Genomic DNA, 57,671 nt, shown 5'->3' on the forward strand with positions numbered 1-57,671 from the left:
CGCGCCAGGCTCGGACGCCGCTTGAGCATCCCTCCGGTCTCCCGCTGCCGGGTGTGGTGCCGCGGGTCCGTCGTGGTCGGGACCCGGGTCGCGCCGGGCCGGGCGTGGGCGCCGAAGACGTACACGGGCTTGCCGGCGAACGGAACGGGCTCGTCGTCCTTGACCGACTCCCCCGTGGCCGGGTCGTAGTGCCACAGCTCCGACGACTCCGTCGCGAGCCGCAGCGCCGCGATCCGGCGCGGGGCCTCGGATTCCTCGAACACTCCTCTGCCGATGGTGGTGCCCCGGTCGGTGACGACGCTGTGCGAACGCACGTCGCGCTCCCAGTCCGGCGCGTTCTCGCGCTCCGCCGGGTCGAGCACCTGGCCGGGGGTGCTGCGGATCCAGTCGGCGCGCGGCAGCCCCTCCCCGTACAGCAGGGAGACGACGTACGGCTGTGACGGGTCCCGCTGCGGGGAGACCTGCACGGTGCCGTCGGCCGACCAGACCTCCCTGCCGACCCGGTCCGCCGCCTGGCGCGGGAGATCCAGGCCGCGGGCGCCTGCGTCGGGGACGAGCAGCACCACGGGGGTGTCCGGGGGCAGCCCGGCCAGCCGGGGGTCGCGGGCCAGCAGTTCGGCGAACACGTCGAGGGGCACCCGGCGCGGGGCGCCGTCGAAGCCGCGTACGACGATCCGCTCGTGGTCGCCCTCCGCCATCACGACGTACGGCTTCGGGCCACCGGGCCGGTGCCAGGGCGCGGGCCGGACATCGCCGCGGCCCAGGGTGCCGTCGGGCCGCCGGGCGACCTTGCCCACCTCGGTGAGGTCGAGGCCGGGGATCCCGGCGTTCGTCCAGTTGCGGCCCCGGACAACGCCGTCGTCGGCGGTCAGCGTGCGGGTCGGGGACAGGACGCCACGGAGTTCCAGGTGGAAGGCGGCCAGGGCGGCCAGGCTGCCCGCCGACTCCACCGCCGGGTCCATCACCACCCGGAACAGCTCGCCGCGCTGCGCCTCGGTCACCGCGGCGGCGGGATCCAGCAGCAGCACCCGGCGGGTCAGGTCGTCCAGGTCGAACGGGGTGTTCCGTAGCCCGGGATCGGCCTGCCGGAGCTGGTCGAGGTGCGTCAGGGCGTCGCGGAGGGCCGGGTGGAGGGGGTTCGCCGCGATTCCGGGACCGAACACGTCCGTCAGCACCCGGTCGTACAGCGCCCCGGGGGCCGGGTCCGGCTCGACGTCCGGCCCGGGCCGGGGCTCGGGCTCCGGGGCGTCCTGACCGTCCTCCCAGTCCATGATCATGTCGACCGAGTCGGGGGAACCCGGCTCGGAGGAGTCCCCGGTCGGGATGTCGGCCGGTGCCCGGGAGCTGAGCGGCGTCTCGTCGACCGCGACGGGCCGGGTGTGCGGCGCCTCCCCGGAGACGGCCGGGGCCGGCTCCGCCGCGCTGTCGCCGGCGAACGGCGCGTCCTCGGACTCGGTCCGCACGGGCCGGTAGGGCGGCGGGACGTCCGGGTTCGTCCGGGTCTCGGTCTTCGGCGCCGTGGAGGACGGCTGGGGCTGCCCGGACGCCCCGGGCTCCGGGGTACCGCGGTCGACCGGGTCGCCCTGGTCGACCGGGCCCGAGTCCGACGGCTCCGCGGTGACCGCCGGGTCTCCGGACTGCGTGGTCTGGGACCGCTGCTGCGGGACGGCGTTCGACGAGGGCTGCCCCGGGGAGGTGGTGGTCGGCGTGGCGGGTGCGGTGTGGACCGCCGGGGGCGCCTGGGGGATCGGCTGTCGCTGCTGCCCGTCGTCGGTGAGCCGGGTCGTGGCGTCGTCCTCCGTCGACCGCTGTCGTTCGTCCGTGTCCGGTGTGAAGCCGCTGCCGGACGTCCGGCTCGGGAGCGGGCCCGGGGCGGCGGAGCCGACGGTGGCGGTCCTGTTCACCGGCGGGGCACCGTCCGCGCCGGCGGACCACTCCGTCCCCGGGTTCCCGGTCACCGACGGTTCGAGGGTGGAGAAGACGGTGTCGGTGTCCGGGTCGTCCACGAGGGAGTCCCGGTAGGGATCCTGGTACGCGTCCGGCGCGGGAGTGGGGTACGACGACCTGCCCGCGCCCGTCGCCCCCGCGAGTCCGTACGCGTCGGCATGGCCGCCGACGCCGCCGACACCGGTGTCCGTGTACGGGTCGTCGTAGGTGTTCCGGTACGTGCTCCCGTCGCCGTACTCGCCGTACCGGCTCCCGTACTCGTACCGGCCGGTGCTTCCGCTGCCGTTCCCGTGCCGGGCTCCACCGCCGGGCAGGTGGTTGACGCCGTCGGGGCCGAAGTGGGGTTTCTGGAAGAGCTTCTTGCTCAGCCATGTCCCGCCGAGTTCCACGCCGCTCGACGCCGTTTCGAAGAGGATGCCGCTGACTCCGGCGCTGACGAACGTACCGGGGTTCAGTGTGAACGTCCCCAGGAAGAACAGGCCGGTGAAAGCCTCCGCGAAGGTCTCCGCCTGGCCCTCGTTGAGGAAGGTGAGCGGAAGGTCGAACGCCTCCTTCCACGTGTGGTTCTTCTTGAAGAGGTTGCGGACGATCGGGCTGCTGACCCCGGAGAACAGGCCGCCGAACAGCCCCGCCAGGGCGCCGGCGACCGCCGACCGGCCGATGTCCGCCCAGTCGAACTTCTTGCGCCGCCGGTCCGGGTCGTCCGGCGCGGTCATGGAGATGAGCTGCGCGGCGAACGAGACGAACGCCTCCTCGATCGCCTCCAGCAGCACCGACAGCGGTGTGGGGATGGCGCGTCCCAGCCGCTGCAGGATCAGCAGGATGGCGAGCGCGCTGCGGGCCTTCTGGATGGCGATCTCGGTGAGCGACGTACCGCCGGTGAAGACGGCCAGCGCGGCGATCAGGGCCAGTTCGATGTTCATCAGGATGAACTCGAGGAGGATCTGGTACTTCGCCTCGGACAGCTTGATCGAGCGGTCCACCTGCTGGGCGCCGATCTTCCGGAGCTCGTCGGAGAACTTCTGCAGGTGGTTCTGGCCGTTGTCGTCGACGAAGGTCCTCATCGCGGCGACGAACTCGTCGGCGATCCGCGGCGGGAGCGAGTTCCCGGCGGTGGAGATCGCCCCCTTCATCGCGTCGGACAGGTCCTGGACGTCGTCCGCCAGCCGCTTGTAGGGGTTACGGCTGGCGAAGCCCAGGTCCTCGTTGCCGGTGGCGACGTTCGCGCCCACCCAGACCTCGATGAACTCCCGCAGGCCGGGCGGGAACATGATGGCCATTCAGCGCCTGTTCCCGCTCTCCGAGCCCTGGGACTCGATGTCGTCCACCGCCTGCTTCTGCGGCCGCTGCACGTGGTCGGCCTCCGCGGCGACCGCGTCGACGAGCGCCATGAACCCACCGGTGATGGCCAGCACCGTGCTCGCCACCTGCCGGCGTTCCTGCCGGACCTGATCGCCGACCGCGTCGGCGAAGTCGTCGTCGCCGCCCTCCTGGCCCCACCAGCCCGTGTACGCGTCGCAGCCGGTCTCGAAGCGGGGCAGCATCTCGTCGCCGTAGCGGACGGCGTCGGCGAGGTACCTGGAGCCCTGCAGAATCGCCTGGATGTCGGCGGAATACCGGCCGGCCACGGTTACGCGCCCTCCTGTCGTCCGGCGTCCGTGCCACGAGCGGCCCGGCGCGGGGGTGCGGGCTCCTCGTCGTCCTCGACGATCTCGTCGCGGAGCCTGCTCATCGCGGTGGGCCCGTTCGCCACGGCGGTCTCGCTGAGCAGCTCACCGAAGACGGACTCCCAGTCGACGCCCATCCGCTCCGGGGCGGCGCCGCGGGCGGTCATCCTGGTGAGCGGGTCGAGGGTGGCCACGACCCGGCGGGCCATCTCGGCCCGCGCCTTGTTCGTGGCCTCCAGCACCGACGCGGAGAGCTGAGCGGCGGCCATGGTCCGGTACTTGCCGTCGAGGAACTCCAGGCTGGTCAGCTCCCCCTTGGCGCCGACGGACACCCGGACCGACCGGTCCGCGGAACGCGCGGTGACCGACGCCGCGTCCAGCTCGGCCCGTGCCGAGGCCGCTGCCTGCTCCGCGGCCCTGAGATGGGCCATCGCCCGGGCCACTCGGTCCTCCATCGGCTGACTCATTCCGGTCCCCTTTCCCTCAGCGGCCCAGAGCCTGCGGCGCCCCGCCCTCATCGGTGCCCCAGACGTCCTCGTCCTCGGCGAGCCACGTGGTCCGCTCCCTGTCTCCGCTCTCCGTCTGCGGCCTGCCTTCGCCCGCCCCGCCCATGCCTCCCATCGGCGGCATGAAGGGCATGCCGCTGCTGGTCTGCGTCGCCCTGGTGACCACGCGGTGTTCCTCGTCGTCGACGGGCCGCGCGGCAGCGGACGTCCGGCCCGACCGGCCGATCGCGGGCTCGATCACGGTCCTGGTGCGCTCGCCCGAGTTGCCGCCGGCCTCGCCGCCCGCGCCGCGCGTCATCGGCGGGTACATCCCCGGCGATCCGGTGCCGGAGCCGTCGGCCGAGGCGCTCGTCAGGGCGTCGCCGCTCTGCGGGCGTCCGAGCGCCGAGGCCAGGTCGTCCTGGCTGTAGAGGTTGTCGCTGAACGCGGAGGAATAGGCGGAGCCGACAGAGCCCGCGGAGCCGCCCGCGTGGTAGGCGGAGAGGTCGGGGGGCTGGGGCAGATCCGCGATACGCCGGCGGATCTGCTCGTCGATGTCGTTGCCGTCGGCGCCGATCCGGTCGTACTCGGCCTGGATGTCGGCCATGCGCCGGTCGTAGTCGGCCTTGGCGTCCTTGCGCGCCTGCTCGGCCTCGGTGCGCGCCTCCTGCCGGTCGGCCTGGGCGTCGGCCTTCGCCTGGTCGTAGTCGTTCCTGGCCTGGGCCTCGGCGGCGTTCGCCCGTTCGATGGCTTTCTGTTCGGCGGCGTCGATCCGGGCGATCCGGTGGTCGTACTTCTCCCGGGCCTCGCCCTGGTCGGCGCCGGCGGCCACCTCGCGCTCGTACTCCCGGCGCGCCTGGGCCCGTTGCTGTTCGGCGTCCGCCCGCGCCTGGTCCCGCTGGTCCTGCGCGTGGGCCTTCTCCTGCTCGTACTCCTGCTTCGCCGCCGCCTCCTGGCGGTCGGCTTCCTGGAGCGCGGCCTCGCGCTCGGCGCGCGCCTCGGCCTTCTGCTGCTCGTAGTCGGCCTGTGCGTCGGCCTTGGCGTTCTGGGCGTCCAGCCTGGCCTGCTGCTTGTCCTGTACGGCCGCGCGGCGGGCCTCTTCCTGCTGGGCCTCCGCGGTGGCCTTCGCCTCGGCCTTCTCCTTCTCGGCCTCCGCCTTCGCGGCCTCCTGCTCGCGCTCCGCCCGGGCCTTCGCCTGAGCCTGTTCCTGCTTGGCGGCTTCCTTCTCGGCGGCGGCCTCCGCCTTCGCGGCGTCCTGCTCGGCCTTGGCTTCGGCGCGGTCGGCCTCGGCCTGGGCAGCGGCCCGTTCCCGTTCCTTCTTCGCCTCGTCCTGCGCCTTCTGGTTCTGCGCGAGGGCGAACGCCTGCTGCTCGGCCGCCGCCTGCTTGGCCTCGGCCTTCTCCTGCTGCTGCTCGGCCTTGGCCTTGGCCTTCTCCTGCTCGGCGTCGGCCTTGGCCTTCTCCTGCTCGGCCTTCGCCTCCGCCTTCTCCTTCTCCTGCTCGGCCTTCGCCTCCGCCTTCTCCTTCGCCGCCTCGGCCTTGGCGGCCGCCTGCTCGGCCTTCGCCTCCGCCTTCTCCTTCTCCTGCTCGGCCTTCTCCTTCGCCGCCTCGGCCTTGGCAGCCGCCTGCTCGGCCTTCGCCTCCGCCTTCTCCTTCTCCTGCTCGGCCTTGGCCTCGGCCTTCTCCTTCGCCGCCTCCGCCTTGGCCTCGGCCTTCTCCTTCTCCGCCTCCGCCTTGGCCTCGGCCTTCTCCTTCGCCGCCTCGGCCTTGGCGGCCGCCTGCTCGGCCTTCGCCTTCTTCTTCTCCGCGTCGGCCTCCACCTTGGCGGAGATCTCGGAGAGGGGGCGGTCGTCCCTGTCGGTGATGCTGGTGTCGAACGCCTTCTCGGCCGCCTTGAACGCCTTGTGGATCTCGACGATGGCCTCGGCACCCGCCGTGCTGAGCCAGTCCTGCACGGACTGCTCCCACCGGCGCACCGCTTCGTCGGCGATCGCCTTCCACGTGGTCATGTCGCTCGGTTTCCCGTACGACTTGCCCTCGATGACGATCTCGTTCCGGAAACCGGCCGTCGACACGACGTAGTTGTGCCAGGAGGTGTACGCGCCGGAGCCACTGGACACCGTGTTGATGTCCGTCTTGTCGTACTGAGTGTCGAAGAGGGTCAGCCGGGCGTTCTGCAGCATGTCGTACAGCCAGCGCTGGGGATTGCTCTCGGCCTTCCACGCCTCCCAGGCGTCGTAGAGCTTCTGCGCCTGGGCGAGGATGATGTGCTGGGCCGCCGCCAGCGCCCGGGCCGGCCCGGAGGTCACGGTCACGTCGTCGATGGTGACCGCGGTGTCCTCGTCGCCCTTGCCGTTGAGCTGGTCGGCATACCCCTTGTAGTTCCGGGCCAGTTTGTGGATGAGCGCCTTGAAGATGGCGGCCGACGTGCCGTCCCAGGATTCGCTGCCCTCACCGATGTCCTCGGTGTCCCACTTGCCGACGGTGGTCGCGCTGTTCTCGAAGAACGCGACCACCCGGTCGAAGGCCTTGGCCGTGTCCGTGAAGGTGCGCAGGTCGACGTAGTCGGCGTCGTTCACCGGATAGCCGCGGTTCTCGAAACCGTGGGTCGTGTAGGGCCACATGACGAGCTGGGAGAGGGCGGCCTTGGAGCCGTAGACGTACCGGACCAGCGCGTTGGTGTTCCAGTCGAGCTTCTCGCCCTCGTTGTTCCAGCCGCCCTTGTCCTTCAGGCGCTCACTCGTCTTCGAGTAGTCCGGGATCACGTCGTCCCCGCTCGGCGGCCAGTCCTGGCCGGACGCGAGGAAGGTGATGTAGGCGCGGTACCGGTAGAGGTTCCTCCCCGCGGACACCTCCTGGGAGTCGTCGCTGGGGCGGTAGAACGGGATGGTGTAGTCGGTGTTGTGCGTCTTCCAGCCGCTCGGGGACAGGAATCCCGACGAATACTCCGGGCCGCCGTCCTTGTCCAGCCGGACGTGTATCAGCGGGATGCCGTCGTTGCCCTTCAGGTCGTCGAACAACGTTTTCCGCTCCGGCAGGACATAGCCGGTGAGCATGTCAACCGCTTTTTTCCAGTTGTCGTTGTTGTTGTCCTGGGGGTTGGCCATCGCCGAAAACCGCTACTCTTCCTTTTGGGTGGCGCCCTTGTTGCCGAGATCGCTGTCGACGTCCTCGAAGAGATCCATGAAATCGTCTGCGGTGATGTTCTCGAGATTCTTGCCCTGAGCCTTGGCCAGTTCGTCGATCGTTTCCCACAGTGCCTGTTCGAGGTCCTCGAAGAGGATCGTCTGGTCCTCCAGGATGCGCACGACTTCGCCCGCACCCGTCTGGATCACCTTGTTCAGGGCGTCCCCGCCGGCGGCGCTGTTCTGGCCCGCCATGAGACCGACGACGAGAGGCCTCGAGGCATCGATCGTCGTGGTCGAGATGCTGTCCGCGATGAACGAGATCGCCGGCCCGGCGGTCGGGCTGTCCTTGAGGATGTTCTGCAGTTCCTTGCGGAATCCGTCGATCTGGTGGTTGATGAAATTCTTCAGGAATGTACTGTCGAGGACCGTGACGGCCATGTTCTCATCCTCCCGTCACCGGGCCGGCGTCAGCGGCTGCCGATCCTGATGTCACCCCACCGCTGTGACAGGTTCTGCTCCGTGTACCGGTAGTTGGCGGAGATTTCGGTGAGCAGGCCGGAGTGGTTGGCGAGCAGGTTCTTGATGTTCTGGACAGCGTTGTCCCATTTCGTCTGGACCTCGTTGTAGACGTCCTTGTCGTCACCGATCCAGCTGTTCTTGAGTTCGGTCAGTTCCATCTCCAGGTTGGCCAGAATGCTCATGATCGCCTGGGACTGGCCGACCATGTCGTCCGCCGCGCCTTCGGCGTGGTTGTAGTCGACATAGATGTAGCCGTCGGAGAAGTCCATCAGAGTCCTCGATTCACCGGAAGAGCGAGAAGAGTCGGGGAACCGGCGCCCGGCGCCGGCCTGCCGGGGTCAGTTCCCCGACGTGTGGGTGCCGTTGAGCTCGTCGAAGACCGCCGTGGAGCGCGAGTACTCCCTGTCGATCGCGTCGCTGCTGGACCCCTGCGCCATCCCGTGTTCCCGGAGGGTGCCGTTGAGCTCGTCGACCATCCGGTCCAGGTTGATCAGGATGGTGTCGACGTGCTCGTCCCACTGCTCCAGCAGCTTCTTGTATTTGCCGCCGTCCACGCCCCCGTAATTCGAGGCCAGCGTGTGCGACGTGGACTGCACGTCCTGCTGACAACGCTGAACACCGGAGAAAGCCTGTTCCAGAGCCATGATCCCATTACGGGTGGCGCGCTCTTCGGACTGCTGCATGGCCATGAGGAAACTCCCTGTTCAGCGGAACTCACCGGGCTGCGGCCCCCATGTCACCCTGCGGGCAGACAGAGCGCGCCCGCGATCACGAGCGACTCGCCGGGCCATGGGATGACCAGATGTTATGCAACCCGCAACTACTTTGGCAATTATCCGCAGAACACCGGGCCCCGCTCCGAGAAGCTCAATTGAGCAATGGCGCGGAATTCACGGTGCTCAAGTGAGCGGCACGACGGATCCCCGTCGGACAAATTCCGACATCGGCGTCAGTCATGAGCCTGCGCCGGGCGGACGGCTCGACGTGGGGTAACCACGCGGATGCCGAGTGTTTCCTTCCCGGACGATCGCCGTGGGGCCCGATCGTCCCCTTCCTCCCGTCACTGCCCGGGGCACCGCAGCGTCACGCGGGCCTTCCCCTCGGACGCGGCCTCGGGCGTCAGGTCCGGACCGCTGGGCAGCATGGCCAGCATCGGGGACGGCATCGTCCGCGCCTCGACCCCCTGGTAGCCCAGCGCCTTCACCGCGCCCTGGGACAGCAGCCGGTACTTCACGCCGTCGTCCGTCACCAGGTACGTGGTGTCGCCCAGTGCGCTGCCGCTCGCGCTCAACGCCCGGACCAGGGCGCCCTTCCCGGCCCCGACCGCGATGGAGTCGACCTTCAGACAGCCCGGCTCGACCTCGGGAGCGGGCGTCTGCACCGCCTCGGGCAGGGCGCGCTCGGGCAGCAGCGAAACGCCCACCCGCACGCCGGAGTGCGCGGAGTCGACCTCGGCGCAGGCCACGGAGCGGGTGGCGACGGTGACCGCCTTCGGCGGCTTCGCGGGGAGCTTCGCCGCCCACGCGTCGGACTCCCGCGCGTCGGGCGCGAGATGCCCCGCCAGGGTGTCCGCGCCGAGCGTCGCCACGGTCGCGGCCTCCCCGCCGTACGCCTTCTCCCGCGTGCGCGGGTCGCCCAGCAGGAGGGTGGCGGCGGTGTCGGTCAGGGGGACGAGACCCTGCCGGGTGAGCAGGTGGTAGCGGTCGGCCGAGCCGGGTATGCCGACCCGGAAGAGCTGTCCGATCCTGGTGCTCCGCCCGCCCAGTTCGGGACCCTGCTCGCCCCGGCCGGGCACGTCGGCGGGTGCCAGGTCGGGCCCCAGCGGGAAGGCGTCGAGGAACGCCGCGGACACGGGGCGCGGTGCGACGTCGCCGTACCCGAGCGCCTCGGCCGCCTTCGCCCGCCGGTCCAGGCGCAGCCGGCTGCCCTGCCACAGCAGATACGTGGCGTCGTCCGGGCCCGTGACCAGCAGGCCCTCGTTCGCGCCCAGTCGCCTGCCGCCCGGCACGTCCTGCGGAGCCTCGACGCCGAGCGCGAGCGTCGTGGTCACGGTGACGACGCCGGTCGTCCGCGGCAGGACGCCGGAACACACCAGCCACGGATCGCGGTCCAGGTCACCCGTTCCCGGCAGCGCCTCGGGCCCGCCGGGGATGCCGACGGGCGTGCCGTGCGGGGTGCCGGCCAGCGAGGACGTGCCCACCGACGTGACGCCGATGTCTCCGCCGGTGACCAGCCGGGCGGACGCGTAGTTGCGCACCGGGCGCAGCCGCCCGTCCAGGTACAGGTAGCGGGCGCCGGTCTGCTTGTCGACGACCAGGTTCTCGCCCGAGCGCCAGGAGTCGTTGCCGCCGGGCCGGATGAGGCCGAAGACGAAGGCGCCGGCGCACACCAGGACGGCGACGATCACGCCGGCGGCGGCCCCGCGGTTGGTCCGGCCCAGCGGGCTCTCCGGGGAATCCGGCTCGTCGCGCAGCATGGCCGAGGCCAGCCGCCCCATGATGAAGAGGTGCGCCTGTACTTGGTCGCGTTTGCTGTGCATGTCACCGTTCTCCCGGGTCAGCCGTTGATGCCGCGCAGCAGGCCGTAGACGCCCATCGACCAGAGCGTCAGCGGCAGGATGCTGATGGCGGCGAGTGAGTGCAGCAGCTCGGCCGCGCGTCCCCAGTACGGGACGAGCCGTCGTCCGGGCACCGTCCATGAGGCGATGCTGATCACGGCGGCCAGCCCCAGCACGCCGGCCGTCAGGGTCAGCCGGTCCACCGGAGCGAGGGCGCGCGCGGAGACGAACAGCAGCAGGGCCACGCCCCAGGCCCCGGCGACGGTCAGCGCCAGACGTTGCCAGACGTTGCCCAGCCCCCGGCTGTGCAACAGCAGGAGGAGGGAGAGGGCCACGACGGTGAGGATGCCGGCGAGGCCCGGTTCGGCCATGAGCGCGGCCTGGCAGGGCAGGCACACCAGGCCGATGACGCCGTAGAGGGCGGTCATCCAGCCGTCCGCCAGCGCCGACCGGGCGTCGACGTCCGAGGAGGAGTACGGCTCGATGCCCTGCTGGAGCTGCCGGACATTGGTCGGCAGGGGTGGCATCCGCATGCCGGCCAGCCGGAACGACAGGGACGGGACGAATCCGCCGAACAGCACCACCACGACGGCCACCACGCCGGCCGCCTGTTCCGGCGCCAGCCCCAGGGTGATCAGGGCGGCGCCGAGCGCGCCGGCCGCCGCCACACAGGCCGCGCCGACGAACAGCGCCGGGTTCACGCCGACCGCCGCGAGGGCGAGCACCGCGCCCGCGCCGCCGGCCGCGGACCCGGCCAGCAGCCGAGCGCCGAGGACGGCCTCGCCGTCGGCGCCGCCCAGGTGCCCGCCGGGCAGCAGCCAGCCCGCCAGGGCGAAGTAGGGGGCCGCCATCACGCCGAGCACCGAGCCGGCTGCGGAGTCCCCGACGGCGCGGGAGGCGGAGCCCGCTCCGGCGATCAGCAGCAGTCCGCCCGCCGCCGCGGCGACCGCCCGTATCCAGCCCGCCGTTCCCGGCCAGGCCAGCAGCACGACGCCCAGCGCGAGGGTGGCCGCGGCAAGCCCGCGCAGCAGCCGCCGACCCGCCTCCGGGCTCCAGCCGTGCGGTCTGCGGCCCATCCCCTCGGCGATGCCGTCGACCAGGTCGTCGATGTGCACCTCGGGCAGCGCCTCGGTGCGCGGCCGCAGGTAAAGCTGCTCTCCGTCCCGCAACCCGAGGGAGTCCAAGGTACTCTCGGGGTCGAGCGGTGGACCGCCGAGGCGTTGGAGCACCCAACCTCCGTGCTCCAGGCCGGATTCCGCCAGGTCGTCCCCCCCGTAGCCGATCACCGTGGGCAGCAGATCGGCGACGGGGACGTCGGAGGGCACGGCCAGGTCGACGGTCCTGGCCGGAGCACGTACGGTGACGCGGCACAGGCTTGCCGCCTGAATCTCAGTCATGGGTTCGGGTTTCACACTTTCTGGCGGGGCCACGGGATACTCGGTGGCTGGAAGGTGGCAGCGGCACACCGGTCGGTCGCCGAACGCGGCGGAAAAGCCGGACGGGGCATGCGCCGACGAGTTTGACCGTACGCCGGGCTTTTCGCAACACCACTCAGGGAGTTCAGCGCTACGGCACCCCGCGGTCATCTTCCGGCCGTCGGCGCACGGGACTCTGAATCTTTACGGGAAAACCCCGCCGCGTTTCCGTGGGGACTCCCCGGAATTCCTTCCGAAATCATTGAGGAGGACGTTCGTTGAGCGTGATCCTGTTCCGCCGGCCGGCCCGCCGCAAAGGACCGGAAATGCCGTCGGGGGAACTGAGTCTTCAGGAGCCGCCCACGCTTCCCGAAGTCGTGCCGGACAGTTCCGCGGTGTGGACGTATCTGCCGATGGCGCTGATGTCGGTGTCCATGATGCTGATGTTCATGCGGCCGGGGGCGAGCGGGTCCGGCGGGGGGTTCACCTACATCGCGCTCGGTGTGATGGTGATCGCTTCCGGGGGCATGATGCTGGGTCAGGTCATGCGGCGCAACGGCGAACGCAAGCAGCGGATGAAGGGCGAGCGCCGCGACTACCTGCGGTACCTGCGGCAGACCCGGCGCATGGTGCGGGCGTCCGTCGTGGAGCAGCAGCGTGCCCTCGCCTGGCGTCATCCCGAGCCCGACGCGCTGTCGTCGCTGGTGCGCAGCACCCGGCTGTGGGAACGGCGCGCGTCCGACGACGACTTCGCCGAGGTGCGGATGGGCGTGGGCGACCAGCGGCTGGCGCTGAAGCTGACGCCGCTGTCGACCAAGCCCGTCGAGGACCTGGAGCCGCTGTCGGCGCACGCGCTGCGCAGCTTCACCCGGGCCTACTCCACCGTCCGGGACCAGCCCATCGCGATCTACCTGCGGGCTTGGTCGAAGGTGCTGTTCCGGGGGGACGAGGAGCGGATACGGGCTCAGGCGCGCGCGCTGCTCGCGCAGTTGGCAGTGTTCCACTCGCCCGACGACCTGTGGATCGCGCTGTGCGTCGCGGACGAGCGGCGCGCGGAGTGGGAGTGGGCGAAGTGGCTGCCGCACAGCCTGCACCGGCACGAGGAGGACGGCGCCGGGCCGGCCCGCATGATCGCCTCGCACTTCTCCGAGCTGGAGAACCTGCTCGGCGCCGAGTTCCTGGAGCGGCCGGGCGCCGACCCGGACGCGGTCCCGGGACGCGAGGAGCCGTTCACGGTCGTCGTGATCGACGGCTGCACGGTACCGGCGGGACACCGCTTCGACGGGCACGGGTTCCGCAACGCGGTGGTGCTCGACCTCACCGGGGCGCTCGCGTGGAAGCCGGGGCGGACCACGCTGCGCCTGGAGGTGGACGACGACGGGGTGGCGCTGGTGCGCACCGACCGCGACCGCAAGGAGCAGTCGACGGTGCTCGGCCGGCCCGACCGGCTGGGCACGGTGGGCGCGTCGGCGCTGGCCCGGCTGCTGGCGCCGTACCGGATGAGTGTGGGCGGCGACGACTCCAGGCCGCTCGCCGACGACGTGGAGCTGACCTCGCTGCTGAACATCCCCGATCTGCACCGGCACGACCCGGCCACGCTGTGGGAGCGGTCGACCGGCAGTGCCCGGCTGCGGGTGCCGATCGCGGTGAGCGGTGACGGCCGGCCCGTGGAACTGGACATCAAGGAGTCCGCGCAGGGCGGTACCGGACCGCATGGCATGCTCATCGGTGCCACCGGCTCCGGCAAGAGCGAGCTGCTGCGGACGCTGGTGCTGGCGCTGGCCCTGACCAACTCCTCCGAGACGCTGAATTTCGTCCTCGTCGACTTCAAGGGCGGCGCCACCTTCCTCGGCCTCGACGAACTGCCGCACACCTCGGCGGTCATCACCAACCTGGCCGACGAGGTGGCTCTGGTCGCCCGGATGCAGGACGCCCTGCACGGGGAGCTGATCCGGCGGCAGGAGCTGCTGCGCGCCGCCGGGAACTACACCTCCGCGCTGGAGTACGAGAAGGCCCGGCAGTCCGGGGCACCGCTGCAACCGCTGCCCAGCCTGTTCGTGGTGGTGGACGAGTTCAGCGAACTGCTGGCCTCGCACCGCGACTTCATGGAGCTGTTCGTGATGATCGGCCGGCTCGGGCGCAGTCTCGGGGTCCATCTGCTGCTGGCCTCGCAGCGGCTGGACGAGGGCCGGATGCACCAGTTGGAGAGCCACCTGTCGTACCGGATCGGTCTGCGGACGTTCTCCGCGATGGAGAGCCGGGGCGTGCTCGGCGTGCCGGACGCCTACGAGCTGCCCTCGCAGCCGGGCGCCGGTTTCCTCAAGAGCGGCGTCGACGCGCTGACCCGGTTCCGCGCCGCGTACGTCTCGGGGCCGTACCAGCGGCGCAGGGCGGTGGTACAGGCGCAGGTGGCGCGTCAGGTGGTGCCGTGGACGGCCGAGTGGGTGGTGCCGCGTGCGCCCGCCGGCCCGGACACGGCGGCCGAACCCGACGAGCCGGAGGGCGAGGGGGACGGCGGGGAGACACTGCTGTCGGTGGCGCTCGACCGGCTGCGCGGTTCGGGGCCGCCCGCCCACCAGGTGTGGCTGCCGCCGCTGGGCCGGCCGTCCACCCTGGACCAGATCCTGCCCCCGCTGGCACCCGATCCGCGCTACGGCCTGACCACGGCCGACTGGCCGCTGCGGGGGCGGCTCACCGTGCCGGTGGGAGTCGTGGACCGGCCCTTCGACCAGGTACGTGATCTGCTGACGGTGGACCTGTCGGCGGCCGGCGGACACGTGGCCATCGCCGGGGGCCCGCAGAGCGGCAAGAGCACCCTGCTGCGGACCCTCATCACCGCGCTGGCCCTCACCCACACACCGCGCGAAGTGCAGTTCTACTGCCTGGACTTCGGCGGCGGCACGCTGGCCGCGCTGGACGAGCTGCCCCATATGGGCGGGGTCGCGGCGCGGGTGGACACCGAACGGGTGGGCCGTACGATCGCGGAGGTCACCACGCTGCTCGCCAGGCGTGAGCGGTTCTTCCTGGAGCACGGCATCGACTCCATGGCCACGTACCGTAAACGGCGCGCCGCGGGAGAGTTCCCCGACGAGCCGCACGGGGACGTGTTCCTGGCCATCGACGGCTGGGCCACCGTGCGCCAGGACTTCGACCGGCACATCCCCACCTTCAACGCGCTGGCCGCCCGCGGCCTCAACTACGGGGTCCACCTGCTGATCACCACGGCCCGCTGGGTGGAGCTGTCGTCCTCGGTGCGCGACCAGACCGGGACCCGGCTGGAGCTGCGGATGGGTGATCCGATGGACTCGCAGATCGACTCCCGCAAGGCAGCCACGATCCCACGCAGCGCGGGGCGGGGGCTGACCTCGGACAAGCTGCACTACCTGTCGGCGCTGCCGCGCGTCGACGGGGTCGAGGACGCCGACGACCTCGCGGACGGGGTCGCCGGGCTGGTCGCCGCGATCGGTGAGAACTGGACGGGGCCCACCGCCCCGCGCGTGCGGATGCTGCCGGCGGAACTGCCCGCGGAGGAGCTGCCGGAGCCGGAGGGCGACATCGGTCTGCGGATCGCCATCGGCCTGGACGAGAACGAACTGGCGCCGGTGTGGCACGACTTCACCGAGAACCCGCATCTGATCGTGGTGGGCGACACGGAGAGCGGCAAGACGAACCTGCTGCGGCTGGTCGCGCGGGGCATCACCGAGCGGTACACGCCCGCCGAGGCGCGCATCATGACCGTGGACTACCGGCGGGAGCTGGTGGAGAGCGTTCCGGAGGCCTACCGGCTCGGGCACGCCGTGTCCCTGGACATGCTGCGGGAACTGGTGGACGGGGCGGCGCGGGCGGTCAAGCGACGGGTCCCCGGCGAGGACATCGCTCCGTCGCGGATGCGGCTGTGCGACTGGTGGCAGGGGCCGCGGCTGTTCATCCTGGTCGACGACTACGACATGGTGGGCAGCGGGCCGACGGCGCAGCCGTTCGCTCCGTTGCTGGACCATCTGGCGCTGGGGCACGAGGTGGGGTTGCACCTGGTGGTGGCGCGGTCGTCGGCGGGTGCGGGACGCGGGCTCAACGAGGCATTGCTGCGCCGGTTGCAGGAGGTCAACACGCCGGGCCTGCTGATGTCGTGTCCGCCGAGCGAGGGGTACCTCTTCGGGAGTGTCAAGGGGCGGGAGCTGATTCCGGGGCGGGCGATCCGGATCGCCCGCCGCAAGACCCTGCAGGTGCAGACGGGGCTCGTGGGGGACGCGTTGTGATGCTCGCGTGTCCGGACCGGCTCCCCGGGCGACGGTCCGTCGGCGGTGGTCGCGCGGACCGGCGTTCGCGGTGTGCGCCGCGTCGGTGCGGGCCGTGGCGTGCGCCGCGTCGGTGCGGGCCGTGGGACGGTTGCGCGGTCCGGTGCCCGCGGGATGCCTCCCCCGCTGTCGGCCGCGCTCGGGCGGGGGGACCCCCGCCGCCCGAGCGTGCTGCCCCGGGGGTCCCTCCCGGGCCCGCGGGGCGCCGGGGGAGGCACGACCGCCGGAGCATCGCGGCGGTGACGGGTGGGCCGACGGGGACGGGCCCGGTGACGATCTCCTCAGGAGGCGGCCGGGGGACGCCAGTTGCGGGTGCGGCCTCGGGGGACGACCGCGGCGACGGCCGCGAGCAGCAGGACCGTGGTCAGGCCGCCGGCCGCGATCGCCAGGGAGCGGTTGCGGGGGGTGGCGTCGGTGGGGTGCGGCAGCTGGGCGGGGGCCGGGGTCCGTCCGGAGGGCCTCGTGCGGTCCTGGACGAGGGACAGGGCGGCGTACGGGTCGAGGCGGGGCACGTCCGACGGGTAGGCGGTGTCCAGCAGGCGGCGGGCGACCTCGGCCGCCGTGAGGCCGGGGTGATAGGCGCGTACCAGAGCGGCGGCGCCGGCGACGCCCGCCGCGGCCAGCGAGGCGCCGGAACCGATGTAGTGGCCGGAGCCCTCGGGTCCGACGCTGACCATCGCGCTGCCGGGCGCGGACAGGTCGGGCCGGTAGGCGGGGGGCGCGTGCTCCTGCCGTGCGCCGTCGGGTCCGAAGTCCACCACGGCGAGCGCGGCGGGCACGGCGGCCGGCCAGTACGGGCCCTCGGGCATCTCGCCGTCGGGCCCCTTCTCCTCGCTGGACACGGCGTCCGGCGCGGCGGGGGCGACGACCAGCGCGTCCTTCCGGGTGGCGTGGGCGACCGCCGCGGTGAGTTCGGCCTTGCCGGTGCGCAGGGCCTGGCCGACGTAGATGACCTGTGCACCGCGGTCGGCCGCCGTCCGTATGCCGGCGGCCACGCGTTCCACGGAGGGCACCCCGCGGTCGTCGGTGCCGGACAGGGCGAGGATCCCCGCCTGCGGGGCGGCCCCGCTGATGCCGCTGCCCTTCTCGGGTGCGGCGGCGATCAGGCCGGCGGCGAACGTGCCGTGGCCCACGCAGTCCGCGTCCGCCCCGCCCACGGCCTCCACTCTGCCGGACAGGCCGGGGACGCCGGAGGCCACCCCGGTGTCGACCACCGCGACGGTCACCCCGGCACCGCGGGTGATCCGCTGGGCCCGGGACAGCCCGAGCGCCGTCTGCGACCACGCCGCCCTGGTGGCCGTCTGCCCGGAAGCCCCGGTGCACGGGTTGCCCTCGCCGAGCCGGACCGGCAGCGGGGGCAGCAGCGTGGTCCCGGGATCGTCGGCACGGGGGCTTGCCGACGACGCGGCCGGGGCGGCGGGGACTGCGAAGGCCGGCCCGACCGTGACCGGCAGGGCCACGGCGACCACCAGCACGAGACCCGCACTCCGGCCTTTCATGATATTCCGCATAGTCCGCATGATATGCACACAAGTTGCACGGCGCACAACGCCAACTACCGCACAGCACAAGGAGGTTCGAGGCGTGGCACGTCACATACTCACGGTCGGCCCGGAACGGTCGGACGGCTTCCGGACGATCGGTGAGGCACTGGCCCAGGCCCGCACCGGAGCGGTGATCCGGGTCCGTCCCGGCCGCTACGCCGAGAACCTCGTCATCAGGCACCGGGTGACGATCGTCGGCGAGGGCGAGCCGGGCACCGTCGAGCTCTGCCCGCGCAGCGGCACCGCCGTCACCCTGATGGCCGACGCCGTGATGATCAGCGCACTCACTCTCCGCGGCCGCGACAAGGAGGACGCGGTCGTGGACGTACCTGCCGGTCAGGCCGCCCTCGACGACTGCACCGTGACCGGCGCCGGATGGACGGCGCTGCTGGTTCGCGGCAAGGGCTCACTGGCCGCCCGCGGCTGCCGGATCACCAACCCCGGCGGCGCCGGGCTGGTCGACTCGTCGGAGTCCGAGAGCGTCGTCGAGGACTGCACGTTCGAGAACTTCGGCACCTCCGCCGTGGTCATCGGCGAGACCGCCGGCCCCCTGGTGCGCGACTGCCGCATCCGCGGCGCACGGGCCAACGGCGTCCTGGCGAGCGGCGAGGCCCGGGGCACCGTGGAGGGCTGCGACGTCTCCGGCACCGACAAGCCCGCCATCGCTCTGGAGGGCCACAGTTCGACCCGGGTGCTGCGGTGCGCCGTGCACCACGCCTCCGTGGGCCTGCTGGTCACGAGCATGTCCCGCCCGGAGATCGAGGAGACGTCGTTCGAGTCCATCTCCCAGAGCGGGATCGTGATCTCCGGCGGGGCCGACCCGATGCTGCGCGGGTGCGTCACCCGGCGCACCAAGAAGAGCGGGCTGCTCGTCCTGGACCGCTCACGCGGGACCCTGGAGGAGTGCTCCTTCCACGGCTCCACCGAGGCCGCCGTGCGGGTCGTCGAGGGCAGCGCCCCGCTGCTGCGGGACACGGTGGTGAGCGACTGCGCCGACACCGCCGGGGCGGTGCAGCTCGCGGACGACTCCAGAGCCGAGTTCGAACGGCTGGAGGTCCTGGACGCGGCCGGTGTCGGCATCTCGGTGCGCTCCGCCGCCGACCCCCTGCTGCGGCACGCCCGGATCACCGGCGCGGGCGGCCACGGCATCGAGTTCACCGACGACGGCCGCGGCCGGGTCGAGCGCTGCGAGGTCGAGTCCGCCGGCGGCTGCGCGCTGAGCATCGACGACGACTCCGCTCCCGAGATCAGCGACACCGTGCTGGGCTCCGCCGCCCGCTCGGGCCTCCTCGTCGGCGAACGCGGCCGGGGCACCCTGCGGGACTGCGAGATCGGCGACAGCGCCGAGGCAGGGGTCAGTGTGGCGGACGGCGCCGAGATCGTCCTGCAGCGGGTCCGGGTGCACGGTTCGAGGGCCCACGGCGTCCAGGTGTCGCGCGGTGGCCGGGCCGTTCTCGACTCCTGCGAGATCACCGGCAGTACGGGCGACGGCGTACGGGTCGACAGCGCCGAACCGGTCGACGTCACCCGGTGCGTCGTACGCGACAACCGCGGCGCGGGACTGCGTCAGAGCCGCGCCGGCGAGCGCCTGACCGTCGAGCTGCTGACCAGCGGGGACAACGGCCTGCCGGACGTCTGGGGCGAGTCGGCCGAGACGGCCGGCGAGGACGGCGTCCCGGGCGGGTCCGGCAGGGAGCCGGAGCCCGAGGGCCCGCTGGCCGAACTGGAGGCGCTCGTCGGTCTGGAGAACGTCAAGCACCAGGTGAACACGCTGGTCAACCTCAACCAGCTGGCGGAGCGCCGGCGCCGGCTGGGCATGCCGGTCCCCTCCATGAGCCGGCACCTGATCTTCGCCGGACCGCCCGGCACCGGCAAGACCACCGTCGCCCGCCTCTACGGCAGCATCCTCGCCGAACTGGGCGTGCTCAGGAGCGGGCACCTGGTCGAGGTCGCCCGCGCCGATCTCGTCGCGCAGGTCATCGGCGGTACGGCCATCAAGACCACCGAGGCGTTCAACAGCGCGCTGGGCGGGGTGCTGTTCATCGACGAGGCCTACACCCTCACCGTCGAGGGAACGTCGAACGACTTCGGCCGCGAAGCCGTCGACACCCTGCTGAAACTCATGGAGGACCACCGCGACGACGTGGTGGTGGTGGCGGCCGGCTACTCCGAGCAGATGGAGTCGTTCCTGGCCGCCAACCCGGGTCTGGCCTCCCGGTTCACCCGCACCATCGAATTCGGCAACTACGCGGTGGACGAACTGGTGACGATCACCGAGAGCCTCTGCCACCGGCACCGGTTCGAGCTCGGGCCGCTGACCCGGGAAGCCCTCGTGGTGCGCTTCGAGCGGATGACGCGCGACGCGACCTTCGGCAACGGACGCGCGGCCCGCGGCGTGTTCGAGGACATGGTGGACCGGCAGGCGCTCCGGCTCGCGGCCATGCCCGACCCCGCGGAGAACGACCTGACGCTGCTGCTGCCGGAGGACGTCGGCGACGCCGAGGCGGCGGCCGTCGGCGGTACGGCACAGGAGACCGGCGACGCCTCCGACCCGATGGCCGAACTCACCGCCATGGTGGGGCTGGCGGCGGTGAAGCGGGAGGTCGCCGACCTGGTCAGCCTGCTCACCAATGCCCGGCAGCGGATCGCCGCGGGGCTGCCCGCTCCCCGGATCAGCAACCACCTGGTCTTCAGCGGACCGCCCGGCACCGGCAAGACCACCGTCGCCCGGCTGTACGCGAAGCTCCTGCATTCGCTGGGGGTGCTCCCCCGTGACTCCCTGGTGGAGGTGGCACGGGCGGACCTGGTGGGCCAGTACGTCGGCCACACCGCCCAGCGCACCAAGGACGTCTTCACCAGCGCGCTGGGCGGGGTGCTGTTCATCGACGAGGCCTACACCCTCACCCCCGAGGGTTCGTCGAACGACTTCGGCCGCGAAGCCGTCGACACCCTGCTGAAGCTGATGGAGGACCACCGCGACGAGATCGTGGTCGTCGTCGCCGGATACACCGAGGAGATGGAGCGCTTCCTCGCCTCCAACCCCGGCCTGACGTCCCGGTTCTCCAAGTTCGTGACGTTCGAGGACTACAGCACCGACGAGCTGGTCACCATCGTGTCCCGGCACGCCGCAGCCCTCGGGTACGAGTGCACCGACGCGACCCTGGCCGCGCTGCGCGCCCATGTCGACGCCGTCCCGCGCGACCGGTCCTTCGGCAACGCGCGGCTCGCCCGGCGTCTGCTGGAGACGATGATGACGAGCCAGGCCCGCCGGCTGGGCGTGGTGAGTTCGCCCAGCCTCGCCGACCTCACCACGCTGCTGCCGGAGGATCTGCCGCCGGCCCTGCGGCGGGAGGCGGCCCTGTGACCGCCTGAACACCGACGCCCGCCGGTCGTCCTGACACCGGCGGGCGTTCGCCGCGCTGTCGCGCCGTCAGACGGTGAACCTGACGGCCTCCAGCCAGTACTGAGGCTCCGTCGACCCGCCGAAGATCCAGCCCTGGGAGGACTCGCACGCCAGGCCGCCCCAGTCGTGCCCGCCGAGTTTGTGGTTCTGGCAGGCGGTTCCCGAGTCGACACCGATGGTGAAGCCGCTGAGGTTCGGCGCGTTCGAGGCGGCGCTTCCCAGGACCAGGTCCGTCCCGTCGACCGCGCCCGACCAGCCGGTCGTCCATCCGTCCTTCTGGACGAACTCGTTGCCGTTCACCTTCTTCGCGTCGGCCACCGCGATGTTGATGGCCGTGATCGGCCGTCCCTTGCCCTCCTGGCCCGCGGTGGCCCCGTCGCACACGGGGTCGGTCCAGCCCACGCCCTTCACGTGAACCCGGTAGCAGATGTGCCGGCCGGGGTTCGAGGCGGCCAGCCGCTGCACGGCGTAGGCGGCGGTGTTCGGCGGGAGCTTGGGCGCCGTGTTCTCCTTCACCGGGTTCGCCGCCTTCTTGGGCGTCCCGGCCGGCTCGCTCGTCGGGGCCGGACTCGGCACCGTCTCCGCCTTGTGGACAGCCGGGCTCGGCTTGGCGGACGGCTTGGCGGACGGCTTGCCGGTCGACGGCCGCGGTGTCGGCGCCGCCGGGGAGTAGTCGCCCTTCGGGACTTCCAGGGGATCTTCTTCGAGCAGCGTGTCGGACCCGTTGGCCACCGCGACGTGGTCCTTCTTCTGCCGCGAGTCGTCCGTGGCCCAGATCAGCAGCGGCACCGCGAGGAGGACGACGCCGGCGATGCCGGCGGCGGCGAGCAGGGGCTTCTTCGGGTTCCCGGACGGCGGTCCGTCCGCACCCGCACCGTCCACGGCGGCACTGTCCACGGCGGTACCGCCGACTCCGCGGGCCTCGGCGTCCGCGACGGCCCGGACCCCGGTGGCCGGCCCGGCGGCGCTCTCGCTCTCCGCCTCCGAACGCTCCCCCGGAGCGGACCCGGCCGACGCACCGGCCGACGCGGCCGGTTCCCCGGTGGTGGCGGGCGCCTCGGGGCCGGCCTCGCTCTCGGCGGCGTCCGGGGCCGTCGGGGCCGAGCGGGCCCTCTCCGCTCCCTCGGCCCCGTCCTGGCCCGGCTCCGGCGCCCGTCGCGCGGCCGGTGCCAGCATCGGGCCGGGGTCGGCCGCCGCCGACCCGAGGGAGACGGCCCTGCGCACGGACGAACCGCCCCTGCCCTCGGGCCTCTCGGAAGCGGGCGGCTTGTTCTGGCTTGCCATCGTTCTCCTCGATCTGTACGGACTGTGAAGTGACAGGCGGTCGTGCGGGCGATGCGGGCGGGCGATGCGGTACCCGCTCGCTATCCGTCCTGGCCGATGGGCCCGGCACAGCGTTCCGGCCACTGCGGGACTTCGCCGCCGCGGAAGCCCTTGGCGAGTGCCTCCTCAAGGTGCGCGAGCGCCTTGAGATCCAGCCCGCTCATCTCCTCCGCCCCGTCCATGTAGGCGGTCGCGTTCCCGGGGAGTTCGCGCAGCAGCACGACGGACCGGCCCTCGGGCGTGGCCCGGACCCCCAGCACGCGGAAGCCGGTCCCCGGCACGAAGACGATCTCCTCGTACGCCTCCGTGGAGCCGCCCGGCCGGTCGAGCAGTTGTCGCACCTTGCGTCCGGTGACGGACCAGATCGCATAGCGTCCGGGGGCTCCGGCCGGGAGCGCCGACGCCCCGGCCAGGGCGCTGACCGGCGCCGGATCGTGCAGCAGAGCACCGACCGCCGGTTCGGGGCCGTCCGCGTCACCGCCGCGCAGCGCCACACCCCGGTAGGAGGGCAGCCTGCGCAGAGCGGACGCCAGGCAGCCGGCGTAGGGCAGCAGGCGCCCCTCGCCGGTGTGCAGGTCCCGGATCAGCTCCGGGTGGTGCAGCGGGCCCTCTTCGGCGGTGAGGTAGGCGTGCGCGGCGATGAGGTCGGTCCGCGCCGCCTCCAGTTCGTGGCCGCGCAGCGCGGGCATCCGGGTGAGCACCCGGGACACCGCGGCAGCGTGCCCCTCCCAGGAACCGGCAGCGAGGTCCCTGAACGCGGCACGCTCCGCGGCCCCACTGATGTGCCCGGGCACGAACGGCAGGACGGCGCGGGGCGGGGCGGGCGCTTCGGCGACCCGCCTCTGCGGTCTCTCCCCCGGCTCGGCCCGCACGGCCCGGTCACCGTCCGGCCCTGGCCCGTCTCCCCCAGCGGCGGCGCGCGCCGCCCCACCGACCCCGCCGTCGCCGGGTTCGCCATCGGCTCCGGCGCGCACCCCGTCCGGGGAAGCGGCCGCCGACCGGGCCCGCGAGACTCCTGGACCGGCACCGGCCTCCGGCAACGCTGCGGGGACGGAAGCCTTCCGCCCACTCACGACATCGGCACCGCCCTCCGGCAACACTACGGAGGCGGAAACCCCCTGCCCACTCACGACATCGGCACCGCCCTCCGGCAACACCGCGGAGGCGGCCCCTTCGCCGAGCCGCGGCCGCGGACGGGGCTCCGAGGACGCGGTGGGCACGACCGCGCCGGGCTCCGCTCCCCCGGGCTCCGCTCCCCCGGGCTCCGCTCCCCCGGGCTCCGCTCCACCGGGCTCCGTTCCTCCGGGCTCGGCTTCATCGGGCTCGACTGCCTCCGGAGGGGCCCCGGGGAGCGCGCCCGACGCGCCCCCCGGGCCGACGGCATCCACGCCGACTTCGGCGACCCCGCCGCCCAGCACGGAATCGGGCGGGGGAACGGGCCCACCCTCCCGGAGGGACACCGGCGGCACGGGCACCCCGGCACCGGCGGTCGGCCGGCCGGGAGCACCTCCGTCCGCGCGGGGACCCGGGGGCGCAACGGGCCCGGCCACCGGAGACCCGCCGGCAACACCGCTGACTTCGGCGGCCCCGACGCCCTGCGGGGCGTCGGGGCGCGCGGCGGGCGCGGGCGCGGGCGATGGCACCCCGGGCCCGGCAGTCGGGAGGGCAACCGCCGTACCGGACCGGTGCGACGGCATGCCGCCGGACCGTGAGACGTGTCCGGGCTGCGCGGTCACGACCGGCCGGCCGGTCGCCGCACCGGGGCGCGGGGGCCGGCCGGTGGTGACGTAGCGGATGTTCGGTACGCCGTGGTCGGCGGCCAGACGGCGCAGGGCGCCGTCGCCCGCCAGGAGTCTGCCGCGGACCAGCAGGGTGGTGCGGGACCGGAGGTCGGTCCCGAGACCGTGCAGGAGGCGGGACAGCGCGGGCAGCAGAGAGCCGTCCAACGGCTGTCCCGGCATGCCCAGCTCGATGGCGCACGTCTCCGGGTCGACGGCCGGTCCGAGCGGCCCGGGACGGGGGCCGTCCTGTGCCCACAGGGCGAGACCGGCCCGGGTCACCGTCGCCTGCCAGCGGTCCGTCAGCCGTACCGTCCCCCGTTCGCCGCCGCCGAGTATCCAGTCGGGCGGGTGCACCTCCGTCGGCCGGGGTACAGGCGCCCGCCCCTTCGAGTCGACCGGCCCGCAGATCACGGACGACACGAACGGCCGCCAGCTCGGCCTGCCGTCCAGCCCGACCAGCGTGGGCCGGGGAGGCGTTCCGGGCGGTGCGTGGTCGTCCAGCAGGGGCAGCCCGGTGAGCACCTCCACCTCGGTGGCCAGCAGGTCGGCGACCGACTGCCCGAGCCGCAGCAGATCGCGCCGGCCGCCGGGCGCGAGCCGGGCGCGGGCGCGCTGCGCCTCCGGCAGCCCGGCGAGGACGGCGGCGACCTCGTCGGCGGCGACGTCCTCGGCCTGTGGGGCACCGACCAGTACCGTGAGGCGCTCGAAGTCGACGGGCACGGAGTAACACAGGTCGTCGGGGGCCGGGCCCGGTGCCTGAGCCGGGCGGATCGCCACGCCCGCCGGCACGCGGTCCACCACGCAGCCGCCGGTACGCTCGGGCACCGCGCCCAGCGCCTCCTCCCAGGCGGGCGCCGGGGCGCGTCTGCCCAGCTTGCGGGGTTTCTCGCCCGGCGCGAACCGCCACCAGCCGCACCCGGGGCGGGAGTCGCCGTGGACGAAGAGCGCGCCCCCGGGCGTGATCAGGACGGCCCCGTCCGGAGCCGTCACCTCCAGCTCCCAGGCGTCCGCGATCCGGCGGGCGACGCAGGGCCGCTCCGGCCGGTCGTCCCCGGCGCCGGACATGACGAGCCGGACCCGCTCGGAGCCCCGCGCGCGGAGGGAGTCCAGCAGCGCGCCCAGCCGTGCCCAGAGGTCGGCGTCGGGTGCCCCGCCCCCGGCGGTGGAGCCCACGATCACCGTGACGACGTCCTCCTCGCCGCTCACGGCGCCCGCCACTTCGGCCACCACCTCCAAGGGGAAGGAGTCGTCCTCGACCGAGCGCACGAGCAGCACGCCGTCGATGTCCTCGACGGGCGGGCCGCCGGTGCCCCGGTTTCCGGTGCCGTTCGCGCCGTCGGCCGGGAGCGCCGTGTCCCGGCGGCCGGTACCGGTGCCGGACCCGCGTCCGCGGCCCGGCACCACGGAAGACCAGCGCCTCACGCGTCCGCCTCCCGGACCGGGTGAACGGCCTCGGTCAGCACCCGCGCGGTGGGGGCCGCGGGCGCGGCCGCGGGCGGCCGCTCCCCGGTACCGTCACGGAGCGCGTCGCGGACCGCCTCCGGGTCCAGCAGCATGCTCACCGCGGCCGAGGGGTTCAGATACAGCACGTGCCCTTCGGGAACGCGCGCCAAGAGGTCCTCCACACCGACCGGTTCGAAGGCGAAGCGCCCCGTGGTGTGCAGGAACACCGACGAGGTGAACACCGGCACCACCGGCGTCCCGTCCGGCGCCGCCGCGCTGAGCAGGCCGCCGCCCGGCGCCGTCAGCACGGCCACCTCGCGCCCCACCAGCGCGGCCGGCACCGCCTCGCCGGGCCCGTAGCCGGTCGACGCGAACTGGACGGCGCGGTCCACCTCGTCCTCCGGTTCGGGCCAGCCGAGCGCACGCGGCGAGGGCCGGTACGCGGGATTTTCCTCCCATTCGACGATCTCGCCGTCGAGGCCGGACCGCCACCGTCCGGTGACGGCCCACTCCGGTGGCCTCCCCGCCCCGGACCACATCGGGTCGACCACCCCCAGCCAGTGGTCCGGGGCCAGGCGGCCCGCCTCACGTATGTCGTCCGGAACGGGCGGAAGCGCCTCGTCCTGCTGGCTCATCGCTGTCCTCATTCGGTGAATCGGGGCGCCACCGCGGTCCGTGCCGGGTCGTCCGGGTCGTCGTGCCAGAGGAGACGGCGCGCGGTAGCGGCGTCCGTGACGACTCCGGTGAGCAGTCCGGACCTCAGTACGGCGCGGACCGCTCCGGTGCCGCGCCCACCGGCCGTGACACCGATGAGCTCCGCGATGCCGCGGAGTTCGGCGGCACCGACCGCGATGGTGCGGGCGTTCACCTCGGTGGGCATCAGCCGGCCGACGGCGTCCAGGACGTGGCCGGCCACCTCGGCGCACGCTCCCGCCGCCCGGAGCGTCTCCCGCTCCCGCTCGGACATGGCGCCGTACACCGGGGAGTGCGGGGCGTCCCACGCGCCGATGCCGACGACGGCCTTGGTGACCAGGCCGAACCGGTCCAGCGTCTCGGCGGTGGCGGGCTGGCTGCGCAGCACGGCGGCGGTCGCCGCGTCGGGCAGGAGGAACGGCGTGTGCAGCGGGAACGCCCTGCCGCCTCCCGCCGCCGCCATCCGGTGGACCGCGGTGATCGCGGCGTCGCGGGCGAGGTCCCGTCCGTGCACCCCGGTCAACTGGACCACGTCGCAGAGCGGCAGCCGGGTGACCGCCTCGCTCAGCGCGTCCACCGAGTGGCTGCCGTCCAGCCCGAGGACGTCACCCTCCTCGGCGATCTCCGAGAGCAGCCGGGCCGCCGCCGTGCCGAGCCAGCGGCCGTTGTGGCGCTGGTCCGCGGGGGAGGCCGTACCGCCCTCGCCGCGCTCCAGGCTGACAACGATGCCGTGGCGGAGTCCGAACCGCTCGGTCAGCGCCCGCCCGAGCGGGACGTCGATCTCGGCCGGCACCGTGATGTCGATCCGCACGATGTCGTGGGCGACTGCCGCGTCGAGGAGGCGGGCCACCTTGAACCGGCTGATGCCGAACTCCTTGGCGATCTCCACCTTCGACCGGTGCTCCAGGTAGAAGCGCCGGGCGACGGCGGCGGCGAGAAGCGTGTCGATCGGCGCCGGTAACGCCGCCGCCACCTCAGCCGATTCAGCCATGCCACTCTCCGCACTTTCATCAATTGTCAACTCACGCCATGCTGCGGCCAGTTCACCCATCAGACATGATCAAAAGATAACAAGGAAGTGACACGGAAGTGACACCAGGGACCTCAGTGGCCACTGCGACCGAGGAGGGTCACGTCCGGAGGAGACCCGAACGCTACCTCCATGGTGGCCGCACGCACTCCACCACCCAGAACTATGTAGTCCCCGCACATACGCCTGTGACCTGCATCTTCCTACGGTGTGCCGACACGTACCCGTCCCCACCGCACACGAGGAAGTGGCGCACATGGCCTCCGCAGCAACCGCTCCACCGACGCCGACCAACCTCAAGCGCATCGTCGCCGCCAGCCTGATCGGCACCACCATCGAGTGGTACGACTTCTTCCTCTACGGTTCCGCCGCGGCGCTCGTCTTCAACAAGCTGTTCTTCCCGGACTCCGACCCGCTGGTCGGCACGCTGCTGTCGTTCCTGACGTACGCCGTCGGATTCGCCGCCCGCCCGCTGGGCGCCCTGGTGTTCGGGCACTACGGCGACCGCCTCGGGCGCAAGAAGCTGCTGGTGCTGAGCCTGCTGCTGATGGGCGGGGCGACGTGCGCGATCGGTCTGCTGCCCACGCACGCGACGGTCGGGACCGCCGCTCCGGTGCTGCTGACCACGCTGCGCCTGGTGCAGGGCTTCGCGCTCGGCGGCGAGTGGGGCGGAGCGGTGCTGCTGGTGTCCGAGCACGGGGACGCGCGGCGCCGCGGGTTCTGGGCCTCATGGCCGCAGACCGGCGCGCCCGCGGGACAGCTGCTCGCGACGGGCGTGCTGTCCGCGCTGACGGCCCTGCTGTCGGACGACGCCTTCGTCTCGTGGGGCTGGCGGATCCCGTTCCTGCTCTCCGGCGTGCTGGTGATCGTCGGCCTGTGGATCCGTCTGTCCGTCGACGAGTCGCCCGTCTTCAAGCAGGCGCTGGCGCACGCCGAGGCCCGCAAGGCCGCCCGCGACGCGGAGCCGGAGAAGCTGCCGCTGGTGTCCGTGCTGCGCCACCACTGGCGTGACGTGCTGGTGGCGATGGGCGCACGCATGGCGGAGAACATCAGCTACTACGTCATCACCGCGTTCATCCTCGTGTACGCGACGACGTCCGCCGGCGTCTCCAAGCAGACCGCGCTCAACGCCGTGCTGATCGCGTCGGCCGTGCACTTCGCGGTCATCCCCGCCTGGGGCGCGCTGTCGGACCGGGTCGGACGGCGTCCGGTGTACCTGCTGGGCGCGGCCGGTGTCGGGCTGTGGATGTTCCCGTTCTTCGCGCTCGTCGACACCGGGAGCTTCGGCAGCCTGATCCTCGCCGTGACCGTGGGCCTGGTGCTGCACGGCGCGATGTACGCGCCGCAGGCCGCCTTCTTCTCCGAGATGTTCGCGACCCGGATGCGCTACTCCGGCGCCTCCATCGGCGCCCAGTTCGCCTCGGTCGCGGCGGGCGCCCCGGCCCCGCTGATCGCGACCGCGCTGCTGGCCGACTACGACAGCTCCACCCCGATCGCCCTGTACGTCATCGCCGCGGCCGTGCTCACGCTCGTCGCCGTGGGTGCGGCGCGGGAGACGCGTCACCGGGACCTGGCCGACGTGGCCTCCCCGGCCGGCGGGGAGCAGGCGACGGCGCGGGCGGCGGAGGGCGCGCGCACGGTGTGATCCCCCGGACACCGAAACCGGTACCGGCCCCCGTACGCGATGTGCGTGCGGGGGTCAGCCCTGTTCGGGCGCGGACAGCCGGAGCAGCCGCAGGGCGAGCTGGATCTCCAGGGCGCGGGCCGGGCTCTGCCAGTCGGCGCCCAGCAGGCGGCCGACCCGCTCCAGGCGCTGGGCGACGGTGTTGACGTGGACGTGCAGGTCGTCCTTGGTGCGGGCGGGGCTCATCCCGCAGGCGAAGTACGCGTCCAGGGTGCGGACCAGGTCGGTGCCACGGCGCGCGTCGTACGCCATGACCTGCCCGATGGTGCGCTCGACGAAGCCGGCGATGTCCCGGTCCCCGGCGAGCAGCAGGCCGAGGAAGCCGAAGTCCTCGGCGGCGGCACCGTCGCCGGAGCGGCCCAGCAGCGCCAGGGCGTCCAGGCAGCGGCGCGCCTCCTCGTAGGCCGCGGCGACGGCGTCGGGGCGGTCGGCCAGGTCCCCGACGGGCGCGGAGGCGCCGACGGTGACCGCCTCGTTGACCGCCGTGCCCAGGTCGCGGGCGGTGCGGCGGGCCAGGTCGGTGGCGGTGGCACCGGAGGTGAGCGGCAGCAGCAGGACGGTCCCGCCGTCGCGGGCGGCGGCGAGGCCGTGGCGGGTCGCGGCGAGGTGCGAGGCGGCGGACCACAGGCGCCGCCGGGCGTCCGCCGCCTGGTCGGCGTCCGCGGTGGCGCCGACCAGGCGGGCGGCGAGGACGACGTGCACGGCGTCGAGGTCGGCGCGCAGCCGGGAGGCGCGGTCGCGCAGCAGGCGGGGGTCCCGGTCGCGGGCGTCCAGCAGATCGTCCAGCAACTCGCCGCGCACGCGCTGTTCGGCCTCGGCGGCCGACCGTCTGGCCAGCAGCAGCAGCGAGGTGACCATCGCGGCGCGCTCCAGCGTGCGCTGGTCGACGGGGTCGAGGCGGGGGTGGCCGCGCAGGACGAGCGCGCCGAGCAGCTCGCCGCCCGCGGCGACGGCGGCGATCCAGTCGTCCCGGTGCCGTACGGCGTGGCCCTCCGCTCGGGACGCCGCCAGGGCTGCGGCCGGGGTCGCGGCGGCCTCGGCGAACTCGACCGTGCCGTCGAGGACCTCGGCGACGGCCGCGGCCACGTCGTGGACCCCACCGCCGCGCAGGACGAGTTCGGCGAGCCGGTCGTGGACGTCGGAGGCGCGTTCGATGACCGCGCTGCGGTCCCGGATGATCTCGTTGGCCCGCTCCAGCCCGGCGAGGGCGGAGCGGGTCTCGGTCAGCAGGTTCGCGGTGTCGATGGCCGCGGCGGCGAGCGCGGCGAACGAGCCCAGCAGCGCGATCTGCTCCCGCTCGAAGACCCGGGCCCGCCGGTCGGCGGCGAACAGGACGCCGATGACGTGGTGTCCCAGCATCAGCGGCACGCCGAGGATGGCGACCAGGCCCTCGTCGTGCACGCCCGCGTCTATGGAGTGGGTGTGCTGGAAGCGGGCGTCCTTGAAGTAGTCGTCGGTGACGTAGGGGCGGGCGGTCTGGGCCACCAGGCCGCCGAGCCCCTCCCCCATGCCCAGCCGCAGCTGCTGGAAGCGGGCGGCGACCGAGCCCTCGGTCACCCGCATGTAGGTGTCGCCCCGCGCCGGGTCGTTCAGGCTCAGGTAGGCGACGTCCGTGCCCAGCAGGGAGCGGGCGCGCTGCACGATCGCCCGCAGCACGGCGTCCAGGTCGCGCAGGCCGGCCAGGTCGTGGGCGGTCTCGAAGAGCGCCGACAGCTCCGCCTCCCGCCGGCGCCGGCCCTCCAGCTCCGCGCGCACCCGCAGGGCGACCAGCTTGGCCTGCTCCAGCGCGGCGACCGTCTCCGCGGAGCGTCCCTCGGCGCGGGCGAGCAGCACCGGCTGCTCGTAGGCGTCGGCGGAGGCGCCCCTGGCCAGCAGCTCCAGGAACGGCGTCTCGGCACCGACGGTCGCCGGACCGGGACGTTCGGCACCGTCGGTCGCCGGACCGGGGCGTTCCGTACCGTCGGTCGCCGGACCGGGGCGTTCGGCACCGGCCGTCGCCGGACCGGGGGGTACGGCGCCGACCCGCTCGGCGGACTGCGTGTGATCGCGAGGCATGCTCACAGGATCACCCATCGCACGGCCGCCCCGTCAGCCCTGTGGACAACTCGGCGGCTCAGCGGAACCGGCCCGCTCAGTGCGCGGTCCAGCCGCCGTCGAGGACGAGCGAGGTGCCGGTCACGAAGGAGGCCTGCGGGGTGCACAGGTACGCCACGGCCTCGGCGACCTCCTCGGGTTCGACGAGCCGCTTGACGGCGCTGTCCTGCAGGAGCACCTCCGTCAGCACGCGTTCCTCGGGGATGCCGTGCGCGCGGGCCTGGTCGGCAAGCTGCTTCTCGACCAGGGGGGTGCGCACATAGCCCGGGTTCACACAGTTGGAGGTGACGCCGTGGGGCGCCCCTTCGAGGGCCGCGGTCTTGGACAGCCCCTCCAGGCCGTGCTTGGCGGAGACGTAGGCCGACTTGTAGGCGGAGGCGCGCAGGCCGTGCACGGAGGACACGTTGACGATACGGCCCCACTGCTGCCCGTACATGTGGGGCAGGGCGCCGCGGATCAGCCGGAAGGGTGCCTCCAGCATCACGGTGAGCACGGTGTGGAAGACGTCGGGCGGGAACTCCTCGATGGGGCGCACCAGCTGGAGCCCCGCGTTGTTGACGAGGACGTCGGTGCCGGCGGCGGCCCGCTCGGCGGCGTCGAGGTCGGTGAGGTCGAGGACGTGGGGCTCGACACCACCCGCGAGGCCGGCGGCGCGGTCGGCGAGTTCCTCCAGTCCGGCGGCGTCCCGGTCCACCGCTCTGACCTTGGCCCCGGCGGCCGCGAGTCGCAGCGCGCAGGCGCGGCCGATGCCGCCGGCGGCACCGGTGACGAGGGCGGTACGACCGCCGAGGTCGAGGGGGGACGCGTGGGGGGCCGCAGGGGCGGTGGGCGGGGTCATGCCTCGACCCTAGGCAGCACCCCTGCCCCGCCACATGTGGTCAGCACCCACACTTCATTCGTCACTCATGGGCTGGAACCATGCGGGTTCGTCGGACAGCGCCTGCTTGATCCGGAAGTGCTGGTACTCGCCCATCTCGGGCAGCGCGTCCAGTTCGAACCAGCCGACCTGAAGGGACTCGTCGTCGTTCACACACGCCTCGCCGCCGACCGCCCGGCAGCGGAAACAGATGTCCATGAACTGGCAGATGTCGCCGTTGGGGTAGGTGACCTGCCGGCCCGACTTCACCGCGACGACGCGCTCGACGACGCACCGTACGCCCGTCTCCTCGAACACCTCCCGCACCACGGCGGCCGCGGGCTGCTCGCCCGGGTCCGGGATACCCGAGATCACCGTCCACTTGCCGTTGTCCGCGCGCTGCCCCAGCAGGATCCGGCCCTCGTCGTCGAAGACGACGGCGCTCACACCCGGGAGCCAGAGCAACTGGTGGCCGGCCGTGGTCCGTATCCGGCGGATGAAGTCAGGAGTAGGCATGAGTCCGACCCTAACCGGCGGACCGCGCCGCCTCCGTGCGACGCGAGGGGCGTGCGTCCGGCGTACGGCTACACCTCCCCGGCGCGCCGCCCGCGCACTCGGACGGTGATCGCCCAGCCCAGTCCCCCCGCGGCGACCAGCAGCAACAGCATCTCCGGCAGGACCCCCAGCCGGGTGGCCGGCGTCTCGGAGGAGCGCAGCGGCACCTTCTGGACCAGGTGGCCGGGCACGAACATGCCGGTCTTCCCGGTGATCCTGCCGTCCGGCATGATGATCGCGCTGACGCCGCTGGTGACCGGCACGGTGACCGTCCGGCTGTGCTCGACGGCGCGGACCCGGGACATGGCGAGCTGCTGGTACGTCATCTCGCTGCGGTCGAAGGTGGCGTTGTTGCTCGGCACGGAGATCAGCTGGGCGCCGTCGGTGACCTCGGAACGCACGGCCCAGTCGAAGGCGGCCTCGTAGCAGGTGACGAGGCCGACCTTGGCGCTGCCCATGGTGAACACGCCCGGCTCGGTGCCCCGGCTGAAGTCCTGGCGGACCATCGAGGTCCAGTCGCTGTTGATCGCGCCGATGAGCGAGCGCAGCGGGAGGTACTCGCCGAACGGCTGGATCTGCCGCTTGTCGTAGGTCTGGGTGGGGCCCTTGACCGGGTCCCACAGGATCTGCTCGTTGTACAGCTTCCCGTCCCGCTCGACGACGCCGCCGACCGAGATCGGCACGCCGACGGCCTTGGCCGCCCGGTCGATGACGGCGCGCGCGTCGGCGTAGACGAACGGGTCGATGTCGGAGGAGTTCTCCGGCCACAGCACGAAGTCGGGCCTGGCGATCCGGCCCGCGTCGACCTCGGCGGCCAGGCGTTCGGTCTCGCGCGCGTGATAGTCGAGCACCGCCCGCCGCTGGGCGTTGAACTCAAGACCGGAGCGGGGCACGTTGCCCTGGATGACCGCGACGGTGGTGTGACCGTCCTCCGCCGCGTCGCTCACCAGGGACCGGGCGGCCAGCGCTCCGGCGACCGGGACGGTGACGCTCAGCAGGGCCACGGCCGCCGCGGAACGCCGCACGGCCCGGGTGCGGCGCCCGCGCGCCGCCGACCGCACCGCCTCGTACAGGCCGAAGCCGCACAGCACGACCCCGAAGCCGAGCACCGGGGTGCCGCCGACCGCGGCGAGCGGCAGGAAGACCCCGTCGGCCTGCCCGAACGCGATCTTGCCCCAGGGAAAGCCGTGGAACGGCACGCGCGCGCGTGCCGCCTCGCCGGCGATCCACACCGCGGCCGCCCAGACGGGCCACCCGGGCAGCCGCGACACCGCGGCGATGCCCGCGCCGACCAGCGCGACGAAGAGCGCCTCGATCGCCACCAGCGCCAGCCAGGGCCCGGGGCCGACCTCCACCCCGGTCCACACCAGCAGCGGGAGCAGGAAGCCCAGGCCGAACAGGTAGCCGAGGCCGAGGCCCGCCTTCCAGCCGCGTCCGCGCAGCACTCCGCCGAGGACGGCGAAGGCCGGCAGGGCCAGCCACCACACGGTGCGCGGCGGGAAACTGACGTAGAGCAGCACTCCGGAGAGCGCCGCGGCGAGAGCCGGAAGGAGACGCGCCAGGCGTGCCGCACGCCACCCGGGGGCGATGCGCGACTGCGGCGGGGCCGACTCGTCCACGGAGGTTGCGGTGACGGTCACCTTGCGGAGTCTACGGCGGGTGACCTCGGCACGGACAGCGGCGGTCGGTGCGGTGGTGGTGGGGGAACTCCGGCCGGCCGGGCTCCCTCGTGAGGGCAGCGCCGGCCGGCGGCGCGACCCGGCGGCGCGACCCGGCGGCGCGACCCGGCCGCGCGATCCGGCCCGGCCCGTCCCCACGACGCCCCTCAGCGGTTACGGTGTGCCGGGGCCTCGGTCGCCCGGCCGTCGCGGCCGGACCGGTCCGGGGCGCGCGGGGTCGGGACGGCGGCCGGGTTCGGGGGGCGGGGTGCGTTCCAGGGGGATGACGTCTGTGGCGGGTCCTGGGGAGGACGGCGGCAGACGGAACGTTTCTGACGCGACGGGCGTGCTGGTGCTCGGGGCGTGCGCCGCCTGGTCGCTGATCACGGCGGGCGTGCGCGGCGGCCGCCCGGAGGGCGTACTGCTCGCGGTGCTGGCCGTGGCCGCCGGCTACGCGACGGGCCGGATCTGCGGCGCGCTGCTGCCGGTCGCGGCCCCGTGCGCCGGGGCACTGGCCGGGACCGGCCTGACGGTGGCCGTCCCGCGTCTCGCCCCGGGCCCGCAGATCGCCGTACCGCTCGGACACGCGGGAGCCACCGCCGCCCTGCTCGTGCTCTCCACGGGCGCCGCGTGCTGCGCCGCCTGGGCCGCCACACCGGGCAGGCGGTCGGCCCTCGGCGCGCTGGCGGCCGGCATCACGGTCACCGCGGCCGTCCTCGGGTCGGTCACCGGGTTCGTCGCCTGCGCCGCCGTGCTGCTGTGCTCGCTGGCGGCCGGCCGGGTGCACCGCCGCGGCCCGGGCGTCGCGGGCCTGGCGCTGGGCGCGGCCCTGCTGACCGCGGGCACCTGGGCCGTGGCCGGGGGCGCCCTGCCGGGCGGGGTCGCCCGCTTCCTGGAGGGCCCGCTGACCTCGCACCGGATCGGGCTGTGGCGCGACGCCCTGGTGCTGGCCCGCCGGGACGCCGCCCTCGGCGTGGGCCCGGGACGGTTCGGCGACCTGAGCCCGACGGCGCTGCGGACGCTGCCGCCGGACGGCAAGCCGCACTCGGCGCCGCTGCAACTGGCGGCGGAGCAGGGGGTCGTCGGCGTGTTGCTGCTGGCGGCGGCGTTCTGCTGGGTGCTGTACGCGCTGTGGCGTTCCGCCCGGCCGACGCCGGTCGCGCTCAGCGCGGGCGCGGCCCTGACCGTGCTGGCGGGCATCGCCTCGGTCGGCAACGCCCTCAGCTTCACCGCCGTCTCGGCCGGCGCGGGCGTCCTGGCCGGACTGGCGACGGCACGCCCGCTGACCGACGACGCGCCCGGACGCGCCGGCCGGGCGCGGGCGTGAGCCTCCTGGTCAGTGCGAGGCGGCGGCCGACGGGCCGGGACGCAGGCGGTTCCGGATGACCCGGACCGCGGACTCCGCGTCGTCCACGGTCACGGTGAAGGTGTGCCCGTCCCACAGACGCAGCACGACGCCCTCACCGCGGCGCACCACCACGGCGGTGCCCTTCTCGGGCCGCCAGCGGTAGCCCCAGCCGCCCCAGTGACGCGGCGTGACGTGCGCGTCGTACTCCGCGCCGGCCACCTGCGAGAGGGGGATGCGGCGGCGCGGCACGCCGATGTGGCCGCAGCGCACCTCCACGCACTCCCGGTCCAGCCGAAGGTCGACGTGCACGAAGGCGAGGGTGCCGAAGAGGACCAGCAGCCCGGCGGCGATGCAGCCGACCACCGACATGACGAGTGGAGCGGCGCCGGACGACCAGGCCGAGTCGACGGCCAGCTCGATGCCGAGCGCCATGCAGGCGGCGCCGCCGAGCGCCAGCAGCCACTGCATCCGGTTGGTGGCGCGTCCGGTCCAGACGTCCGGGGGCTCGGCGGAGCGGCGGTGGGGGTGGTCCCTCATGACTACGAGGTTACTCAGGATTCGCTGCGCGGACACCGGATGGCGGAGAGTGACGCGACACACCGGAGGGAACGCGCCGCCACCCGCCGGAGCCGACGCGGACGGCCGGCTCCCGGATCGTGCCGCCGGTCACCCGGCGGGCGTGACCGCCTCCAGCAGTCGGCCCTCGTCGTAGGCCAGGGCGGGTTCCGGAAGCACGCCCTCGCGTCCGCTGAGCAGCACGGTGAGGGAGCCGGACACCGCGGCCCCGGTGGCCGGCTGCTCGCCGAGCCGGCGCAGCGCCTGCGCGGCCACGGCGCCCGCGGAGCCGTGCAGGGCGAGCGGCGGGCGGCCGGGGCGCTGCACCGCGGCGCGGATGCGTTCGACGACGAGTTCGTAGTGCGTGCAGCCCAGGACGACGGTCGTCACGTCGTCGGGGGTCAGCGCGGCCGCCGCGGCGACCGCGGTGTCGATCGCCGCCTGGTCGGCGTGCTCGACGGCCTCCGCGAGACCGTGGCACGGCACCTCGGTGACCGTCACGCCGTCGGCGAACTCGGCGATGAGGTTGCGCTGGTAGGGGCTGCCGGTGGTGGCGGGCGTGGCCCAGATCGCGAGGGGGCCGCCGCCGGACGCGGCCGGCTTGATCGCCGGGACGGTGCCGATGACGGGCACGCCGGGTTCCAGCAGGGCGCGCAGTGCGGGCAGGGCGTGGACGCTGGCGGTGTTGCAGCCGACGATGAGGGCGTCGGGCCGGTGCGCGGCGGCGGCCTCGGCGACGGCCAGGGCGCGCGCGGTCAGGTCCTCGGGGGTCCTGGGGCCCCAGGGCATGCCGTCGGGGTCGAGGGACAGGACGAGATCCGCGTCGGGCCGCAGGCGCCGTACCGCTGCGGTGGCCGCCAGCAGACCGATTCCGGAGTCCATGAGCGCGATCTTCACCCGGCCACGATAGACGATGGGCCCTCGACGGCCCGTCGGTTGGGGCAGACTGCGGACGTGAGCCCCGTCGCGTGGACCGCCGCCGTTTCCCTCGCCGCCTGGCTGTGGCTGCTGCTGTGCCAGGGGTTCTTCTGGCGCACGGACGTGCGCCTGCCACCTCGTGAGGAGCCCGGCGACTGGCCGCCCGTGTGTGTCGTCGTCCCCGCGCGCGACGAGGCCGCCGTGCTGCCCGAGAGCCTGCCGTCGCTGCTCGCGCAGGACTACCCGGGACGGGCGGAGGTCTTCCTCGTCGACGACGGCAGCCGTGACGGCACCGGGGAACTGGCCCGCGAGCTGGCGCGCGAGCACGGTGGTCTGCCGCTGACCGTCGGCTCGCCGGGCGAGCCCCCGGCCGGCTGGACGGGCAAGCTGTGGGCCGTGCGGCACGGCATCGCGCTGGCACGCGCGCGGGACCCCGAGTACCTGCTGCTGACGGACGCGGACATCGCGCACGCGCCGGACAGCCTGCGGCAGCTGGTCGCCGCCGCCCGTACCGGCGGGTTCGACGTCGTGTCGCAGATGGCGCGGCTGCGGGTGGAGAGCCTGTGGGAGCGGCTCGTGGTGCCCGCCTTCGTCTACTTCTTCGCCCAGCTGTACCCGTTCCGCCGGATCGGCAGGAAGGCGGCGCGGACGGCTGCCGCGGCGGGCGGCTGCGTCCTGCTGCGCGCGGACACCGCCGAGCGGGCGCGCGTCCCGGACGCCATCCGGCACGCCGTGATCGACGACGTGGCCCTGGCGCGCGCGGTCAAGGCGGGCGGCGGGCACGTCTGGCTCGGGCTGGCCGAGCGGGTGGACAGCGTGCGGCCGTATCCCCGGCTGCACGACCTGTGGCGGATGGTGTCGCGCAGCGCGTACGCCCAGTTGCGGCACAACCCGCTGCTGCTGGCGGGCACGGTCGCCGGGCTGGTGCTGGTCTACCTGGTGCCGCCCGTGACGCTCGCCGTGGGAGCGGCCGCCGGCGACGCGGCGGCCGCGTCCCTCGGCGGCCTGGCGTGGCTGGTGATGGCGGGGACGTACGCGCCGATGCTCCACTACTACCGCCAGCCGCTGTGGCTCGCGCCGCTGCTGCCGTTCACCGCCTTCCTCTACCTGCTGATGACGGTCGACTCCGCGGTGCAGCACCGGCGGGGGCGCGGTGCGGCCTGGAAGGGCCGCACCTACGCCCGCCCGGACGCCGTGCCCGACGAGGGGTGACGGCGCGGCCCGGCGGCTACTTGCGGCCGGGCGTCCAGTTCATGCCCCAGCCGTAGGCGTGGTCGACGGTCCGCTGCGGGCTCACCCCGCGCTCGGGCACCAGGTAGCGGGCCTCGCGCTGGACGACCAGGTCCTGGCCGGTGTTGGTGATCAGTGCGAGGGCGCACACGGGCGAGGGGACCGTGCACTCGTCGAGCGAGAAGTCGATCGCGGCGCCGAACTGCGGCTGGAGGGTGACCGTGGCGTGCAGGTCGGCGAACGAGCGGGCGCCCTCGTAGATGGTCACGAAGACCAGGATCCGCCGGAAGGCATGCTTGTGGTCGAGGTTGACGGTGAGGTTCTCACCGGTCTCGACGGCGCCGGTGCGGTCGTCGCCGTCGAGGTGGATGTACGGCGGCTGGTGCAGCGATCCGAAGGCGTTGCCGAGGGCCTGGACGACCCCCTTGCTGCCGTCGGTGAGCTCGTACAGGGCGCACAGGTCGAGGTCGAGGTCGGAGTGCATGGCGACCGCGCGGCCGCGTTTGCTGCCCCAGCCGGAGAACTGTTTGCGCACCTGCCAGTTGAGGTTCACCCGCATGGCGCCCGAGGTGCCGCCCTGCTTGGTGAGCGAGACCGCGGGGGCCGCCTTGGTGAGCGTCACCTTGGTCAGCCGGACCGGCGCCGCGGGGACGGCCGGCTGCGGGGGCGGGGGCATGGTGACCGGCGGCGCGACCGGCGGGGGCATCGTCACCGGGGGCGCGACCGGCGGGGGCATCGTCACCGGCGGGGGGACCGGCGGGGGCATCGTCACCGGCGGGGGGACCGGCGGGGGCATCGTCACCGGCGGGGGGACCGGCGGGGCCGCCGGAGCGGGCGCGGCCGGACGCGCCGCGTGCTGCGGCTCGCCCACCGTGATCCCGTAGTCGGTGGCCAGTCCCTCCAGACCGCTGCCGTAACCCTGGCCGACGGCACGGAACTTCCACGCCCCCTGGCGGCGGTAGAACTCCCCGAGCACGAAGGCCGTCTCCACGCTCGCGCCCGCACTGTCGAACCGGGCGACCACGCCACCCCGCGCGGCGTCGCGGACCTCGATGTAGAGGCCCGGGACCCGCCCGAACGTGCCGCCGTCCGCGGAGGCCGCGACGACGACGCTCTCGATCGCGGGCTCCACGCGCGCGAGGTCGACCAGCAGGGTGTCGGTGACGCCGCCTGCGGCGTTGCGCTTGCCCTCGTGGCGGACGGCGCCCGAGGCGTGCAGCGGCTGGTTGTAGAAGACGAAGTCGCCGTCGGAGCGGACCTTGCCGCCCACCAGCAGGAGCGCCGAGGCGTCCGCGTCCGGCACGCCCGGTCCGCCGCGCCAGCCCAATTCGACTCTCAGTGCCGTGGTCGGCACCGGAGTATTTGATCCTTTCGGCATTGACATGTCCGCCCCCATCACGTGTCAGCGCGCGAGTCCGCGTCCCAGCAGCCCTTCGGTTCTCCCGCACAACCTATTCCCTGGGGCCGTCAACTCCCATGAGAAGGGAGCGAAGACCGGCGACCGACTCGCCGGTAACCCGCCCGGAACTTGGGGTTTACCCGATCAGAACCCGGCCCGGACCCGGATCCGCGCCCCTTTTTGCCAAGTTCGATCGCATTGGAGGTCGGGAGTCACTGCCGACGCGCAAAACAACCCTCTTATCGGTCTCCCCAATCAGCACATCGTGGGCTTAACTTATGTGCCATGACCTCCCCCCGCTCCACTTATGGCGGCGGCTACTACTCCGCCTCCTTCCCGGAGACCCCGATCTACGACTCGCTCGTCGCCGAGCGGGGCACTCCGCAGATCGCCCCGATCCGGGTCCCCGCCGCGTACGACATGCCGGGCAGTCATCTGCCGGCCCTGCCGTCGGCTCTTCCCGCCCTGCCGTCGGCCCCGTCCCAGCCCTCCTACGGATACCCGCAGGCGCAGCAGCCCGCTCCGCTGCAGCAGGCGCCCACGGCCTACATCCCGCAACAGGCCTCCGCGCAGCGCGGTTACCCCGGCCCGCAGCAGCCGCAGCCGCCACGCCCGGTGGCGGCGACCGGCATGGGCTACGAGGCGATGCGGCCCGCCGCTCCACGGCCCGCCGCGCCCTCGTACCAGGACCCGTACTACAACCAGCAGCAGTACCGCGGTTACTGAACCTGCGGCTCGGCTGCCGCGCCCCGCGGTTCCGGCGTGCGTGCCGGACGGGGCCGGTCGCCGTCCCCGGCTGTCGCTGCCGCCTGGCACGATGGCCGCATGGGGAACGCGCTGCTGCAGTCGATACACGTCCATCCGGTCAAGGCGTTCCGGGGCGTCTCGCCCCGGGAGGCCGTGGTGGAACCCTGGGGGCTGGCCGGAGACCGGCGCTGGGTGCTGATCGACCACGGGGGAAAGGTCGTCACCCAGCGTCAGCAGCCGCGCCTCGCGCTGGCCGCCGCCGAGCTTCTGCCCGGCGGCGGCGTCCGCCTGTCCGCGCCCGGCGCGGACCCGATGGACGTCGCGGTCCCGCGCCCGGACGGCACGGTGCCGGTGGAGATCTTCGGGGACAAGGTCGAGGGCGTCCCGTCCGACGATCCGGCCGCGCACGCCTGGTGCAGCGCCTTCCTCGGCGCCGACGTGCGCCTCGTGCACATGGACGACCCGGCGACGCGCCGGCCCGTCGACCCGGCGTACGCCCGGCCCGGCGAGACGGTGAGCTTCGCCGACGGCTACCCGCTGCTGCTCGCCTCGGCCGCCTCGCTGGACGCCCTCAACTCCCTGATCGCGCAGGGCGAGTACCCGGCGGAGGGGCCCCTGCCGATGAACCGGTTCCGGCCGAACGTGGTCGTGGCCGGCGCCGACGCCTGGGCCGAGGACGACTGGACGCGCCTCGCCATCGGGGATGTCGTCTTCCGCGTCGCCAAGCCGTGCGGGCGCTGCGTGGTGACCACCACCGACCAGGAGACCGCGCGGCGGGGCAAGGAACCCCTGCGCACCCTCGGCCGCTACCGCCGCTTCGGCGGCGGTCTGCTGTTCGGGCAGAACCTCGTCCCGCTCACCCGCGGCACCCTCCGCGTCGGCGACCCGGTGCGGATCCTCGACCCGGCGGACTGATCACCCGGCAGCCCCGCGGACTGACGACCCGGCAGCCCGATGACCCGGCAGCCCGGCAGCCCGACGCCCCGACGGCCCGACAGCCCGATGACCCGGCTTCCGGACACGGCCGGCCTGCGCCCCACCGCGACGAACGGGCGGCCCCCGGAGACGAACGGGCGGCCCGGTACGGCGACGCGGGGCCGGTGGCCGGAAAGATCCGGACAACGTGCGGCGGCCGGGAACCGGGGGGCGCGGCCCGCGCGTTGCGTGGTCGTGAGGAGCCCGAGGATTCCTGGTCCGAGGAATGCCGAGGAGCTCCGAGGAGTCCTCAGACGTCCTGGTCGAGGACCCGGTCGGTCGGCAGTGACGCCGCTCTCCTCCGACCGGGCCCGCGGGTGAGCGGCTCCGCCGGGGGTTGTCGCGGAGCGGGAGGGGGTGCGAGACGGTGCGAGCCATCGGCGGGCTCCTGCGCTGGCGGCGCAATCCGCTGCGCCGTAGGACCGACCTGGTCGAGGCCTGGGTGGCGCTGGTCGCCCTGCTGCTGATGCTGGCCGTCGCGCCCCTCATCGGCACACTCGTCGGCGGCGCCGCCCAGCAGACCCTGCAGCGGTCGGTGCGGGAGCAGCACCGGGCCCGCCACCTGGTGACGGCCACCGTGCTGCGCAAGCTGGACCGCGTCCCGCTGGACACCGACCCCGAGACCTCCTCGGCGCGGGACCTGCGCAGCCGCGTACTCGCCGAGTGGACCGGACCCGACGGCTCCGCGCACCGCGAAGCGGCCATCGCCGGGCTCGTGTCACCGCAGGCGGGCGACCGCTTCGCGATATGGACGGACCGTCAGGGCCGCATGGTGGCCAGGCCGCTGGACTCGGCCGCGGCGACCACGCACGCGGTCCTCGCCGGCGTCGGCGCCGCGCTGCTGACCGCCGGCGTCGTCGAATGCGCCCGGCGGCTGATCGTCTGGCGCATGGTCCGCCGCAGATACGCGCGTTGGGACCGGGCCTGGGAGCAGGCGGGCCCGGACTGGGGCAGGACCGGCACCGGCAGCTGACGGCCTTCGGACTGTGGTCAACCCACCCCCCGCGCGCACGCTACGGTGGACCGGCCGAAGCATTCGGCGACAACCCGCGTCGACACAGGTGGGGGCACAGCAACGCCATGGCACAGGGCACGGTCCAGGTGACGCACACCGGCACGTCGCGGTGGCGGCGCCGCACGGGTGAGTACGCATCGCTCGCCGCCGCTCTGGAGGCCGCGGCCGACGGTGACGTCCTCACCGTCGCCCCCGGCACCTACCGGGAGAACCTCGTCGTCCAGCGGGCGGTGACGCTGCGCGGCCCCGAGGGCGCCCCCGGCTCGGTGCGGATCGCGCCCGTGGACGGGGTGCCGTTGACCGTGCGCGCCTCGGCGGTGGTGCAGGACCTGTACGTGGAGGGCCAGGACGCGGCGGCGCCCGCGCTGCTCGTCGAGGAGGGCGCGCCGGAGCTGACGGACGTCCGGGTCGTGACCCGGTCCGCGGCCGGCATCGAGGTGCGCGCGGGCGCGCGGCCGACCGTGCGCCGGTGCACCGTCGACAACCCGGCGGGCATCGGCATCGCCGTGGTCGACGGCGGGGGCGGGGTGTTCGAGGAGTGCGAGGTCGTCGCGGCCGGGCAGGCGGGTGTCGCGGTGCGCGGCGGCGCGCACCCGCGCCTGGAGCGCTGCCGGATCCACCACGCCTCCGGCTCGGGTCTGACCGCCACCGGTGAGAACTCGGCGCTGGAGGCGGTGGGTTGCGAGGTGTACGAGGTCCGGGGCAGCGGCGTCCAGGTGACCGGCCGCGCCACCGCGCACCTCACCGACTGCGACGTGCACCGCACCACGGCGGACGGCGTCACCCTCGACACGGAGGCGGTGCTCACCCTCGCCGACTGCCGCATCCACGACATCCCGGAGAACGCGGTCGACCTGCGTTCCCGCTCGGTCCTCACCCTGACCCGCACGTCGGTGCGTCAGTTCGGGCGCAACGGGCTGTCGGTGTGGGACCCCGGCACCCGCGTCGACGCCAACCAGTGCGAGATATTCGACAGCACCGGCGACTACCCGGCCGTGTGGGTCAGCGACGGCGCGACCGCGGTCCTCGACTCGTGCCGGGTGCACGACGTGCCGGACGCCCTGTTCGTCCTCGACCGCGGTTCGCGGGCGGACGTCGTCGACAGCGACCTGTCGCAGGTGCGCAACACGGCGGTGTCGGTGAGCGACGGCGCGACCGCGCAGCTCGACGACTGCCGCATCCGGGACGCCGCGACGGGCGCCTGGTTCCGCGACCACGGCAGCGGCGGCACCCTCAACAACTGCACCGTGGACGGCACGCAGACCGGCGTGATCGTCACCAAGGGCGCCGACCCCACCATCGAGCGGTGCACGGTCGACTCCCCCGCCGAGGCCGGCTTCTACGTGTCGGCGGGCGGCCGCGGCTCCTTCCTGAACTGCCGGGTGACCGGCAGCGGCGGATACGGCTTCCACGTGATAGACGGCTGCCGTACGACGCTGAAGAAGTGCCGCACGGAGCGGTGCGCGCGCGGCGGCTACGAGTTCGCGGACGCCGGTGCGGACGCGGCGCCCGGCGCCGGTCCCGTGGTCGAGGACTGCACCAGCGACGAGAGCGCGGGAGTGCGGCCGCCCACGGCTCGGGAGACGGTCACGCAGACGGCCGCCCCGTCCGGCGGCCTGCTGGGCACGGTGCCCGGCCCCCGCAGCGGCGACACGGCGCCGGTGGCCGCCGCCACGCAGCCGGAGCAGCCGCAGCAGCCGGCGCGGGCCTCGCAGGACGTGCTCGGCGAACTCGACGCCCTGGTGGGCCTGGAGAGCGTCAAGCGGGAGGTACGCGCCCTCATCGACATGATCGAGGTGGGCCGACGCCGCCAACGGGCGGGTCTGAAGGCGGCCTCGGTCAAACGGCACCTGGTCTTCACCGGCTCCCCCGGCACCGGCAAGACCACGGTCGCCCGTCTCTACGGCGAGATCCTCGCCTCCCTCGGCGTCCTGGAGAAGGGCCACCTGGTCGAGGTGTCCCGGGTCGACCTGGTCGGCGAGCACATCGGCTCCACGGCGATCCGCACCCAGGAGGCCTTCGACAGGGCGCGCGGCGGTGTGCTGTTCATCGACGAGGCCTACGCGCTGTCCCCGGAGGACGCCGGCCGGGACTTCGGCAAGGAGGCCATCGACACCCTGGTGAAGCTGATGGAGGACCACCGGGACGCGGTCGTCGTGATCGTCGCGGGCTACACGGCCGAGATGGAGCGGTTCCTGGCGGTCAACCCCGGTGTCGCCTCCCGCTTCTCCCGGACCATCACCTTCGGCGACTACGGTCCCGAGGAACTGCTGCGGATCGTGGAGCAGCAGGCCGACGAGCACGAGTACCGGCTCGCGCCGGGCGCGTCGGAGGCCTTGCTCAAGTACTTCACCGTCCTGCCGAAGGGACCCGCGTTCGGCAACGGCCGTACGGCCCGGCAGACCTTCGAGGCGATGGTCGAGCGGCACGCGAGCCGGGTCGCGCAGCTGGCCGAGCCGGACACCGACGACCTGACCCTGCTCTACGCCGAGGACCTGCCCGAGTCCTCCTGAGGGCGCGGGCCCGGCACTCCGGGCCGCAGCCGGGCCAGCAGCCGCTCGCGTTCCTCGGCGAACGCCGGGTCCGCCTGGTAGTCGGAGTGGCCGAGGATCGGGGCGGGCAGCGGATGCAGCGCTGTGCGGCCGTAGGCGAGCGGGTCCTTCAGCGGCGGGCGGTCCACCTCGGGCCCGCAGTCGCCGGGCAGCCGGACCGGGCCGCCGATGGGGTCGGTGGGCCGGTAGAGGTTGCGCCAGCAGTCGACCTCGTGGTGCAGGGCGGTGAGCGCGGCCGGGCCGAAGTGGGCCGGGAACCAGCGGCCGTAGAGGCGTTCCAGCGGGGAGCCGTAGGTCAGCAGGGCGATCCGTTTGCGGTCGGAGGGCCTCAGCTGCCAGGCCGCGGCGGCCGCGAGCACGCTGCCCTGCGAGTGGCCGGAGAGCACGAGCCGGCCGCCGGTGGCGCGCGTCCAGGCCGCCATCCGCCAGGTCAGGTCGGGCACCGCGCGCTCGGCGTAGCAGGGCGGCGCGAAGGGGTGGGCGGCCCGGGGCCAGAAGGTGCCGACGTCCCACAGGATGCCGATGGTGCGCCGGGCGGAGGCGTCCTTGTAGGCGCGTCTGCCCCAGGTGACGAACAGGATGAAGCCGAACCCGATCAGCCAGGAGCCCAGCGCCTGCGAGGTCGCCGCGGCGCCCTGCACGAACGTCGGGGCGTGCCCGGCGGCCCGGACGGGCGCCTGCTCGGTCAACTGCGCGCCGAGCAGAGCCCCGGCGCCGAGGACCAGGGTGGCGGTGGAGACGACGGCGACGACGAGGGGGCCGCGGTCGGTGAGCGCGGCCATCGCGCGGGTGGTCGCGATGCGGCGGGTGCGCGCCGTGTCCTTGGGCTCGCCGGGGTAGTCGTGCTCCACCCGGGCCAGCTCGCCGCGCCGTGACAGCCAGGTCCGCCGTCCCAGCAGGCCGCACAGCACCAGCAGGACGACGAGCAGCAGCGGAATCACCGACGCCTGCCAGGTGAGCAGGACCGGCGGGCCGTCGATGGAGGTGCCGGTGCCGTCCAGCCAGTCGGACACCCGCTGCGCCACCCCGCCGGACATCACCCCGCCGAGCGCGCAGGCCAGCAGGGCGACGGCGGGACCGCCGAGGCCCCGCATCGCGGCGCGTGGGTCGGGGTGGGTGCGGTACAGCAGATGGGCGGTCACGCCGAGGGTGATCACGAGCAGGCCCTGGAGCAGGATGATGCCGCCGAACGTGGTGTGGCCGCCCGCCAGTCGGCCCGCCGACCGCCATCCGGGGCGCTCCCAGCCGGCGTGGACCACGGTCAGCGCCAGCAGGGCCAGCGCGGTGAGCGGCAGGCGCCGTACCAGGTGCCCGTCGAGGTGGCGGTCGAGGCGGTTCTCGCTGCGCCCGCGGCGGCAGACCACCCACAGCACGACGGCGCCGGTGACGGCGAGCGCCGCCTGCAGGCCCCGGCCCAGCACGTCGAGCAGGGCCGGTCCGCCGGGTGCGCGGTCGAAGCGCGCCGCGGCCGAGCCGACCGCGGCGGCCACCGTCAGCAGCCCGGCGGCGGTGTGGGCGGCACGCAGCCGGGCGACCAGCCGCCGCCCGTACCAGAAGCCGGGACGGCCCAGCGCGGTACGGCCGGTCTCCTCCTCCGGCTCGTGGGTCCGGGAGATCGGCTGCTGGGACTCGTACGCGCTCCAGGTGCGGTGGGAGAGGTACCACAGCAGACCGGTGAGCGCGGTCGGCACCGCCGCGGCGAGGGCGAGCCTGCGCCCGGGCCGGCTCCACCAGCCGGCGTGCGCCGCGTCGGGTGAGAGGAAGCCCAGCCAGGAGTGCCGTTCGGCGCACGCGCGCGTGCCCGCGCACTGCCAGGCGGTGAGGTCCAGGGCGACCTCACAGGCCGCCGCGACCAGCAGCACCGTCAGGGTCAGTCCGGCGAGCCGCACCAGCAGGCCGTACAGGCGGACCGTGCGGCCGCGCTCGCGGGCGGTGGGGCGCATCCAGTGCGCGAGGTTGACGACCATGAACGGCAGCAGCAGGAGCCACAGCGCGCGGCTGCTGTTGCCGGAGGTGAGGTTGCACCAGACGTACGCCTCCGGCACGGGTCCGCCGCGGTGTTCGCCGGGTCTGCTCTCCGCGTCGGCGTCGACGGCGCGCCGGAAGACGGCCGCCGTGTGGTCGCCGGTGATCCGCACCGTGCGCGGGTCGTCGAGCATCTTCTCGGGCGTGGTGCCGCCGACTCCGTGCACCAGGAGTTCGAGGGCTGCCGCGGATTCCCCGGACCGCCCGGCGGGGCCGTCCGTCCCGCCGGCCGAGGCACGTTCCTGCGCACGTTCCACTGTCGCACTTCCCCGTGACGCGCCGTTGTGTTGTGCGTGCGGGCACAGGATCTCCGCTGGGAGGGCGGTTCACACCTGTCGTTACCGAATCTCGCCTGTCCGGGTGACCGGAGCGGGACGCACGGGGAGCGGGTGGCGTGTGCGTGCTGGGGGCCGCCGGTGGCGCCGCTGTCCGCGAGGCGTGCGAGGATGGGACGCCCGCGCACCGGGGCCGGGAGAACGTCCTGGTCGACGAGGGTCCTCCCGGGTTCGGGCGGAGCCGAGGATCCGGGGAGCACGCGCAGGGTGTGGTGGACCGCTTGACGAAAGGACCGGAGCGTACGTGAGCGAGAATCAGAACCTCCTCGCGGAGCAGCGGCGCGCCCTGATCCTGGACGAGGTGCGACGCCGGGGCGGCGTGCGCGTCAACGAGCTGACGCGCAAGCTCGGCGTGTCGGACATGACGGTACGCCGTGACCTGGACGCGCTGGCCCGGCAGGGCATGCTGGAGAAGGTGCACGGCGGCGCGGTGCCCGTGGTGGAGGCGAGCACCCACGAGCCGGGGTTCGAGGCCAAGTCGGGGCTGGAGCTGACCGCCAAGGAGGACATCGCGCGCGCCGCGGCCCAACTGGTGGCGCCGGGCACCGCGATCGCCCTGTCGGGCGGTACGACGACGTACGCGCTGGCCCACCATCTGCTCGACGTGCCGGACCTCACCGTCGTCACCAACTCGGTGCGGGTGGCCGACGTCTTCCACGCCTCGCAGCGCACCTCGGGCCCCCGGCAGGGCGCGGCCACGGTGGTGCTGACCGGTGGCGTGCGCACTCCGTCGGACTCGCTGGTGGGACCGGTGGCCGACCGGGCCATCGGGGCGCTCCACTTCGACCTGCTGTTCCTCGGGGTGCACGGCATATCCGTCGAGGCGGGTCTGTCGACGCCGAACCTCGCCGAGGCGGAGACCAACCGCCGGCTGGTGCAGTCGGCGCGGCGTGTGGTGGTGGTGGCGGACCACACCAAGTGGGGTGTGGTGGGGCTGAGTTCGTTCGCGGAGCTGGAGCAGGTCGACACCCTGGTGACGGACGCGGGTCTGCCGGAACCGGCCCGCGCGGAGATCTCGGAGCAGCTGCGGCAGCTGGTGGTGGCGGGCGGGCCGGAGGACTGATCCGGCGGGACGGGCGGGCATCCGGCCGGACGGTCCAGAGGTCCGGCCGAAGGTGCAGACATCCGGCGGGCCGCCGGTTATGGTGCCGCCGACAGGCCGACCGCCCTTCCCTCAAGGGGGTTATGTCCATGCCGCGCCGACTGCGTCCCGTCGGGCTCGACTTCCTCGAGACCGCGCCCGTCCGGCTGGTCTTCGCCCGGGAGGTCCGCGCGGCCCCGGACGCGGTGTACCGCGCGCTGGCCGAGGACGTGCCGGGCTGGGCGGAGTGGTTCGCGGCGGTGACCGCGGCCCGGCCGCTCGACGACGGGGCCCGGCGCGAGATCCGGCTCAGGGGCGGCACGCGTCTGGAGGAGACGGTCCTCGCCGCCGAGAAGGGGCGGGTGTACGCCTACCGTGTGGACGCGACCGGCGCGCCGGGGCCACGGGCGCTCGCGGAGGAGTGGCGGCTCGTGCCCGCCGGCGGCGGAACGCGCGTGCGGTGGACCTTCGCCGCGGACGGGTCGGCTCCCTTCCGGCTGGTGGTGAAGGCCGCTCGGGCGGGCGTGGGCCGCGCTTTCCGGGACGCGGTCACCTCGCTGGACCGGCGCCTGGCGGGCTGAACCTCAGCCGGACCAGACTCCGGTCCGCAGCAGGGACTCGATCGCCGCGGTGTGGGGCGCGATGTCCAGGTCCTGTTCGGCGAGCCAGGCGTCCGAGTAGTACTTGTCCAGGTACCGGTCGCCCGGGTCGCACAGCAGCGTCACCACGCTCCCCCGGCGCCCCTCGGCCACCATCTCGGCGACGATCTTCAGCGCGCTCCACAGCCCGGTGCCGGTCGAGCCGCCGGCCCGGCGGCCGATGACCCGCTCCAGTGCCCGCACGGCGGCGATGGCGGCCGCGTCGGGCACCTTCATCATGCGGTCGATCGCGCCGGGCAGGAAGCTCGGCTCCATGCGGGGGCGGCCGATGCCCTCGATACGGGAGCCGCAGTCGCAGGTGATGTCCGGATCACCGGTGCTCCAGCCGTCGAAGAAGCAGGAGTTCTCCGGGTCGGCGACGCAGACGCGGGTGTCGTGCTGCATGTAGTGGACGTAGCGGGCGATGGTCGCCGAGGTGCCGCCGGTGCCGGCCGTGGCGACGATCCAGGCCGGTTCGGGGAACCGCTCCAGCTCCAGCTGGCGGAAGATCGACTCGGCGATGTTGTTGTTGCCGCGCCAGTCCGTGGCCCGTTCGGCGTAGGTGAACTGGTCCATGTAGTGGCCGCCGGTCTCGGCCGCCAGTCGGGCCGACTCCTCGTACATGCCGCGCGGGTCGTCCACGAAGTGGCACTCTCCGCCCTGGAACTCGATGAGACGGCACTTCTCGGCGCTGGTCGTGCGCGGCATGACCGCGATGAAGGGCACGCCGATCAGCTTGGCGAAGTACGCCTCCGAGACGGCCGTCGAGCCGCTGGACGCCTCGATCACCGGGCGGCCGGGCCGGATCCAGCCATTGCACAGGGCGTAGAGGAAGAGCGAACGGGCGAGCCGGTGCTTGAGGCTGCCGGTCGGGTGCGTCGACTCGTCCTTCAGATACAGGTCGACCCCCCACTTCTCGGGCAGCGGGAACCGGAGCAGGTGGGTGTCGGCGGAACGGTTGGCGTCCGCCTGAACCTTGCGGACCGCTTCTTTCAGCCAACCGCGGTAGGCGTCGTCGCTGCGGTCGATGTCGAGGGTCACGCCGTTCGGGATCTGCTGCGAAATGGTCACGGCGGTGCTCCTCACGCGGGGCCGCACACCGGGGAAGGTACGGCCGTCGCCCCGATGATAGACACCTCGCGCACGCTTCTCACCTGCATAAACGCTTCTTTGAGCGGCCCAAAGACCGGCCTGGGGCACGGGGGGCGCAAGGGGGTGGGGGCGCATTCGCGCGTGTGCTCCGGGCGCGCTGGGTGAGGCCCCCGTGCGCGCTGGTGCCCGACGCCGGGCGCGGGCAGACTGCAGCGGACGGAGCCACACCGGATCACCATTCGAGCTGGGCCGCGGCCCGCCCGGGCGCGCGGTCCGGCGCGCCGGACACGTACGAGGGGGTGGGCGGCATGGCCGAGCCGGAGTTCACGGCCACGGGCGTGCGGATCGGGAAGCGGCTGCGTTCGCTCACCCGGGCCGGACAGGTCCGGATCAGCGGCGGCAGGGTCGAGTTGCTCACCAGCTACGGCAGCGAGATCGACAGCGCGCCGGTGCGGGCGGTGCGCGCCTCGCGGCCCTGGTTCGCGCCGCAGGACCGGGCGCTCGCGGACCTCGGCGGCAAGCGGTACCTGCTGACCCTGGGCGATCACGACCCCGTTCCGGGCGAGCCAGGACCTCCCGCGGCACGCCGGTTCATCGAGGCCGTCCGCAACGCGGCCCGGCATGGCGGCTGAGCGCGGTCGCGCCGCCCTGGCGGACCGGCCGACGCGGGACGCGCGGGATCCGCGGACGGTCCGCGCGAGTTGCGGTGTCGCGCCCCTTGCGTCACGCTGGTCACACGTCACTCTGGGTTTACCGGCGATAACGCTGCGAACCAGCCCGCCGGGCACGACAGCAGGCGGCCTTTCCCATTCTGGCGCTGCTGGATCCGAACTCCGTGTTCTTCCGGACCCTTCAAGTCGGGGAGTCGCAGCCGTGATCAGTCACCCAAGCAGGCACTGCGCGGTGGAGCTGCAAGCCCTGCCGTCGCGGATCGGCCAGGTCCGCAGAATCCTTTCAGCGCAGTTGCGCTACTGGCATCTGGACACCCTCATCGACCGCGCCGCGCTCGGTGTGACGGAGCTGTTGACCAACGTCCACCGGCATGCCCAACCCGACAAGGTGTGCACCGTCGAGATAGAGCTGCTGCTGGACCGGCTCATGGTCTCGGTGCACGACCACGACCCCCGGCTCCCCGAGGTACGGGACGTCGGCCCCGGCGCCACCAGCGGGCGCGGGCTCGCCATGGTGGCCGCCATGAGCGAGAGCTGGGGCGCGCGCCCGGACGGCGAGTCGGGCAAGGTGGTCTGGTTCACCCTGCCCACCTCGCCGGTCACCGCCGCCGCCCGCCCCCCGCGCCGCACCGCCGACACGCCGGCCCGCCGGTTCGCCGAGGTCGAGCCCGTGGCCGACGGCCGCAGGAACGCACACGCTCCCGCCCGGTCCGCCGTCGCAGGCTGACCGGGCGGTGAGACATCCCGGCCCGCGCCCGCGCTGCCGCCCGGCGGCCGGTGCGTGGGGGCGAGGGAGCACCGGGCCCCGCCACCGCCGGGGATCGTCGGTCGGCCGTCACCGCCGATCGGCCGCCACGGTCACTCGGCCGTCACCGCCGGTCGGCCGTCACCGCCGGTCGGCCGCCACCGCCGGTCGGCCGCCACCGCCGGTCGGCCGTCGCCGTCACTCGGCGGCGATGGCGCGCAGGACGTCCAGGCGCGCCGCCCGCCGGGCCGGGCGCAGGCCCGCCAGGACTCCGGCCGCCAGGCCGACCAGCGCCACGGTCAGCAGCCGCACCGGCGGGACGGCGAACGCGAAGGCGCTGTCGCTCGCTCCGTCGGAGGCTTCGACCAGGGTCCAGCCGAGGAAGGTGCCCAGGGCGAGACCGTTGACGGTGCCGAGGGCGGCGACCAGGACGGACTCCCAGCGGACCATGGCCCGCAGTTGGGGGCGGGTCTGGCCGACGGCCCGCAACAGCCCCAGTTCGCGGGTGCGTTCGTGGACCGCCAGGGTGAGGGTGTTGGCGATGCCCAGCAGCGCGATGAGGACCGCGAGCGCGAGCAGCGCGTAGACCAGGGTCAGCATCATGTCGATGCCGCCGGCCGAGGAGCGCGCGTACTCGGCGCGGGTCTGCACCTCGGGGTTGCCGTAGCGCGCGGCGACCTTCCGCACCGCGGCCCTGCCCGCGTCGGCGCGCACGCCGTCCCGGAAGGTGACCGCGACGAGCCTGTCGGCGTCCTGCGTGCGGTGCGGGGCCCAGGCGGCGCGGGTGATGACGTAGTCGCCGGCGAGTTCGGAGCGGCCGTAGACGGCGCGGACGGTGAACGTCTCCGTCCGGCCGTCGGCGAAGGCGAGCCGCGCCGTGTCGCCGGTGGTGAGGCGCTGCCTCTCGGCCTCCTTCCTGGTGAGGGCGATGCCGTCGGCGCCGAGGTGGCGCAGGGAGCCGTCGATGTCGCCCAGGTCGAAGGTGCGTTCCAGGGCTACCGGGTCGGTCACCGTCAACGCCCTCCCCTTGCCGTCGACTTCGGCCACGCCGCGGCCGAGCCCCACGGCGGTGTCCACCTCGGGCAGGCGGCCGATCGCCGCGGCGAGCCGGGGGCTGAGTCCGCTGCCGCCCGCGCCGAACGACGGGGTGCTCACGGCCACGTCGCCCGCGAAGGACCGCGACACGGTCTGGTCCATGGTCGCCTTGAGCGAGGCCGCGAACACCGTGAACAGCGACACGACGGCCACCCCGATCATCAGGGCGGTGGCGGTGGCGGCCGTCCGCCGGGGACTGCGCAGGGCGTTGCGCCGCGCGAGGGACCCGGTGACGCCGCGCAGCCGGCCGAGGGGGCCGCCGAGGGCGCGTACGGCCGCGCCGGCGAGGACCGGGCCGAGGACCACGAAGGACACCAGCGCCAGGACGGCGCCGGCTCCCGCCGCCCAGAGCGACCGTGCGGCCAGGACGCCGGTGAGCGTGACGGCGACGGCGATGACGGCGAGGCCCGCTCCGGCCACGGCCCGCGTGCGGGAGGCGCCGGAGCGGTCGACGGCCGTCTCGCGCAGGGCGGCCAGCGGGGCGGTGCGCCCGGCGCGTACGGCGGGCAGGAGGGCGGAGCCGAGGCAGACCAGGACGCCGACCGCGAGCGGCAGGGCCAGCGACACGGCGCCGATCACCAGGTCGCCGTCGGGGAAGGGGAAGCCGATCGCCGGGAACAGCGCCCGGAGTCCCGCGGCGACGCCGATGCCGCCCGCCAGCCCGGCCGCCGACGCGGTGACGGCCACGGCGCCAGCCTCCAGCAGGGTCGCCGCGGTGATCTGGCGGCGCGTGGCGCCGAGTGCCCTGAGCAGGGCGTTCTCGCGTGTGCGTTGGGCGGTGACGATGGCGAGGGTGTTGTGGATGGAGAAGGTCGCCACCAGCAGGGCGACGCCGGAGAAGACCAGCAGGAAGGTGGTGAAGAGGGTGAGGAACCGGCTGGAGACCAGGTCGGTGTTCTCCTGCGCCGACTCCTGGCCGGTGATCGCCTCGACGCCCGCGGGCAGGGCGCGGGTCAGACGGGACACCAACTGGCGCTGGCCCACGCCGGGTTCGGCCCGTACGAGGATGCTCGCCGCCTCGCCCGGCCTGGCCGTGAGGTACTTCTCGGCGTCGGCCCGCGTCATGCCGGTGTAGGTCACCTGCGCCATGCCGTCCTCGCCGCCGAAGGTCGCGAGGCCGACGACCGTCACCCGGACCGGGTCGGGTGTGCGCAGGGTCGTGGTGTCGCCGATGTGCAGGCCGCCCTTCTTCGCGGCGCCGCGGTTGACGACGACCTCGCCGGGCTCGAGCGGGGCGCGGCCCTCGGCGAGCCGGTAGGGGTTGAGCTCCGGGTCGGCGATCCAGTTCCCGGCGACGGTGGGCGGGCCCTGGCCGCCGACGGGCTCTCCGTCGGCCCCGACGAGCTGGCCGGCGCCCTGGATGTCGGGCTCGGCGGCGGCCACGCCCGGCACCGCGGCGAGGGCGTCGGCGAGGTGCGCGTCGACCGGCCGGCGCACGCCCTGGCCCTCACCGGGCGCGGTGACGGCGCCGGCGCCGCGGACGACGGCGTCGGTGCCGCGGGCCGCGTCGCCGAACATGGTGTCGAAGCCGGCGCGGAGCGTGTCGCCCATGACGAGGGTGCCGGCCAGGAAGGCGACGCCGAGGAACACGGCGAGGAACGTGCCGGCGAAGCGCCGCTTGTGGGTGCGCAGGGAGGCCGCGCTCAGGCGGACGGAGGCGTTCATCAGCGCACCTCGAAGGATTTCAGCCGGTCCAGGACCCGGTCGGCGGTCGGCGCGTCCATCCGGTCGACCAGGTGTCCGTCCGCGAGGAAGACGACCTCGTCGGCGTGGGCGGCGGCCACCGGGTCGTGGGTGACCATGACGACCGTGCGGCCGGTGCGGCGCACGGTGCGGCCGAGCAGCCCGAGGACCTCCTGGCCGGAGCGTGAGTCGAGGTTGCCGGTCGGCTCGTCGGCGAAGACCACGTCCGGGCGGCCGGCGAACGCCCTTGCCACGGCGACGCGTTGCTGCTGGCCGCCGGAGAGCTCGGCGGGCCGGTGGTGCAGCCGGTCGCGCAGGCCGACGATGTCGACGAGCGCGTCGGTCCACTCCGGGTCGCCGCCCTCGCCCGCGAGGTCCAGCGGCAGCGTGATGTTCTCCAGGACGGTCAGCGTGGGCACCAGGTTGAACGCCTGGAAGACGAAACCCACCCGGTCGCGGCGCAGCAGGGTCAGGCGCCGGTCGTCGAGGCCGCCCAGGTCGGTGTCGCCGACGAAGGCGGCACCCGAGGTGAGCGTGTCGAGGCCGGCCGCGCAGTGCATCAGGGTGGACTTGCCGGAGCCCGAGGGCCCCATGATCGCGGTGAAGCGGCCGGCCGGGAAGTCGACGCTCACCCCGTCCAGGGCCCTGACCGCGGTGTCGCCGCGGCCGTAGACCTTGACGGCGTCGACGACCCGGGCGGCCGTCCGGGTGCCGGTCGTCGTGGTCATGCCGCACCGCCCCTGCCGCCCCTGCCGGTGCGGCCGAACTGCTCGTCCAGGACGGACAGCCGGCGCCAGTACTCGTCCTCGTCGATCTCACCGGAGGCGAAGCGGTGGCCGAGCACGGTGATCGGTGAGTTCTCCTGGAGGGTGGGCCGCCACGGGGCGCCGCCGCGTCCGCGCCGCACCGTGCGGCGCAGCAGGGTGACGGCGCCGGTCACGACGGCCGCCCAGACCAGTGGGAACAGCAGGATCCACGGGCCTGGCCCGCCGTCGCCGAAGTGCGCCAGGGTCTGCATGTCGGTTCAGCTCCTCGGAGTCGCGATGGAGGTGACGGAGGCGGTGGCCTCGTCGTCCCGTCGCTTCCGAGGGTCGTCCCCGGAGGGGGCCCCGGTCGTCGTACGGCCAGCGGCACCGCGCCTACCGCGGGGGGAGTACGCGGGCGGCGGGCGGCTGCTTCCCGGTCCGGCTCAGCGGGGGGTGACGTCCCCGTGGCTGATGAGGTAGTGGAAGGTGTCGGAGTAGCCGATCGACGGCGTGACCAGCAGGCTGACGTCGACGGGTGCGGGCTCGGTGCTCGCGGTGGCGAACTCGCGGACCGCGTGCCTGCCGGTCAGCGGGAACCAGAACCAGCCGTCGGCCTTGCCCACCGTGATGTGGTCGGACTCCTTCCAGGCCCCGCCGTCACGGACGAAGACCCGCAGGCGCACGGTGGCGGCGTACTTGTCGGAGGTGGACCGCAGGGCGGTGAGCGTGACCTTGTAGTCCGTGCCGAGAACCGATGTCGCGACGTCCCGGGACTGCGGGGCCCTGCGGGTGGGCGCCGACGCTCCGGCGCCCGCGGTGGCGACGGAGCCCGTGGTGGCCAGGGTGGTGAGTACGAGCGCTGCGGCGGAGAGTGCGACGGTCCGCCGGTGCGGCCCGCGCGGTGTCTTGTCTGTCGTCATGTCGGCCTCCCTCACTGAAGGGGACACGCGGGCGGCGGGCGGCGGTTGCCGGCCGTTCGGCCCTGGGCGCGGCGGCCCCGTGGACGTTACCTGTCAGTATGTACGGTTCCGCACCCGAATGCCTGCGCTGAGTCACCGTCGACACGCGGACGAGGACGCGTCGGGAACGATCCGGCGGGCCGTTTCGTTGCCCGGACCCATCGACTTCGTGATCCCTGGGAGCATCGTGCCCGCGAACCCGTCCGCCGCATCCACCACCTCCACCGCCGCCGTCGCCTCCGCCACGTCCACCGTTCTCCCGGCCCTCCCGGCCCTGAGCACGCAGGCCGAACGTCTGATCGAACTGGGGGTGCATCAGTCGGCGGGGCTGCCCGCCGCCCGGCTCCGCGCCTTCGCCGCCGCGGCCGAGGCCGTCGCGGGCGGGGAGGGCGCCCTGCTCACCGTGCACCCGGACCTGGCCCCCGCGTCCGTCCTCGCGCCGCTGCTTCGCCATGACGGCAAACCGGGCTTCGTCGTGACGGACATGACGGATGTCGACCTCTTCGCCCCGCTCGACAGCGTCGTGCTGCCCGACTCCCCGCTCCACGTCCTCACCGGCCTGGACCGCGGCGACCACATGGCCGACTGGAGCCCGAACGAGGCGCTGCCCGCCCTCACGGAGGAGGCCCGCACCCCGTTACTGCTCACCGAGGGCATCCACTGGGTGCTGCAGCAGCCCGCCGTCCTGGAGCGCAACCACTGCTTCATGACCATCGGCTCCCGGCTGCGCAAGGCGGGCGGCGTGCTGGACGCCCGTACCCCGGCGGTCTGGATCAGCAACGGCACCGGGCGGGACGGCCGCGAGCGCCGCAACGCGCCCAAGGTCGGCTGGTGCTGGGCGGGCAACCGGCACACCTGGCTCGGTTTCGCCTCGGCGGCGGACCGCCGGGGCGGGGCTCGGTAGGCCCGTCTCACCGCAGGCGGGACGGGGGGTCGGTGTCGAGGAGGGCCACGTTAGCGCGGTCCTCGGGATCCTCGCTGGGCTCGGCGGCGAACCAGGCGTCGAGGATCTCCGTCAGCAGCGGTCCGGACGTCAGCCGCAGGCTCAGCGCCAGTACGTTCGCGTCGTTCCAGCGGCGGGCGCCGTCGGCCGTGCCGGCGTCCGTGCACAGGGCGGCCCGCACCCCGGGCACCTTGTTCGCGGCGATGGACGCGCCGGTGCCGGTCCAGCAGCACACGACCGCCTGCTCCGACGTCCCGGCGGCGACCTCCCGGGCCGCGGCCCGGGAGCACACGGCCCACTGCGGGTCGTCGCCGGCCTTCAGCGCCCCGTGGGTCACCACCTCGTGGCCGCGCCCGCGCAGTTCGTCGACGAGGAGGCGGGCCACCGGCTCGTCCATGTCGGAGGAAACGGAGATGCGCATGGTCGGTCCGGGCTCCTTCGGGCTCAGGCCGCCAGTGCGGCCAGGGGGTCGTCCAGGACCGGCTGCCACGCCAGCTCCGCGGCGCCGACCAGGCTGTTGTGGTCCAGGCTGCAGGCCAGGATGGGCACACCGCCGCTCTGGCCCCACAGACTGCGGCCGGCGACCACCGCGCGCAGCCGGTCGGGGTCGGCGTCGTGGAGGGCTCGGTGCAGGCCGCCGAGGATGATGCGGTCGGGGTTGAGGATGTTGACCAGGCCCGCCAGGCCGAGGCCGAGGCGGTCGATGAGGGTCTCGGCGGCCACGCGGACGGACGGGGTGTCGTAGTGGTCGCGGATCAGGTCGCGGGCGTGCTGCAGCAGGGACACCTCCGGGCCGGGGTCGAGGCCGGCGGCCGTGAGGAAGGCCAGCGGGTCGGCCTCGAC

The 57,671-nt window shown here is 73.8% G+C and carries 43 protein-coding genes (2 of these 43 cut by a window edge); 14 read left to right on the top strand and 29 right to left on the bottom strand.

Annotated features, from left to right (window positions below; all coding sequences use genetic code 11):
* The 9 genes from VKA29_RS23000 to eccD form a co-directional block, all read right to left on the bottom strand.
* On the bottom strand, nucleotides 1-3,227 hold the 5' portion of the coding sequence (locus VKA29_RS23000) for a lonely Cys domain-containing protein (RefSeq protein ID WP_324787834.1). It extends 17,695 nt beyond the left edge of the window; 3,227 of the gene's 20,922 nt are visible here — the first part of the coding sequence; its start codon is at nucleotides 3,225-3,227; its stop codon lies off the left edge, out of view.
* The gene (locus VKA29_RS23005) at nucleotides 3,228-3,575 is read right to left on the bottom strand and encodes a hypothetical protein (protein WP_324787835.1); all 348 of its coding nucleotides are present in this window, start codon (nucleotides 3,573-3,575) and stop codon (nucleotides 3,228-3,230) included.
* A 2-nt stretch (nucleotides 3,576-3,577) separates the two neighbouring features.
* Nucleotides 3,578-4,069, bottom strand: a complete 492-nt coding sequence (locus VKA29_RS23010; RefSeq protein ID WP_324787836.1) for a YbaB/EbfC family nucleoid-associated protein — start codon at nucleotides 4,067-4,069, stop codon at nucleotides 3,578-3,580.
* A gap of 28 nt (nucleotides 4,070-4,097) precedes the next feature.
* Entirely contained in the window at nucleotides 4,098-7,205 is a 3,108-nt protein-coding gene (locus VKA29_RS23015) for an AAWKG family protein (protein ID WP_324787837.1), read from the bottom strand.
* Nucleotides 7,206-7,217: 12 nt separating this feature from the next.
* Entirely contained in the window at nucleotides 7,218-7,664 is a 447-nt protein-coding gene (locus VKA29_RS23020) for a type VII secretion system-associated protein (protein WP_324787838.1), read from the bottom strand.
* A 29-nt stretch (nucleotides 7,665-7,693) separates the two neighbouring features.
* Nucleotides 7,694-8,014 (bottom strand): WXG100 family type VII secretion target, encoded by a 321-nt coding sequence (locus VKA29_RS23025; RefSeq protein WP_324787839.1) that lies wholly within the window; start codon nucleotides 8,012-8,014, stop codon nucleotides 7,694-7,696.
* 69 nt (nucleotides 8,015-8,083) lie between these two features.
* The gene (locus VKA29_RS23030; protein WP_324787840.1) at nucleotides 8,084-8,434 is read right to left on the bottom strand and encodes a hypothetical protein; all 351 of its coding nucleotides are present in this window, start codon (nucleotides 8,432-8,434) and stop codon (nucleotides 8,084-8,086) included.
* A gap of 371 nt (nucleotides 8,435-8,805) precedes the next feature.
* Nucleotides 8,806-10,284 carry a type VII secretion protein EccB gene (gene eccB, locus VKA29_RS23035; protein WP_324787841.1) on the bottom strand — a complete coding sequence of 493 codons (1,479 nt, stop codon included), beginning with the start codon at nucleotides 10,282-10,284 and terminating at the stop codon, nucleotides 8,806-8,808.
* A 17-nt stretch (nucleotides 10,285-10,301) separates the two neighbouring features.
* Nucleotides 10,302-11,699, bottom strand: coding sequence for a type VII secretion integral membrane protein EccD (eccD, locus tag VKA29_RS23040; RefSeq protein WP_324787842.1), 1,398 nt, complete (start codon nucleotides 11,697-11,699; stop codon nucleotides 10,302-10,304).
* A 344-nt stretch (nucleotides 11,700-12,043) separates the two neighbouring features.
* Between eccD and eccCa the strand changes: the two genes are divergently transcribed.
* Nucleotides 12,044-15,973 carry a type VII secretion protein EccCa gene (gene eccCa, locus VKA29_RS23045; protein ID WP_324787843.1) on the top strand — a complete coding sequence of 1,310 codons (3,930 nt, stop codon included), beginning with the start codon at nucleotides 12,044-12,046 and terminating at the stop codon, nucleotides 15,971-15,973.
* Nucleotides 15,974-16,293: 320 nt separating this feature from the next.
* Here eccCa and VKA29_RS23050 read toward each other — a convergent pair whose 3' ends face one another.
* Nucleotides 16,294-17,523 (bottom strand): S8 family serine peptidase, encoded by a 1,230-nt coding sequence (locus VKA29_RS23050; protein WP_324787844.1) that lies wholly within the window; start codon nucleotides 17,521-17,523, stop codon nucleotides 16,294-16,296.
* 73 nt (nucleotides 17,524-17,596) lie between these two features.
* On the opposite strand from VKA29_RS23050, the gene VKA29_RS23055 reads away from it, so the two are divergent.
* Complete coding sequence (locus VKA29_RS23055; RefSeq protein ID WP_324787845.1) at nucleotides 17,597-20,920, top strand: right-handed parallel beta-helix repeat-containing protein; 3,324 nt, start codon at nucleotides 17,597-17,599, stop codon at nucleotides 20,918-20,920.
* A 66-nt stretch (nucleotides 20,921-20,986) separates the two neighbouring features.
* Here VKA29_RS23055 and VKA29_RS23060 read toward each other — a convergent pair whose 3' ends face one another.
* From VKA29_RS23060 to VKA29_RS23075, 4 genes are all read right to left on the bottom strand, one after another.
* Nucleotides 20,987-22,243 (bottom strand): hypothetical protein, encoded by a 1,257-nt coding sequence (locus tag VKA29_RS23060; protein ID WP_324787846.1) that lies wholly within the window; start codon nucleotides 22,241-22,243, stop codon nucleotides 20,987-20,989.
* 80 nt (nucleotides 22,244-22,323) lie between these two features.
* Nucleotides 22,324-25,485 carry a hypothetical protein gene (locus tag VKA29_RS23065; RefSeq protein WP_324787847.1) on the bottom strand — a complete coding sequence of 1,054 codons (3,162 nt, stop codon included), beginning with the start codon at nucleotides 25,483-25,485 and terminating at the stop codon, nucleotides 22,324-22,326.
* On the bottom strand, nucleotides 25,482-26,141 hold the full coding sequence (locus VKA29_RS23070) for a type VII secretion system-associated protein (protein ID WP_324787848.1): 660 nt from the start codon (nucleotides 26,139-26,141) through the stop codon (nucleotides 25,482-25,484). Before VKA29_RS23070 ends, VKA29_RS23065 begins: the two co-directional genes overlap by 4 nt.
* An 8-nt stretch (nucleotides 26,142-26,149) precedes the next feature.
* Nucleotides 26,150-27,190, bottom strand: a complete 1,041-nt coding sequence (locus tag VKA29_RS23075; RefSeq protein WP_324787849.1) for a sugar-binding transcriptional regulator — start codon at nucleotides 27,188-27,190, stop codon at nucleotides 26,150-26,152.
* A 295-nt stretch (nucleotides 27,191-27,485) separates the two neighbouring features.
* On the opposite strand from VKA29_RS23075, the gene VKA29_RS23080 reads away from it, so the two are divergent.
* The gene (locus tag VKA29_RS23080) at nucleotides 27,486-28,874 is read left to right on the top strand and encodes an MFS transporter (protein WP_324787850.1); all 1,389 of its coding nucleotides are present in this window, start codon (nucleotides 27,486-27,488) and stop codon (nucleotides 28,872-28,874) included.
* Between the two features lie 54 nt (nucleotides 28,875-28,928).
* Here VKA29_RS23080 and VKA29_RS23085 read toward each other — a convergent pair whose 3' ends face one another.
* From VKA29_RS23085 to lnt, 4 genes are all read right to left on the bottom strand, one after another.
* Nucleotides 28,929-30,968, bottom strand: a complete 2,040-nt coding sequence (locus VKA29_RS23085) for a helix-turn-helix domain-containing protein (RefSeq protein ID WP_324787851.1) — start codon at nucleotides 30,966-30,968, stop codon at nucleotides 28,929-28,931.
* A 76-nt stretch (nucleotides 30,969-31,044) separates the two neighbouring features.
* A complete protein-coding gene (locus VKA29_RS23090) occupies nucleotides 31,045-31,845 on the bottom strand; it encodes a 3-hydroxybutyrate dehydrogenase (protein WP_324787852.1) in 801 nt (266 codons plus the stop codon).
* A 54-nt stretch (nucleotides 31,846-31,899) separates the two neighbouring features.
* Nucleotides 31,900-32,379 carry an NUDIX domain-containing protein gene (locus tag VKA29_RS23095; RefSeq protein ID WP_324787853.1) on the bottom strand — a complete coding sequence of 160 codons (480 nt, stop codon included), beginning with the start codon at nucleotides 32,377-32,379 and terminating at the stop codon, nucleotides 31,900-31,902.
* Nucleotides 32,380-32,447: 68 nt separating this feature from the next.
* A complete protein-coding gene (gene lnt / locus VKA29_RS23100) occupies nucleotides 32,448-34,058 on the bottom strand; it encodes an apolipoprotein N-acyltransferase (protein ID WP_324787854.1) in 1,611 nt (536 codons plus the stop codon).
* Between the two features lie 301 nt (nucleotides 34,059-34,359).
* Between lnt and VKA29_RS23105 the strand changes: the two genes are divergently transcribed.
* Nucleotides 34,360-35,403, top strand: coding sequence for an O-antigen ligase family protein (locus tag VKA29_RS23105; protein ID WP_420718541.1), 1,044 nt, complete (start codon nucleotides 34,360-34,362; stop codon nucleotides 35,401-35,403).
* Between the two features lie 9 nt (nucleotides 35,404-35,412).
* Here VKA29_RS23105 and VKA29_RS23110 read toward each other — a convergent pair whose 3' ends face one another.
* Complete coding sequence (locus tag VKA29_RS23110; RefSeq protein ID WP_324787855.1) at nucleotides 35,413-35,961, bottom strand: hypothetical protein; 549 nt, start codon at nucleotides 35,959-35,961, stop codon at nucleotides 35,413-35,415.
* 129 nt (nucleotides 35,962-36,090) lie between these two features.
* Nucleotides 36,091-36,876, bottom strand: a complete 786-nt coding sequence (locus tag VKA29_RS23115) for a glutamate racemase (RefSeq protein ID WP_324787856.1) — start codon at nucleotides 36,874-36,876, stop codon at nucleotides 36,091-36,093.
* A 39-nt stretch (nucleotides 36,877-36,915) separates the two neighbouring features.
* On the opposite strand from VKA29_RS23115, the gene VKA29_RS23120 reads away from it, so the two are divergent.
* Nucleotides 36,916-38,109: a glycosyltransferase gene (locus VKA29_RS23120; RefSeq protein WP_420718542.1), complete on the top strand. Its 1,194-nt coding sequence runs from the start codon at nucleotides 36,916-36,918 to the stop codon at nucleotides 38,107-38,109.
* Between the two features lie 16 nt (nucleotides 38,110-38,125).
* Here the strand turns inward: VKA29_RS23120 and VKA29_RS23125 are convergent, their stop codons facing one another.
* Nucleotides 38,126-39,505 (bottom strand): TerD family protein, encoded by a 1,380-nt coding sequence (locus tag VKA29_RS23125; RefSeq protein WP_324787858.1) that lies wholly within the window; start codon nucleotides 39,503-39,505, stop codon nucleotides 38,126-38,128.
* Nucleotides 39,506-39,811: 306 nt separating this feature from the next.
* Between VKA29_RS23125 and VKA29_RS23130 the strand changes: the two genes are divergently transcribed.
* From VKA29_RS23130 to VKA29_RS23145, 4 genes are all read left to right on the top strand, one after another.
* Nucleotides 39,812-40,252: a DUF6643 family protein gene (locus VKA29_RS23130; RefSeq protein ID WP_324787859.1), complete on the top strand. Its 441-nt coding sequence runs from the start codon at nucleotides 39,812-39,814 to the stop codon at nucleotides 40,250-40,252.
* Between the two features lie 99 nt (nucleotides 40,253-40,351).
* Entirely contained in the window at nucleotides 40,352-41,188 is an 837-nt protein-coding gene (locus VKA29_RS23135) for an MOSC domain-containing protein (protein WP_324787860.1), read from the top strand.
* Between the two features lie 427 nt (nucleotides 41,189-41,615).
* Nucleotides 41,616-42,221, top strand: coding sequence for a hypothetical protein (locus VKA29_RS23140; protein WP_324787861.1), 606 nt, complete (start codon nucleotides 41,616-41,618; stop codon nucleotides 42,219-42,221).
* 107 nt (nucleotides 42,222-42,328) lie between these two features.
* The gene (locus tag VKA29_RS23145) at nucleotides 42,329-44,776 is read left to right on the top strand and encodes a right-handed parallel beta-helix repeat-containing protein (RefSeq protein ID WP_324787862.1); all 2,448 of its coding nucleotides are present in this window, start codon (nucleotides 42,329-42,331) and stop codon (nucleotides 44,774-44,776) included.
* On the opposite strand, the gene VKA29_RS23150 is transcribed toward VKA29_RS23145, so the two are convergent.
* Nucleotides 44,746-47,097: a hypothetical protein gene (locus VKA29_RS23150; protein ID WP_324787863.1), complete on the bottom strand. Its 2,352-nt coding sequence runs from the start codon at nucleotides 47,095-47,097 to the stop codon at nucleotides 44,746-44,748. The two genes, VKA29_RS23145 and VKA29_RS23150, sit on opposite strands and share 31 nt — an antisense overlap.
* Nucleotides 47,098-47,419: 322 nt before the next feature.
* Between VKA29_RS23150 and VKA29_RS23155 the strand changes: the two genes are divergently transcribed.
* Both VKA29_RS23155 and VKA29_RS23160 read left to right on the top strand, forming a co-directional pair.
* Nucleotides 47,420-48,238 (top strand): DeoR/GlpR family DNA-binding transcription regulator, encoded by an 819-nt coding sequence (locus VKA29_RS23155; protein ID WP_324787864.1) that lies wholly within the window; start codon nucleotides 47,420-47,422, stop codon nucleotides 48,236-48,238.
* Nucleotides 48,239-48,366: 128 nt separating this feature from the next.
* Nucleotides 48,367-48,837: an SRPBCC family protein gene (locus VKA29_RS23160; RefSeq protein WP_324787865.1), complete on the top strand. Its 471-nt coding sequence runs from the start codon at nucleotides 48,367-48,369 to the stop codon at nucleotides 48,835-48,837.
* A gap of 3 nt (nucleotides 48,838-48,840) precedes the next feature.
* Here VKA29_RS23160 and VKA29_RS23165 read toward each other — a convergent pair whose 3' ends face one another.
* Entirely contained in the window at nucleotides 48,841-49,965 is a 1,125-nt protein-coding gene (locus VKA29_RS23165) for a PLP-dependent cysteine synthase family protein (protein ID WP_324787866.1), read from the bottom strand.
* A gap of 329 nt (nucleotides 49,966-50,294) precedes the next feature.
* Between VKA29_RS23165 and VKA29_RS23170 the strand changes: the two genes are divergently transcribed.
* The gene (locus VKA29_RS23170) at nucleotides 50,295-50,618 is read left to right on the top strand and encodes a hypothetical protein (protein WP_324787867.1); all 324 of its coding nucleotides are present in this window, start codon (nucleotides 50,295-50,297) and stop codon (nucleotides 50,616-50,618) included.
* 241 nt (nucleotides 50,619-50,859) lie between these two features.
* Nucleotides 50,860-51,384, top strand: a complete 525-nt coding sequence (locus tag VKA29_RS23175; protein WP_324787868.1) for an ATP-binding protein — start codon at nucleotides 50,860-50,862, stop codon at nucleotides 51,382-51,384.
* Between the two features lie 216 nt (nucleotides 51,385-51,600).
* Here VKA29_RS23175 and VKA29_RS23180 read toward each other — a convergent pair whose 3' ends face one another.
* From VKA29_RS23180 to VKA29_RS23195, 4 genes are all read right to left on the bottom strand, one after another.
* Complete coding sequence (locus VKA29_RS23180) at nucleotides 51,601-54,162, bottom strand: ABC transporter permease (RefSeq protein WP_324787869.1); 2,562 nt, start codon at nucleotides 54,160-54,162, stop codon at nucleotides 51,601-51,603.
* Entirely contained in the window at nucleotides 54,162-54,908 is a 747-nt protein-coding gene (locus VKA29_RS23185; protein WP_324787870.1) for an ABC transporter ATP-binding protein, read from the bottom strand. The genes VKA29_RS23180 and VKA29_RS23185 overlap by 1 nt, the downstream gene beginning before the upstream one ends.
* A complete protein-coding gene (locus tag VKA29_RS23190; RefSeq protein WP_324787871.1) occupies nucleotides 54,905-55,198 on the bottom strand; it encodes an SHOCT domain-containing protein in 294 nt (97 codons plus the stop codon). Before VKA29_RS23190 ends, VKA29_RS23185 begins: the two co-directional genes overlap by 4 nt.
* A gap of 171 nt (nucleotides 55,199-55,369) precedes the next feature.
* Entirely contained in the window at nucleotides 55,370-55,846 is a 477-nt protein-coding gene (locus tag VKA29_RS23195) for a hypothetical protein (RefSeq protein WP_324787872.1), read from the bottom strand.
* A 226-nt stretch (nucleotides 55,847-56,072) separates the two neighbouring features.
* Between VKA29_RS23195 and VKA29_RS23200 the strand changes: the two genes are divergently transcribed.
* Nucleotides 56,073-56,789 carry a DUF5701 family protein gene (locus tag VKA29_RS23200; RefSeq protein WP_420718544.1) on the top strand — a complete coding sequence of 239 codons (717 nt, stop codon included), beginning with the start codon at nucleotides 56,073-56,075 and terminating at the stop codon, nucleotides 56,787-56,789.
* Nucleotides 56,790-56,796: 7 nt separating this feature from the next.
* Here VKA29_RS23200 and VKA29_RS23205 read toward each other — a convergent pair whose 3' ends face one another.
* Both VKA29_RS23205 and VKA29_RS23210 read right to left on the bottom strand, forming a co-directional pair.
* Complete coding sequence (locus tag VKA29_RS23205; protein ID WP_324787873.1) at nucleotides 56,797-57,249, bottom strand: RpiB/LacA/LacB family sugar-phosphate isomerase; 453 nt, start codon at nucleotides 57,247-57,249, stop codon at nucleotides 56,797-56,799.
* A 23-nt stretch (nucleotides 57,250-57,272) separates the two neighbouring features.
* Nucleotides 57,273-57,671 carry the end of an ROK family protein gene (locus tag VKA29_RS23210; protein WP_324787874.1) on the bottom strand. It continues 843 nt past the right edge of the window, so only the last 399 of its 1,242 coding nucleotides appear in the window; its start codon lies beyond the right edge, outside the window; it ends in the stop codon at nucleotides 57,273-57,275.

The sequence above is a fragment of the Streptomyces sp. H51 genome (assembly GCF_035656535.1).
Lineage (GTDB): Bacteria > Actinomycetota > Actinomycetes > Streptomycetales > Streptomycetaceae > Streptomyces.

Coding starts and splice junctions, on each gene's coding strand:
- VKA29_RS23010 (WP_324787836.1), bottom strand. CDS start 4,069: ATGGAGGACCGAGTGGCCCGGGCGATGGCCCATCTCAGGGCCGCGGAG.
- VKA29_RS23015 (WP_324787837.1), bottom strand. CDS start 7,205: ATGGCCAACCCCCAGGACAACAACAACGACAACTGGAAAAAAGCGGTT.
- VKA29_RS23020 (WP_324787838.1), bottom strand. CDS start 7,664: ATGGCCGTCACGGTCCTCGACAGTACATTCCTGAAGAATTTCATCAAC.
- VKA29_RS23025 (WP_324787839.1), bottom strand. CDS start 8,014: ATGGACTTCTCCGACGGCTACATCTATGTCGACTACAACCACGCCGAA.
- VKA29_RS23030 (WP_324787840.1), bottom strand. CDS start 8,434: ATGGCCATGCAGCAGTCCGAAGAGCGCGCCACCCGTAATGGGATCATG.
- eccB (WP_324787841.1), bottom strand. CDS start 10,284: ATGCACAGCAAACGCGACCAAGTACAGGCGCACCTCTTCATCATGGGG.
- eccD (WP_324787842.1), bottom strand. CDS start 11,699: ATGACTGAGATTCAGGCGGCAAGCCTGTGCCGCGTCACCGTACGTGCT.
- eccCa (WP_324787843.1), top strand. CDS start 12,044: ATGCCGTCGGGGGAACTGAGTCTTCAGGAGCCGCCCACGCTTCCCGAA.
- VKA29_RS23050 (WP_324787844.1), bottom strand. CDS start 17,523: ATGCGGAATATCATGAAAGGCCGGAGTGCGGGTCTCGTGCTGGTGGTC.
- VKA29_RS23060 (WP_324787846.1), bottom strand. CDS start 22,243: ATGGCAAGCCAGAACAAGCCGCCCGCTTCCGAGAGGCCCGAGGGCAGG.
- VKA29_RS23070 (WP_324787848.1), bottom strand. CDS start 26,141: ATGAGCCAGCAGGACGAGGCGCTTCCGCCCGTTCCGGACGACATACGT.
- VKA29_RS23075 (WP_324787849.1), bottom strand. CDS start 27,190: ATGGCTGAATCGGCTGAGGTGGCGGCGGCGTTACCGGCGCCGATCGAC.
- VKA29_RS23080 (WP_324787850.1), top strand. CDS start 27,486: ATGGCCTCCGCAGCAACCGCTCCACCGACGCCGACCAACCTCAAGCGC.
- VKA29_RS23085 (WP_324787851.1), bottom strand. CDS start 30,968: ATGCCTCGCGATCACACGCAGTCCGCCGAGCGGGTCGGCGCCGTACCC.
- VKA29_RS23090 (WP_324787852.1), bottom strand. CDS start 31,845: ATGACCCCGCCCACCGCCCCTGCGGCCCCCCACGCGTCCCCCCTCGAC.
- VKA29_RS23095 (WP_324787853.1), bottom strand. CDS start 32,379: ATGCCTACTCCTGACTTCATCCGCCGGATACGGACCACGGCCGGCCAC.
- VKA29_RS23105 (WP_420718541.1), top strand. CDS start 34,360: ATGACGTCTGTGGCGGGTCCTGGGGAGGACGGCGGCAGACGGAACGTT.
- VKA29_RS23110 (WP_324787855.1), bottom strand. CDS start 35,961: ATGAGGGACCACCCCCACCGCCGCTCCGCCGAGCCCCCGGACGTCTGG.
- VKA29_RS23125 (WP_324787858.1), bottom strand. CDS start 39,505: ATGCCGAAAGGATCAAATACTCCGGTGCCGACCACGGCACTGAGAGTC.
- VKA29_RS23130 (WP_324787859.1), top strand. CDS start 39,812: ATGACCTCCCCCCGCTCCACTTATGGCGGCGGCTACTACTCCGCCTCC.
- VKA29_RS23135 (WP_324787860.1), top strand. CDS start 40,352: ATGGGGAACGCGCTGCTGCAGTCGATACACGTCCATCCGGTCAAGGCG.
- VKA29_RS23145 (WP_324787862.1), top strand. CDS start 42,329: ATGGCACAGGGCACGGTCCAGGTGACGCACACCGGCACGTCGCGGTGG.
- VKA29_RS23160 (WP_324787865.1), top strand. CDS start 48,367: ATGCCGCGCCGACTGCGTCCCGTCGGGCTCGACTTCCTCGAGACCGCG.
- VKA29_RS23170 (WP_324787867.1), top strand. CDS start 50,295: ATGGCCGAGCCGGAGTTCACGGCCACGGGCGTGCGGATCGGGAAGCGG.
- VKA29_RS23180 (WP_324787869.1), bottom strand. CDS start 54,162: ATGAACGCCTCCGTCCGCCTGAGCGCGGCCTCCCTGCGCACCCACAAG.
- VKA29_RS23185 (WP_324787870.1), bottom strand. CDS start 54,908: ATGACCACGACGACCGGCACCCGGACGGCCGCCCGGGTCGTCGACGCC.
- VKA29_RS23190 (WP_324787871.1), bottom strand. CDS start 55,198: ATGCAGACCCTGGCGCACTTCGGCGACGGCGGGCCAGGCCCGTGGATC.
- VKA29_RS23195 (WP_324787872.1), bottom strand. CDS start 55,846: ATGACGACAGACAAGACACCGCGCGGGCCGCACCGGCGGACCGTCGCA.
- VKA29_RS23205 (WP_324787873.1), bottom strand. CDS start 57,249: ATGCGCATCTCCGTTTCCTCCGACATGGACGAGCCGGTGGCCCGCCTC.